52 protein-coding genes and 1 riboswitch (1 of these 53 only partly in view) are annotated in these 56,617 nt (G+C 64.5%); of the genes, 26 read left to right on the top strand and 26 right to left on the bottom strand.

Features of this window, described 5'->3' with window-relative positions; translation table 11 throughout:
• The 4 genes from M2S36_RS13360 to cobW form a co-directional block, all read right to left on the bottom strand.
• Positions 1–64: the 5' end (the start) of a vWA domain-containing protein gene (locus M2S36_RS13360; protein WP_207833280.1), read on the bottom strand. Its footprint begins 503 nt before the window's first position; 64 of the gene's 567 nt are visible here — the first part of the coding sequence; the start codon lies at positions 62–64; its stop codon lies off the left edge, out of view.
• A 101-nt stretch (positions 65–165) separates the two neighbouring features.
• Complete coding sequence (locus M2S36_RS13355; protein ID WP_207833278.1) at positions 166–1,188, bottom strand: ATP-binding protein; 1,023 nt, start codon at positions 1,186–1,188, stop codon at positions 166–168.
• 1 nt (position 1,189) lies between these two features.
• Entirely contained in the window at positions 1,190–4,951 is a 3,762-nt protein-coding gene (cobN, locus tag M2S36_RS13350) for a cobaltochelatase subunit CobN (protein ID WP_333957261.1), read from the bottom strand.
• A gap of 3 nt (positions 4,952–4,954) precedes the next feature.
• Positions 4,955–6,022, bottom strand: coding sequence for a cobalamin biosynthesis protein CobW (gene cobW / locus M2S36_RS13345; protein WP_207833274.1), 1,068 nt, complete (start codon positions 6,020–6,022; stop codon positions 4,955–4,957).
• Between the two features lie 100 nt (positions 6,023–6,122).
• A riboswitch (cobalamin riboswitch) is annotated at positions 6,123–6,335 on the bottom strand.
• Between the two features lie 189 nt (positions 6,336–6,524).
• Between cobW and M2S36_RS13340 the strand changes: the two genes are divergently transcribed.
• Entirely contained in the window at positions 6,525–7,544 is a 1,020-nt protein-coding gene (locus M2S36_RS13340) for a branched-chain amino acid aminotransferase (RefSeq protein ID WP_046614378.1), read from the top strand.
• 218 nt (positions 7,545–7,762) lie between these two features.
• Here the strand turns inward: M2S36_RS13340 and M2S36_RS13335 are convergent, their stop codons facing one another.
• A complete protein-coding gene (locus M2S36_RS13335) occupies positions 7,763–8,191 on the bottom strand; it encodes a multidrug/biocide efflux PACE transporter (protein ID WP_233687643.1) in 429 nt (142 codons plus the stop codon).
• Between the two features lie 92 nt (positions 8,192–8,283).
• On the opposite strand from M2S36_RS13335, the gene M2S36_RS13330 reads away from it, so the two are divergent.
• Positions 8,284–9,138: a LysR family transcriptional regulator gene (locus M2S36_RS13330; protein WP_333957260.1), complete on the top strand. Its 855-nt coding sequence runs from the start codon at positions 8,284–8,286 to the stop codon at positions 9,136–9,138.
• A gap of 323 nt (positions 9,139–9,461) precedes the next feature.
• The gene (locus tag M2S36_RS13325) at positions 9,462–9,794 is read left to right on the top strand and encodes a YegP family protein (RefSeq protein WP_207833267.1); all 333 of its coding nucleotides are present in this window, start codon (positions 9,462–9,464) and stop codon (positions 9,792–9,794) included.
• A gap of 176 nt (positions 9,795–9,970) precedes the next feature.
• Here the strand turns inward: M2S36_RS13325 and M2S36_RS13320 are convergent, their stop codons facing one another.
• Positions 9,971–10,864, bottom strand: coding sequence for a DUF2950 domain-containing protein (locus M2S36_RS13320; RefSeq protein WP_333957259.1), 894 nt, complete (start codon positions 10,862–10,864; stop codon positions 9,971–9,973).
• Entirely contained in the window at positions 10,861–12,324 is a 1,464-nt protein-coding gene (locus M2S36_RS13315; RefSeq protein WP_333957258.1) for a DUF3300 domain-containing protein, read from the bottom strand. The genes M2S36_RS13320 and M2S36_RS13315 overlap by 4 nt, the downstream gene beginning before the upstream one ends.
• A 206-nt stretch (positions 12,325–12,530) precedes the next feature.
• On the opposite strand from M2S36_RS13315, the gene M2S36_RS13310 reads away from it, so the two are divergent.
• Positions 12,531–12,776, top strand: a complete 246-nt coding sequence (locus M2S36_RS13310; RefSeq protein ID WP_207833260.1) for a hypothetical protein — start codon at positions 12,531–12,533, stop codon at positions 12,774–12,776.
• Between the two features lie 11 nt (positions 12,777–12,787).
• On the opposite strand, the gene M2S36_RS13305 is transcribed toward M2S36_RS13310, so the two are convergent.
• Entirely contained in the window at positions 12,788–13,447 is a 660-nt protein-coding gene (locus M2S36_RS13305; RefSeq protein ID WP_063914303.1) for a VIT1/CCC1 transporter family protein, read from the bottom strand.
• Between the two features lie 130 nt (positions 13,448–13,577).
• Between M2S36_RS13305 and M2S36_RS13300 the strand changes: the two genes are divergently transcribed.
• Positions 13,578–13,829 (top strand): hypothetical protein, encoded by a 252-nt coding sequence (locus M2S36_RS13300; protein ID WP_207833256.1) that lies wholly within the window; start codon positions 13,578–13,580, stop codon positions 13,827–13,829.
• A 113-nt stretch (positions 13,830–13,942) separates the two neighbouring features.
• Here the strand turns inward: M2S36_RS13300 and M2S36_RS13295 are convergent, their stop codons facing one another.
• Together M2S36_RS13295 and M2S36_RS13290 are read right to left on the bottom strand one after the other, a co-directional pair.
• Positions 13,943–14,815: a DMT family transporter gene (locus tag M2S36_RS13295; RefSeq protein ID WP_207833254.1), complete on the bottom strand. Its 873-nt coding sequence runs from the start codon at positions 14,813–14,815 to the stop codon at positions 13,943–13,945.
• Positions 14,816–14,923: 108 nt separating this feature from the next.
• Complete coding sequence (locus tag M2S36_RS13290) at positions 14,924–15,334, bottom strand: RidA family protein (protein WP_063914306.1); 411 nt, start codon at positions 15,332–15,334, stop codon at positions 14,924–14,926.
• A 222-nt stretch (positions 15,335–15,556) separates the two neighbouring features.
• On the opposite strand from M2S36_RS13290, the gene M2S36_RS13285 reads away from it, so the two are divergent.
• Entirely contained in the window at positions 15,557–15,877 is a 321-nt protein-coding gene (locus M2S36_RS13285; RefSeq protein WP_207833252.1) for a hypothetical protein, read from the top strand.
• Between the two features lie 42 nt (positions 15,878–15,919).
• On the opposite strand, the gene M2S36_RS13280 is transcribed toward M2S36_RS13285, so the two are convergent.
• Entirely contained in the window at positions 15,920–16,132 is a 213-nt protein-coding gene (locus M2S36_RS13280) for a PLDc N-terminal domain-containing protein (RefSeq protein ID WP_063914308.1), read from the bottom strand.
• A 152-nt stretch (positions 16,133–16,284) separates the two neighbouring features.
• Complete coding sequence (locus tag M2S36_RS13275) at positions 16,285–16,755, bottom strand: FAD/FMN-containing dehydrogenase (RefSeq protein ID WP_207833250.1); 471 nt, start codon at positions 16,753–16,755, stop codon at positions 16,285–16,287.
• 161 nt (positions 16,756–16,916) lie between these two features.
• Here M2S36_RS13275 and M2S36_RS13270 point away from each other — a divergent pair, with 161 nt between their 5' ends.
• Entirely contained in the window at positions 16,917–17,924 is a 1,008-nt protein-coding gene (locus M2S36_RS13270; RefSeq protein WP_063914310.1) for a GlxA family transcriptional regulator, read from the top strand.
• A 146-nt stretch (positions 17,925–18,070) separates the two neighbouring features.
• On the opposite strand, the gene M2S36_RS13265 is transcribed toward M2S36_RS13270, so the two are convergent.
• Positions 18,071–18,754 carry a TetR/AcrR family transcriptional regulator gene (locus M2S36_RS13265; RefSeq protein WP_207833248.1) on the bottom strand — a complete coding sequence of 228 codons (684 nt, stop codon included), beginning with the start codon at positions 18,752–18,754 and terminating at the stop codon, positions 18,071–18,073.
• Positions 18,755–18,929: 175 nt separating this feature from the next.
• Between M2S36_RS13265 and M2S36_RS13260 the strand changes: the two genes are divergently transcribed.
• The 5 genes from M2S36_RS13260 (at position 18,930) to M2S36_RS13240 (ending at position 23,337) form a co-directional block, all read left to right on the top strand.
• Entirely contained in the window at positions 18,930–19,088 is a 159-nt protein-coding gene (locus M2S36_RS13260; protein WP_442969525.1) for a hypothetical protein, read from the top strand.
• 160 nt (positions 19,089–19,248) lie between these two features.
• The gene (locus M2S36_RS13255; protein ID WP_207833246.1) at positions 19,249–20,229 is read left to right on the top strand and encodes an aliphatic sulfonate ABC transporter substrate-binding protein; all 981 of its coding nucleotides are present in this window, start codon (positions 19,249–19,251) and stop codon (positions 20,227–20,229) included.
• Positions 20,230–20,242: 13 nt separating this feature from the next.
• Positions 20,243–21,634, top strand: a complete 1,392-nt coding sequence (locus M2S36_RS13250) for an LLM class flavin-dependent oxidoreductase (protein WP_207833244.1) — start codon at positions 20,243–20,245, stop codon at positions 21,632–21,634.
• A gap of 106 nt (positions 21,635–21,740) precedes the next feature.
• A complete protein-coding gene (locus M2S36_RS13245; protein ID WP_013972924.1) occupies positions 21,741–22,577 on the top strand; it encodes a bifunctional allantoicase/(S)-ureidoglycine aminohydrolase in 837 nt (278 codons plus the stop codon).
• A 160-nt stretch (positions 22,578–22,737) separates the two neighbouring features.
• A complete protein-coding gene (locus M2S36_RS13240; RefSeq protein ID WP_207833242.1) occupies positions 22,738–23,337 on the top strand; it encodes an START domain-containing protein in 600 nt (199 codons plus the stop codon).
• Positions 23,338–23,423: 86 nt separating this feature from the next.
• On the opposite strand, the gene M2S36_RS13235 is transcribed toward M2S36_RS13240, so the two are convergent.
• On the bottom strand, positions 23,424–23,846 hold the full coding sequence (locus M2S36_RS13235; RefSeq protein ID WP_207833240.1) for an Lrp/AsnC family transcriptional regulator: 423 nt from the start codon (positions 23,844–23,846) through the stop codon (positions 23,424–23,426).
• Between the two features lie 187 nt (positions 23,847–24,033).
• Between M2S36_RS13235 and M2S36_RS13230 the strand changes: the two genes are divergently transcribed.
• Positions 24,034–25,086 carry an ornithine cyclodeaminase gene (locus tag M2S36_RS13230; protein ID WP_233694461.1) on the top strand — a complete coding sequence of 351 codons (1,053 nt, stop codon included), beginning with the start codon at positions 24,034–24,036 and terminating at the stop codon, positions 25,084–25,086.
• Positions 25,087–25,134: 48 nt separating this feature from the next.
• On the opposite strand, the gene M2S36_RS13225 is transcribed toward M2S36_RS13230, so the two are convergent.
• From M2S36_RS13225 to pobA, 3 genes are all read right to left on the bottom strand, one after another.
• On the bottom strand, positions 25,135–26,016 hold the full coding sequence (locus M2S36_RS13225; protein WP_063914323.1) for a LysR substrate-binding domain-containing protein: 882 nt from the start codon (positions 26,014–26,016) through the stop codon (positions 25,135–25,137).
• Positions 26,017–26,085: 69 nt separating this feature from the next.
• The gene (gene ggt, locus M2S36_RS13220; protein ID WP_207833235.1) at positions 26,086–27,876 is read right to left on the bottom strand and encodes a gamma-glutamyltransferase; all 1,791 of its coding nucleotides are present in this window, start codon (positions 27,874–27,876) and stop codon (positions 26,086–26,088) included.
• 236 nt (positions 27,877–28,112) lie between these two features.
• The gene (gene pobA / locus M2S36_RS13215) at positions 28,113–29,300 is read right to left on the bottom strand and encodes a 4-hydroxybenzoate 3-monooxygenase (protein ID WP_133972016.1); all 1,188 of its coding nucleotides are present in this window, start codon (positions 29,298–29,300) and stop codon (positions 28,113–28,115) included.
• Positions 29,301–29,472: 172 nt separating this feature from the next.
• Between pobA and M2S36_RS13210 the strand changes: the two genes are divergently transcribed.
• The 3 genes from M2S36_RS13210 (at position 29,473) to M2S36_RS13200 (ending at position 31,807) form a co-directional block, all read left to right on the top strand.
• A complete protein-coding gene (locus M2S36_RS13210) occupies positions 29,473–30,351 on the top strand; it encodes a helix-turn-helix domain-containing protein (protein WP_233687636.1) in 879 nt (292 codons plus the stop codon).
• Between the two features lie 138 nt (positions 30,352–30,489).
• Positions 30,490–30,888 carry a MerR family transcriptional regulator gene (locus M2S36_RS13205; protein ID WP_013972930.1) on the top strand — a complete coding sequence of 133 codons (399 nt, stop codon included), beginning with the start codon at positions 30,490–30,492 and terminating at the stop codon, positions 30,886–30,888.
• Positions 30,889–30,907: 19 nt separating this feature from the next.
• Positions 30,908–31,807 (top strand): hydroxymethylglutaryl-CoA lyase, encoded by a 900-nt coding sequence (locus tag M2S36_RS13200; protein ID WP_233694458.1) that lies wholly within the window; start codon positions 30,908–30,910, stop codon positions 31,805–31,807.
• A 532-nt stretch (positions 31,808–32,339) separates the two neighbouring features.
• On the opposite strand, the gene M2S36_RS13195 is transcribed toward M2S36_RS13200, so the two are convergent.
• On the bottom strand, positions 32,340–32,858 hold the full coding sequence (locus tag M2S36_RS13195; protein WP_233687634.1) for an MgtC/SapB family protein: 519 nt from the start codon (positions 32,856–32,858) through the stop codon (positions 32,340–32,342).
• Positions 32,859–33,107: 249 nt separating this feature from the next.
• Between M2S36_RS13195 and M2S36_RS13190 the strand changes: the two genes are divergently transcribed.
• The 5 genes from M2S36_RS13190 (at position 33,108) to M2S36_RS13170 (ending at position 39,803) form a co-directional block, all read left to right on the top strand.
• The gene (locus M2S36_RS13190; RefSeq protein WP_207833225.1) at positions 33,108–33,347 is read left to right on the top strand and encodes a DUF3203 family protein; all 240 of its coding nucleotides are present in this window, start codon (positions 33,108–33,110) and stop codon (positions 33,345–33,347) included.
• 121 nt (positions 33,348–33,468) lie between these two features.
• Complete coding sequence (ccoG, locus tag M2S36_RS13185) at positions 33,469–34,872, top strand: cytochrome c oxidase accessory protein CcoG (protein WP_207833223.1); 1,404 nt, start codon at positions 33,469–33,471, stop codon at positions 34,870–34,872.
• Between the two features lie 50 nt (positions 34,873–34,922).
• The gene (gene mapR, locus M2S36_RS13180; RefSeq protein ID WP_025338884.1) at positions 34,923–36,332 is read left to right on the top strand and encodes a GntR family transcriptional regulator MpaR; all 1,410 of its coding nucleotides are present in this window, start codon (positions 34,923–34,925) and stop codon (positions 36,330–36,332) included.
• Positions 36,333–36,389: 57 nt separating this feature from the next.
• Complete coding sequence (locus tag M2S36_RS13175; protein ID WP_333957253.1) at positions 36,390–38,045, top strand: PAS domain-containing sensor histidine kinase; 1,656 nt, start codon at positions 36,390–36,392, stop codon at positions 38,043–38,045.
• 63 nt (positions 38,046–38,108) lie between these two features.
• Positions 38,109–39,803, top strand: coding sequence for a response regulator (locus M2S36_RS13170; RefSeq protein WP_207833218.1), 1,695 nt, complete (start codon positions 38,109–38,111; stop codon positions 39,801–39,803).
• Between the two features lie 9 nt (positions 39,804–39,812).
• Here M2S36_RS13170 and M2S36_RS13165 read toward each other — a convergent pair whose 3' ends face one another.
• Together M2S36_RS13165 and M2S36_RS13160 are read right to left on the bottom strand one after the other, a co-directional pair.
• Positions 39,813–40,559 (bottom strand): SDR family oxidoreductase, encoded by a 747-nt coding sequence (locus tag M2S36_RS13165; RefSeq protein WP_207833216.1) that lies wholly within the window; start codon positions 40,557–40,559, stop codon positions 39,813–39,815.
• 123 nt (positions 40,560–40,682) lie between these two features.
• Positions 40,683–41,699, bottom strand: coding sequence for an FAD:protein FMN transferase (locus M2S36_RS13160; RefSeq protein WP_207833214.1), 1,017 nt, complete (start codon positions 41,697–41,699; stop codon positions 40,683–40,685).
• 252 nt (positions 41,700–41,951) lie between these two features.
• Here M2S36_RS13160 and rsxC point away from each other — a divergent pair, with 252 nt between their 5' ends.
• Positions 41,952–43,352: an electron transport complex subunit RsxC gene (gene rsxC / locus M2S36_RS13155; protein WP_241105620.1), complete on the top strand. Its 1,401-nt coding sequence runs from the start codon at positions 41,952–41,954 to the stop codon at positions 43,350–43,352.
• A complete protein-coding gene (locus M2S36_RS13150) occupies positions 43,349–44,296 on the top strand; it encodes an RnfABCDGE type electron transport complex subunit D (RefSeq protein ID WP_207833210.1) in 948 nt (315 codons plus the stop codon). Before rsxC ends, M2S36_RS13150 begins: the two co-directional genes overlap by 4 nt.
• A gap of 33 nt (positions 44,297–44,329) precedes the next feature.
• On the opposite strand, the gene M2S36_RS13145 is transcribed toward M2S36_RS13150, so the two are convergent.
• The 5 genes from M2S36_RS13145 to M2S36_RS13125 all read right to left on the bottom strand — a co-directional run bounded on the left by M2S36_RS13145 (position 44,330) and on the right by M2S36_RS13125 (position 49,902).
• Positions 44,330–45,865, bottom strand: coding sequence for a DHA2 family efflux MFS transporter permease subunit (locus M2S36_RS13145; protein WP_207833208.1), 1,536 nt, complete (start codon positions 45,863–45,865; stop codon positions 44,330–44,332).
• Complete coding sequence (locus tag M2S36_RS13140; protein WP_207833206.1) at positions 45,862–47,055, bottom strand: HlyD family secretion protein; 1,194 nt, start codon at positions 47,053–47,055, stop codon at positions 45,862–45,864. The genes M2S36_RS13145 and M2S36_RS13140 overlap by 4 nt, the downstream gene beginning before the upstream one ends.
• 30 nt (positions 47,056–47,085) lie before the next feature.
• On the bottom strand, positions 47,086–47,559 hold the full coding sequence (locus M2S36_RS13135) for a MarR family winged helix-turn-helix transcriptional regulator (protein WP_207833204.1): 474 nt from the start codon (positions 47,557–47,559) through the stop codon (positions 47,086–47,088).
• Positions 47,560–47,850: 291 nt separating this feature from the next.
• Positions 47,851–48,489 carry a response regulator transcription factor gene (locus tag M2S36_RS13130; protein WP_207833202.1) on the bottom strand — a complete coding sequence of 213 codons (639 nt, stop codon included), beginning with the start codon at positions 48,487–48,489 and terminating at the stop codon, positions 47,851–47,853.
• Between the two features lie 6 nt (positions 48,490–48,495).
• Positions 48,496–49,902 carry a sensor histidine kinase gene (locus M2S36_RS13125; protein WP_207833201.1) on the bottom strand — a complete coding sequence of 469 codons (1,407 nt, stop codon included), beginning with the start codon at positions 49,900–49,902 and terminating at the stop codon, positions 48,496–48,498.
• Between the two features lie 194 nt (positions 49,903–50,096).
• Between M2S36_RS13125 and M2S36_RS13120 the strand changes: the two genes are divergently transcribed.
• From M2S36_RS13120 to M2S36_RS13110, 3 genes are all read left to right on the top strand, one after another.
• Positions 50,097–51,719, top strand: a complete 1,623-nt coding sequence (locus tag M2S36_RS13120; RefSeq protein WP_333957251.1) for an acyl-CoA synthetase — start codon at positions 50,097–50,099, stop codon at positions 51,717–51,719.
• Between the two features lie 135 nt (positions 51,720–51,854).
• Positions 51,855–53,624, top strand: coding sequence for an acyl-CoA dehydrogenase C-terminal domain-containing protein (locus M2S36_RS13115; RefSeq protein WP_333957250.1), 1,770 nt, complete (start codon positions 51,855–51,857; stop codon positions 53,622–53,624).
• Between the two features lie 289 nt (positions 53,625–53,913).
• On the top strand, positions 53,914–54,921 hold the full coding sequence (locus M2S36_RS13110; protein ID WP_333957249.1) for a FecR family protein: 1,008 nt from the start codon (positions 53,914–53,916) through the stop codon (positions 54,919–54,921).
• 14 nt (positions 54,922–54,935) lie between these two features.
• Here the strand turns inward: M2S36_RS13110 and M2S36_RS13105 are convergent, their stop codons facing one another.
• Positions 54,936–56,255: a Na+/H+ antiporter family protein gene (locus tag M2S36_RS13105; RefSeq protein WP_063914345.1), complete on the bottom strand. Its 1,320-nt coding sequence runs from the start codon at positions 56,253–56,255 to the stop codon at positions 54,936–54,938.
• Between the last annotated feature and the right edge of the window lie 362 nt (positions 56,256–56,617).

Below are 56,617 nucleotides of genomic sequence, written 5' to 3'. Positions count from 1 at the left end.
GCTGCCAGCACAGGTCCTGGCGCTGGCGTGGCCGGCCTTTGAGCAGGGTCGGCAGCCAGGCCACCCGACCGGCCGCGGCACTGCGCGACCGGCCCCGGCTGGCGCCGTACTGCTCACCTGTGCCTGCTTTGGCATCCGCCCCTTTGGCAGGTGGCTGGGGGATGCTCAGGGCTTTTTTGCCCAGTTCGGCACCTCACGGCGGGCGCCGCTGGCCACCGGCTGCGCTGGCATTGCGCCCCAGTCACCCTGGCCACCCTGTTCGCCAGGGTTACCTGCGCCTTGCTGACCGGGCTGCTGCTCAGGCTGCGGCGGCGCGGAAGGCGGGTTGGCCTGGGGCGTAACGCGGCGGCGATGGCGCAAGGCGAACTCGGCCACTGCATCGACATCGGCTTCTTCGATGGCCGCGCCGCCGCGCCAGGCACAGTGCGCGCGTGCGGCGCGCAGCCAGACCAGGTCGGCGCGCAGGCCGTCGACCCCGGCGGCGTAGCAGCGTTCGGTGATCCAGGCCAGCGCCTGGTCGTCCAGGGCAATGCCGGCCAGGGCGTGGCGCGCCGCCTGGCAGCGCTCGCGCAATTGCGCCTGGGCCTCGGCCCATTGCGCGCAGAAGGCCTGCGGATCGCTGTCAAAGGCCAGGCGGCGGCGAATGATCTGCTGACGCGCCTCAGGCTCGGGCAAGCCTTCAAGCGCCACATTCAGGCCAAAGCGATCGAGCAGCTGTGGGCGCAACTCGCCCTCCTCCGGGTTCATGGTGCCGATCAGCACGAAACGGGCACTGTGCCGGTGCGAGATGCCATCACGCTCGACGCGGTTGGTGCCACTGGCGGCCACGTCGAGCAACAGGTCTACCAAGGTGTCAGGCAACAGATTGACTTCATCGACATACAACACGCCACCATCGGCCTGGGCCAGCACACCCGGGGAAAACTGCGCCTTGCCCTGCCCCAGCGCGGCATCCAGGTCGAGGGTGCCGACCAACCGTTCTTCGCTGGCGCCCAGTGGCAGGGTGACGAACGGTCCCTCACCGAGCAGGTCAGCCAGGCCTCGGGCCAGGGTACTCTTGGCCATGCCGCGCGGCCCCTCGATCAGCACGCCGCCGATCTTCGGGTCGATGGCGGTCAGGCACAGCGCCAGTTTCAAGTCGTCCGCACCAACCACGGCGGCCAGCGGAAATTGCACGGGTTCACTCATTTCAAGCCTGTTCCTCGCCGTCGAGCAGTTGTTCCTCAAGGGCTTCGCGGTACTCGCCCGGCGCCTGCCACAGGCCGCGCTGCTGGGCCTCCAGCAAACGCTCGGTAAGGTCGCGCAGGGCCTCGGGGTTGTGCTCGCGCATGAAATCGCGGGTCGCCGGGTCGAGCACGTAGGCATCGGCCAGCGCCTGGTAATGATGGTCGTCGATCAGTTGCGTGGTGGCGTCGAAGGCGAACAGGTTGTCGACTGTCGCCGCCATCTCGAAGGCGCCTTTGTAGCCATGGCGCTTGACCCCGTCGATCCACTTCGGGTTCAACGCCCGGGCACGGATGACCCGGTTCAACTCTTCCTTGAGGGTACGGATGCGCGGCCGGTCGGCCTGGCTGTGGTCGCCGTGGTAGCTGGCCACTGCCGCACCGGACAAGGTTTCCGATGCCGCCAGCATGCCACCCTGGAACTGGTAATAGTCGTTGGAATCGAGCAGGTCGTGCTCGTGGTTGTCCTGGTTCTGCAGCACCGCCTGCACCTTGGCCAGGCGCTGGGCGAACTGGGCGCGTGCCGGGGTACCGTCGTCGCTGGCGCCGTAGGCATAGCCACCGTGGTTGAGGTAAACCTCGGCCAGGTCGTCGCGGCTGTGCCACAGGCGCCCGTCGATGGCGTTCTGCACTCCGGCACCGTAGGCCCCGGGCTTGGCACCGAACACCCGCCAGCCGGCCTGGCGCGCAGCCTGCTCGGCGTCAACGCCCTGCGCCTGCAGCGCGGCACGCTCGCTACGCACGCGGGCGGCCAAGGGGTTGAGCTCATCGGGTTCGTCCAGCGCGGCCACCGCCTGCACTGCCGCATCGAACAGGCGGATGAGGTTGCCGAAGGCATCACGGAAAAAGCCGGAAACGCGCAAGGTCACGTCCACCCGCGGGCGGTCGAGCAGGCTGAGCGGCAAGATTTCGAAATCGTCGACCCGCTGGCTGCCGGTGGCCCACACCGGTCGCACGCCCATCAGCGCCATGGCCTGGGCGATGTCATCGCCGCCGGTACGCATGGTTGCCGTGCCCCACACCGACAGGCCGAGCTGGCGCAGGTGATCACCGTGGTCCTGCAGGTGGCGCTCGAGGATCAGGTTGGCCGAGGCGAAGCCCAGGCGCCAGGCGGTGGTGGTGGGCAGGTTGCGCACGTCCACGGTGTAGAAATTGCGACCGGTGGGCAGCACGTCCAGGCGCCCACGGCTGGGCGCGCCACTGGGACCGGCGGGCACGAAACGCCCGGCCAGCGCCGCCAGCAGGCCATGCATTTCAGCGCTGCCGCAGGCGTCCAGGCTGGGGGCCACCGCTTCGCGCAGCGCCTGCACCACGTCGTGTACCGGCTGCCATTCGCTCAGGGCCGGTAACTGGGCGGTTCCGCCCAGCGTCTGGTCGATCACCTGCAGCGCCAACAGCTCGAGGCGTTCGCGGGTATCGCCACAGGTGCGCCAGGGCTCGCTGCTCATGGCCTGCAACTGCTCAGGGCGTGCGCCCTGCCATGGCTGGCCAAGTTCGCAATCGAGCGGGTCAAAGCCCGGCACCAGCGCCTTGGCCAGGGCCCGCAGCAGGCTGGCATTGCCGCCGCGACCGTCGCCGCGCTCGACCCGCAACAGCGCCAGCAAGGTATCCAGGCGCAGCCGGCCCTCAGGCGATTGGCCGAACACATGCAGGCCATCGCGAATCTGCGATTCCTTCAAGTCACACAGGTAGGTATCCAGGCGCGGCAGCCACACGGCGGCATCGTCCAGTTGGCCTTCCAGCTGCAGTTCGCGGTCGATGTGGTTGGCCTTGACCAGCTCGAGAATGTCGCGTTGCAACTCGCGGGCCCGCCGCGGGTCGAGCAGCTGTGCTTCGTAGAACTCGTCGGCCAATTGCTCCAGGTGGCGCAACGGGCCATAGGTTTCGGCACGGGTGAGCGGTGGCATCAGGTGGTCGATGATCACCGCCTGGGTGCGGCGCTTGGCCTGGGCCCCCTCGCCCGGGTCGTTGACGATGAACGGGTAGATGTTCGGCAACGGGCCGAGCAAGGCGTCCGGCCAGCACTGCGCCGACAACCCGACGCCCTTGCCGGGCAGCCATTCGAGGTTGCCGTGCTTGCCGACGTGGATCACCGCGTCGGCGGCAAAGGCATGGCGCAACCAGAAGTGAAACGCCAGGTAACCGTGCGGCGGCACCAGGTCGGGGTCGTGGTACACCGCGCTGGGATCCACCTGGTAACCCCGCGCCGGCTGGATGCCGACGAAGGTCAAGCCAAAGCGCAGGCCGGCCACCATCAGCCGGCCACTGCGGTACATCGGGTCCTGCTGCGGCGGCCCCCAGCGCTCCAGCACCGCCTGGCGGTTGGCCTCGGGCAGGCGCTCGAAGGCGGCCTGGTAGTCGGCCAGGCTCAGGCTCTGCGCGCAGGGGCGCAGGTCCAGCTGGTCGAGGTCGTTGGTCACGCCGCCGAGCAACTGGTGGATCAGTTGCGTGCCGCTGCCCGGCAAGTCGGCCAGCGGGTAGCCTTCGGCCTGCAGGGCCTTGAGGATGTTCAGCGCGGCCGCCGGCGTGTCCAGGCCAACGCCGTTGCCTATGCGGCCATCCCGGGTCGGGTAGTTGGCCAGCACCAAGGCCACGCGCTTCTGGGCATTCGGCAGGCGCGCCAGCTCGACCCAGCGACGGGCCAGCTCGGCGACAAAGTCCATGCGTTCGGGGTGAGCGCGGTAGCAGACCACGTCGGACTGGCTGCGCTCGCTGCGCCAGGCCATGTCCTTGAAGCTGATCGGGCGGGTGATGATGCGCCCGTCCAGTTCGGGCAAGGCAATGTGCATGGCCAGGTCACGCGCCCCCAGGCCCTGCTCGCTGGCCTCCCAGCCGGGCTGGTTGTCTTGCGCGCAGATGGCCTGCAGCACCGGAATGTCGCGACGGAACGGGCGCAGGTTGGGGCGTTCGGGGCTGGACAGGGCAAAGCCGGTGGTGTTGACCAGCACCTCGGCACCCACCTCGTCCAGCCAGCCTTCGACCTGCTCCAGGCAGGCACTTTCCTTGAGGCTGGCCACGGCGATCGGCAACGGGTTGAGCCCGGCGGCCTGCAGGCGCTGGCAGAACACGTCGATGAACGCGGTGTTGGCCGCCTGCAAGTGCGAGCGATAGAACAGCAGCGGCGCCACCGGTTGCTCGGGGTGCCACTGCGGGTACCAGTCCTCCAGCGTGGCGCTGCCCTTGGCCGGGTGATACACGGCGGTGCGCGGCAAAGGCTGCGGCTCGTCCCAGGCATAGTCGCGGCCCAGCCACTGGCTGGCCAGACAATTGAACAGGTTGATGGCGTTGGCCTTGCCGCCCTGGCGCAGGTAATGCCAGAGGCGCTCGGCCTGCTCGCCGCTGACGCTGCCCAGGCTGGTCAGCTCCGGGTCCGGGCGGTCGTCGCCCGGTACCAGGATCAGTTGCACGCCACGGCCGGCCAGCTCGACCAGCTGCTCGACGCCATAGCGCCAGTAGCCGACGCCACCGTGCAGCGACACCAGGATGACCTTGGCATGGCGCAGTACCTGGTCGACGTACAGGTCGACCGAGGCATGGTTCTGTACCTGCATCGGGTTGGCCAGGCGCAGGCTGGGGTAATCCTCGGGCAATTGCTCGGCAGTATCGGCGAGCAATGCCAGGTGCGAATCGCCGCTGCAGAGAATCACCAGCTCGGCGGGTGTCTGGCCGAGGTCGGCAATGCTGTCATCCGGCACGAAGCCGCCGGGCTGGGTCCGCAGCAGGTGCACGGGTCAGGCGCCCAGGGCCTGGCGCAGGCGCGCTTCCAGCTGGACAGCGTCGAGGTCCTGGCCGATCAGCACCAGGCGAGTGATGCGCGGCTCGTCGGCTCGCCAGGCGCGGTCGAAGTGCTTGTCGAAACGGGTGCCCACGCCTTGCACCAGCAGGCGCATCGGCTTGCCCGGGATGGCAGCGAAACCTTTGGCGCGCAGGATGCCGAACTCCACTACCAGCTGGGTCAGAGCGTCGAGCAGCAGGCTTTCGTCAGCTTCGGGCAGGTCGATGGAGATCGAATCGAAGGCGTCGTGGTCATGATCGTCATGGTCATCGTCGTCATGGTGCGAATCGTGGTGGGTACGGCGGCCATCGATGTGCGCCTCGGATTCGGCGCCTACGCCCAACAGCACTTCCAGCGGCAGCTTGCCGCTGCTGGCCTCGATCACCTTGACTGCCGGCGGCAGTTCTTCGGCCACTTCGGCGCGGACCTTGGCCAGGCCTTCGGCGTCGATCAGGTCGGCCTTGTTCAGCACCACCAGGTCAGCGCTGGCCAGCTGGTCGGCGAACAGTTCGTGCAGCGGCGATTCGTGGTCCAGGTTAGGGTCGAGCTTGCGCTGGGCATCGACCTGGTCCGGGTAGGCGGCGAAGGTGCCGGCTGCCACGGCCGGGCTGTCGACCACCGTGATCACCGCGTCGACGGTGCAGGCATTGCGGATTTCCGGCCACTGGAAGGCTTGTACCAGCGGTTTGGGCAGGGCCAGGCCGCTGGTTTCGATGAGGATATGGTCCAGGTCGCCACGGCGTGCCACCAGCTCGCGCATCACCGGGAAGAACTCTTCCTGCACGGTGCAGCACAGGCAGCCGTTGGCCAGCTCGTAGACGCGACCGCTGGCTTCTTCCTCGGTGCAACCGATGCTGCACTGCTTGAGGATTTCGCCGTCGATGCCCAGTTCGCCGAACTCGTTGACGATCACCGCAATGCGGCGGCCCTGGGCGTTGTCGAGCATGTGGCGCAGCAAGGTAGTCTTGCCCGAGCCGAGGAAGCCGGTGACGATGGTGACGGGGAGCTTGGCCAGTGTTTTCATGTCGCATTGCCCTTGGCAGATTGGCGCGGGCATGCAGGACGACAGCCGCAGGCCAGGCCGGCCGGGCTTGTTCGCCACCGGATCACCCCGCCCGGTTGAAAGTCGAAAACGTGACGAGGCAGGTCTCCTGGCTCGCACCGTTCCATGTGCCCGCTGGTGCAGCAGGCTGGCGGGATGACGCCTTCCCGCGCGCGGGCGCAGTGGCTGTGTCGATCCGTTGTCGGTGCTTACAGTTGCGGGGGCAGCCGCGGCTTGTACCGCGTTCCCGTCTTAGCTTCGGCCTGGCCGAAGAACCTCGAACTGGCAAGGCTACGCAGTGGCTGGCGGGTGGTCAACCATTGCTGCTGGTGCTTGCCTCGATATGTTCAGCGCCTGGAAGACCTCCGCCGGCAGGAGTTTCGTGACTGGCCGTTCCCGATCCGCCACGGATGTATTATGGTGGCGTGGTGCGCATATAACAGCAGCCCGAGCGATCGGGCACTTGCAAGACAATGAGGGTGTCATGAGCAACGAAAGCATTAATTGGGACAAGCTGGGTTTCGACTACATCAAGACCGACAAACGCTACCTGTCCGTATGGCGCAATGGCGAGTGGGACAAGGGCACCCTGACCGAAGACAACGTACTGCACATCAGTGAAGGCTCCACCGCCCTGCACTATGGCCAGCAGTGCTTCGAGGGCCTGAAGGCCTACCGTTGCAAGGACGGTTCGATCAACCTGTTCCGCCCGGACCAGAACGCTGCCCGCATGCAGCGCAGCTGCGCCCGCCTGCTGATGCCGCAGGTGCCGACCGATGTGTTCATCGAGGCATGCAAGCAAGTGGTCAAGGCCAACGAGAAGTTCGTGCCACCGCACGGCAAAGGCGCCCTCTACCTGCGTCCGTTCGTGATCGGCACCGGTGACAACATTGGCGTGCGCACCGCCCCCGAGTTCATCTTCTCGATCTTCGCCATCCCGGTTGGCTCGTACTTCAAGGGCGGCATGAAGCCGCACAACTTCCAGATCTCCAGCTTCGACCGCGCCGCCCCGCAAGGCACCGGTGCGGCCAAGGTCGGTGGCAACTACGCGGCCAGCCTGCAGCCGGGCGCTGAAGCGAAGAAAGCCAACTTCGCCGACGCCATCTACCTCGACCCGCTGACCCACACCAAGATCGAGGAAGTCGGTTCGGCAAACTTCTTCGGCATCACCGCCAACAACGAGTTCGTCACCCCGAAATCGGCCTCGGTGCTGCCAGGCATCACCCGCCTGTCGCTGATGGAACTGGCGCAATCGCGCCTGGGCCTGACCGTGATCGAAGGCGATGTGGAAATCAACAAGCTGGACCGTTTCGTCGAAGCCGGCGCCTGCGGTACCGCTGCGGTGATCACCCCGATCGGCGGCATCGAGTACAACGGCAAGCTGCACGTGTTCCACGACCTGGAAAAGGTCGGCCCGGTTACCCAGAAGCTCTACAACGAGCTGACCGGTATCCAGAGCGGTGATGTGGAAGCACCGGCAGGCTGGATCGTCAAGGTCGCCTGAGGCGCTTTAGCGGTTTGAAAAACGGGGCATGCCAGCAATGGCATGCCCCGTTTTTCATTGGTTGACGCGGGCACCATTGTGGGAGCGGCCTTGTGTCGCGAAAGGGCCGCAAAGCGGCCCTAGGAATTCAGCGCAGTTGCATAAATTTCTGGGGCTGCTCTGCAGCCCTTTCGCGACACAAGGCCGCTCCCACAATGGGGCCTGCATCGGCAAAACATTTATGCAAGGCGGCGCTGCATCAACAGGTGCCGGGCTTTGTCGAAGGCCCAGTTGTACAGCACGGTGTAAGGCAAGATGATCACGAAGAAGCCCAACTCCACCATGAACGCCTGCAGCAACGAAATCTCCAGCATCCACGCCGCCACCGGCAGGCACCACACCACCAGCCCGGCCTCGAAGCCCAGGCCGTGCACAAAGCGTGCGCTAGCCCTCCAGTGTATGCGCTCGACCCGCACGTAGCGGTCGACCAGCGCGTTGTAGACCATGTTCCACAGCATGGCGATGACCGACAGGGTCACCGCCAGCGCCCCCGCCGTCGCCAGTGACTTGCCCATGATCCAGGACAACAGCGGCGCACACAGCAGCACGGCGAACACTTCATAACCGACGGCGTGAACCAGGCGTTCGGTGAAAGACACGTTTTTCATTGCAAATTCCATCCATTGCGTGAGACGTGCTTCCTATTTTCTTTGACAGAACCGATACTCGCGAAATAGCTACCATCGGTTTTATCAATAGCATGCGCTACTCACCCGAAGCTCTGGTCGCCTTTGTCGAAGCCGCATCGCTGGGTTCGTTCTCCGCTGCGGCGCGCAAGCTGCGCAAAAGCCAGTCCACTATCAGCATTGCCATCGCCAATTTCGAGGCCGATGTGGGTTGCCCGCTGTTCGACCGTGGCGGCCGCCCCCCCTCGCTGAACGAGGCTGGGCGGCAGGTGCTGAGCCATGTCGAGGCGATCCTCGATGCCAGCGCCCGGCTCGATGCCCTGGCGGTGCGCCTGGCAGAAAATGTCGAGGCACTGGTCTCGGTGGTGATGTCGGACAGCTACAGCGTGACCTTCCAGGGCGCGGTGATGGCCCGCTTCGCCCAGCACTATCCGCATACCGAACTGCGCTGCGGCCCGTCGGAAGATGCCGATGTGATCGAGCTGATCCAGCAGGGCCTGGCACACATCGGCATTCTTGCCACGCAACCCAGCTACCCCGCAGACGTTGCCGTGGCGCGCTTGCCCGAGCAGGCCGAGTTTGGCGTGTACGTGGCCAGCGGGCATTCATTGGCAGCTTTGCCTCAGGTGCAGATGCAGCACCTGGAGAGCGTACGGCAGCTGTATATCAAGACCTATGCCCCCAGCCTGCACCACGGTCGCGGCCAGGCCTGGTCGGCACCGGATTACCTTACCCTGCTGGAGTTCGCCGTGCGCGGGTTCGGCTGGGCCGAACTGCCCAGGGCGCTGGTGGCACGGTTTGGCAGTGGGCTGGTGGAGTTGCAGGTGGCCGGGTACCCGCGACGGGTTGACATGGACGTGGCCTGGTCGAGCCGGCGCGCGCTCGGGCCAGCCGGGCAGTGGCTGGTGCGGCAGATGTTGGGGCGGTAGGCTTCTTTCAATTTCACGATTCTGGGGTGCGAGTGGAGCTACCGCATCCGCGCGAGCGGCACGCGCCGCGTTTGCAAAAGCTGCGGGACGAACTGCTGGCGGAACTGACCGGGCCCTGATCATATGGCGGTCAGACAAGGAACCTCGTTCTTCCAGGTAACACCGGGAATCTTTCAGCACCTTGTCGCTGAAGTCCTGACCGAACTCGATCAAATAGGTCAGCCCAATACAATGAAAAGTTCCCATACTTCATTCATACTGACCCTGCTTAAAAAACACCTACATCGATGTATCAGACAGTAGCTGTGAGCTAGGGAGCCTGTATGACTGGTTGGTTTGAACTGAGCACAAGCAGTAATGGACAATACCGGTTTGTTCTGAAAGCAGGTAACGGTGAGACTATTCTCACCAGCGAGCTGTATACGAGCCGGCAGGCAGCGGATAATGGAATCGCGTCCGTTCAGGCCAACAGCCCGCTGGCTGAGCGTTATGAAGAGCGAGTCTCCACTAACGGGAAAGTTTATTTCAACCTGAAAGCCGCCAATCACCAAGTCATTGGCACCAGCCAAATGTACGCAAGCACACAGGCACGTGCTGTCGGTATTGCTTCGGTGAAAACCAACGGCCCTTCGAAAACCGTAAAAGATCTCACCTGAGAGAACCCGTTCGAGCCAGGCCGATATGGCTTGGCTCGCGGGCATGCTCCTGGAGCTGTACATAACTCATTGAATTAGCAGGGACCCTGTGGGAGCGACTCTAGCCGCGAACATCGGCGCAGCCGGCGCCGTGCACTGCAGACGCACCAAAAGCGTTTCGCATTGAGCATGCAGGGTCAATCCCCCGCCGCCACATCCACCACCTTCCAGCTGTCATCCGGGTCAAAGCGTTTCATCTCCTTGGCCAGTTTGTCCCCGTGCGGCCCGAGGTCTTTCTCGAACACCTCGCCGTCATGGCTGATCATGAAGCTCATCACCCCGGTGTCATCGTACTTGGCCGGCCAGGCAACCATGGCGAAGCCGCGGCTCATCTGGTTGCCGATCAGGTAGCTATAAGCACCGCCGGGGGCAGATGGGCCTTGAGCATCGAGGATGCGGAAGTGATAGCCATACCAGGCGTCGCCGACCATGTCCTGGCCGAACAGCGGGCCCAGCGGGCTGACCTGGCCGTCGCCGTCGTCCTCCCAGTACAGCCCGTCATGCTTGCCGGGCTCGCTGAAGATCTTCTGCGCGTATTCCAGCGCACCGTTGCCATTGTGGTCCTGGGTGGCGTAGTCCATCTGCGCATCGTGGTAGGCCAGCATCGACTGCATGGCACCCAGCTCGTTGCGGCCAATGCGCCGGGCGCGGATTTCGGCGCTGCCGGCCTTGAGGTCGAAACGCCAACCCTGGTTGCCTCTGGTCAACGGTATGGGCAACGTCCAGTGATCACTGCCCACCGCGAGAATGGCCTTGCTCGCCCCCGACATGTCGATGCTGTGCTGCGCACGATACTGTTCCAGGAACGTGTCCACGTCACTGCGTTGCACACCTCCACGCGGTATGTAGGTACGCCAGTCATCGCCCAGCAACTGGGCCAGGCGGGCTTCATCAGGCTTCTCTTGGCCCAGCGCCGCAACAAAGGCGTCCACGGCCTTCTCCGGCGTCGGGAAGGCTTCCTGCGCAGCGGCCTGGGTCGACCAGGCCATACCGGCTGCGAGTACCAGTGCCGCTATCGATTGACGGTTCATCGACGGCCACCTCCCCCGCGGCGTGCGGGCGCACTGGGCCGGGAAATCTGGTGACCGGCAGCACGCGATGCGCTCGGGCGCTGGGCGAACGACTGGCTGGTACGGCCGCGGCTGGCCTGCGCGCTGGTGCGCGAGGGTGAACGCACACCGTCGAAGGCATTGTTACGCGCCCGGCCAGCGGTATTGGAAGGCCGGTTTTGCGCCAGCTGCCGCCCCTGGCCTTCGCCTTGCCTGCGTTGATTCACCTGGTTGTTCTGCTGCCGTGCCTGGGTATGGCGGGTTTCCTGTCGGCGGTCGGTTGCCCTCGGGTTGTCGCTGCGGGGCTGCATGCGGTTGCCGACCGAATTACCCGCCTGCGCTTCGCGCATCTGCTGGCGTGCCTGCCGGTTGCTGGTGGCCGGCCGTTCGATGCCGGCCCGATCCATCGACGCCCTGGCCTTGTCCCGCGCCTGGGCGCGCTGGGCGTCGTCACCGCGGAAGGCAGTACGCTGGGTGGCTCCGTCCAGCTGGCGGCCGTACTGTTGGCGGCTACGGGAGTCGCGGTACGGCACGCCGTCGCGGTTGGCGGCGTTGTGCTGCCATTTGTTCTGGTTGTTGGTGATGCGGTTGTTGCCGTTGATGTTGTTGTAGCGGTTGACGTCGATGTCGATGTCGTTGTTGCCCCAGTCACAGTCGCCCCACAGCGAGGCGACGATTGCCACGCCGGTACCGAAGGCGAGGCCCGCCACCAGCGCGGAACCAGGGTAGTACATGGGCGGTGGCGGATAATACGCCGGCGGCGAGGCCGGGTAGGCCCAGGTGCCGTAGGTGGTGGTCGGGTTGTAGCTGGGCACGTACACCACCTGCGGGTCGGCCGGCTCGATGATGATGGTGGTGGGCGGGCTGCTGGCAGTGACCACCTGGGTGCTGCTGCCGCTGGAGGCCGGTGCTGGTGCGGGCGCAGTCTGCACGGTCACGTTCTGGTACTGGTTGCTCTGCAGGTTGCCGGCGGCCTGGGCCTGGTGACGCAGGCGCTGCACACCGCCCATGACGTCGTCGGGCTGCGCGAGGAAGGCGTCGCCCAGGCGCTGTACCCAGACCGGGTCCTGACCCAGGGTTGCCAGCACCTGCGGGAAGGCCACCAGCGCTTGTACGCTCGGGTCCCAGGGCTGGCTCGCCACCTTCTTGACGGCATCGTCGCCGGAGGCCTTGGGGTTGGCCTTGGACCAGGTCACCGCTTCGCTCACCTGCCCCGGATAAGTCGAGGCCATCAATACCTGGGCCAGCAGCGCATCAGGGTACAGCGCGATGGGCGCGAGCATCTGGTCCAGTTGCTCCTGGGTGAACACCGGGTCCTTGGCTACGACCGTGTCGGCTTGTGGTGCCGGGTCGGGGGCAGGTACGTCTTCTGCCAGCACCAGGCCGGGCATAGCGCTCAGATACAGGACCGCCGACAGGACCGCTGACAATGGCATGCGCATCGCTTCTCCCCATGAGGTCAGAGCACGTGGGTTAAGGGTAGCAACGGCACTGCTTTTGGCCAGATGCGGGGGCCAAACTGTTCGCGCTCTAAGGGTGGGGGTGGTTGCTGCTTTTGAATCTATACCGGGACTGGGCTGACATCTGTAATTGACTGTACCGGCCCTTTCGCGGGCACGAGGCCATATTCAAAAAGGAGCCCATCCCGATGAACACGCCCCGCCTCATCGCCGTCATCATGCTCGCCGCGCTCTGCACCTCGGCCTGGGCGGCCACCGACCGCGCCGAACGGCGCCGCGAGGCCCGTGATGTACGGCAGGAAACCCGCCAGGACGCGCGGCAGACCAAACAGGACTGCCGCCACGCCGACCAGCAAAGCAACGCCGGCTGCCGGCAGGACAAACGCCACACCAAGCAGCAAGGCCGTGAGCGCGCCCGCGACATAAAATACTGAGCGGGCGATGCTCAGCCGCCCAGGGCGATGATCGCCATGATCAGCGCCGCCCCGACCGCTGCCAGGACCACGCCGGTCAACAGGGTGCGGCCACCGGAATAGCGTGCCAGCAACCAGCCCGCAAGGAAGAGCATGGCCAGGGCGACCAGGTTCGACACGCGAATGGCCGTACCGGTGGTCTCGATCAGCAGGAATGGAATGACCATCGGGAAGGTTGCCAATACCACCAACAGGAAAGTGGCCAGGGCTGCCTTGAGATCATCCAGCCCCAGGCGTACCGGCAGCGGGCGGGCAGCATCACGCAGCATCCGCCCGCGCAGCATCTCCAGGCCGTCTTCATCCAGTGCCAGGCCGATGCGCTCTGGCAGCGCATCGGCAATCAGCCTGCGCCCCTGGCTGGCTTCACCGGCTTGCAGGCGGGCCAACAGGGTCCGGCTACGGGTGCGCTCGGTCCAGGTACGCAGTAAATAGATGACCGCATCGGCCAGGCCCCAGGCCAGGTTGCAGCCGAACGCGGCGATCAGCATCAGCCGGGCATCTTCGCGCCCGGCCGTGGCCACGCTCAACGAGCCAATGAAGGTCATCGCCATCAACAGGCCGAAGATGACTTCGGTGATACGGTCGATCGGTTCCAGTACGCCCCATTTGCGCGGTTGCTCGGCTTGCCCCATCGCACCCTCCCGGTTCCCCTGGAACCATCGATAGTCACTATCGAGAATGGCAATTTCTGCCGAACCACATGGCCGAATAACCTAGCTCCATCGACTCGCCGCTCACGACCCCGGCCCCTGGAGCTACCTGATGAACACCTTGGCCCGCCAGCTGTCCGCCACCCTTGCCGTTTTTGCCATCGCCATCATCAGCGGCTGTGCCAGCCACCCCGAACTGCGCCCCTACACCGCCGAAGAAACCCGTCAACTGCAACTGGAAGCGCTGCAACGCCGCGGCCTGTCGCTGGACGACTATGAGCAGCAACGGCGGGTGATCCAGCGTGCCGGCAACCTGCCTGTGGTGACCGAAGCCACCGACGCTGACCGTTCGACCAGAGGCTGAGTGAATCGCCAGCGGATGCCTCCCGTAACGGGCTACGAGGTGAGGTTGATCCATTATAGTCAGCCATACACTGCGGGCCTCGACAGCCATGCCCTGCCACGTTCCTCACCCCTTCAACGGCGCGGCGCCAGTGCCAGGGCGATACCGCCCAGCACCACCACGCACGCCACCAGCAAGCGCAGCGACAATGGCTCACCGATCAGGCCAACCCCGCCCAACGCCGCAATCACCGGGACGCTTAGCTGCAGGGTCGCCGCCTGCTGCGCACTGACCTGCCTGACCACGCCGTACCACACGGCATAGCCCGCACCCGAGGCCAGCACGCCGGAGCCCAACGCATACAGCAAACCGGGCGGAGTCAGGTGCAAGCCGGCCCCCAGCAACAGCATAGGTACCAGCAGCACCAGGCAAGGCAGGCTCCGTGCGAAATTGCCGGCAGTATCGGCCAGCGGCCTGGGTGAGCCTTTGCCCAGCAGTGTGTAAACGCCCCAGGCCACGCCGGACAGGGCCATCAGCAAAGCACTGGCAAAGGGTGGCGCCGAGGTACCGGGCAACAGCAGCACCAGCAGGCCGGCAAAGGCGATCAGCATGCCCAGCAGCATCCGCGCGGTGATGCGTTCGCCCTTGTACCAGGCGAAGCCGAACATGGTGATCTGCACCGCACCGAACAGCAGCAACGCACCCGCGCCCGCGCCCAGCTGCAGGTAGGCCGCAGAAAACAGGAACGCGTACAGGAACAGGGCCAGGCCGCCCCGCCAGCTGCCCCCCATGGCGAGCGCAGGTTTGCGCAGGCGGAGCAACAGCAGCAGGAACAGTGCACCACTGGCCAGGCGCACCACGGTGAAGGATGCCGGATCGATGGCCCCATCCTTCAGCGCCAGCCGACAGAACACCGAATTGGCAGCGAAGGCCACCAGGCTGAAAAGTGCAGGCCAGACCCAGGCCCGGGTCTTGCGGTCAGCGAGCGTGGTGGTGCCGGTGCTCATGGTGTGGTCACCTCTGAGATCAATTGTTGTTATAGCGGCCATGCTGCTAGGGCCAGCACCGATATACAACACTGTGTTTAGCTGGTGCCACCACCGAATCGCCTACATCTACAGCGCTGCTACCGCCTCGATCTCCACCAGCATGCCGTCCAGCGCCAGCCGGGGTACCGGTATCAGCGTGCAGGTCGGTTTCATGGACGAGCCCCAGGCCTTGTCAGCCTCGATTACCCACTCACGCAGGCGCGTTTCGGAATGCTCGACGATCAGCAGGGTCAGCTTGAACACCTGGGCCAGGCTGGCGCCTTTCGAGGCCAAGGCAATCTCCAGGTTGGCCAGCGCCTGGCGGGCCTGCTCGGCGAACAGCGGCGACAGTTGCCCGTTGCGGTTCTCCCCGCCCTGACCGGCGATGAACAGCAGGCGGCTGTCAGCATGAACTTCGGCGACATGGGAATAGGCATTGCCGCTGGGGTCGTACAGGCCTTCGGGGTTGCTCAGCTGGAACGCGGTTGAATGACTCACGGTAAGCCCTCGATCAGTTGAAAGAACGACGGAGTATCGGACCTTGAGTTAACTTGAGGTCAAGCGCGAAAGAGACGGCTAACGCGAAGCGCGGCACCGCAGTGTAGGACGTTTCGCACAGCGCCCTGGCTTTCGTGAACCACGCGTCTGTATGCGCAGTGGCCATCAGGCGCTAGATTGCAAGGCCCGGCATGGAGGCCTGCATGCAACAAGGAAAACACCATGAGCAAACATGAATTTCTACTCGCCTACACCATCAAGCCACGCGACCCGCAGCGGGACGAATACGATGCGGCACAGGCGCGCCAGCATCTGCGCGAGAACATCGGGCTGGACACCGTGGAACACATCGAAACCACTCTGCTCGGGCTGGTGGAACTCGCCGCCATTTCAAAGTCTGACAAAGCCCTCGAAGCCGAGAGGCTTGTCCGTGATCGCATCCACGAGGAGCTCAAGGGCCTGCGGGTATTGTCGAAAGTGAAGTTCTACGGCTGCCTGATGGTGGATGGGCTGGGGCCAGCAATCCGCTTCGACATTGCCTAGCGTATGAGCGGCATCAGGCCCACAGCCTGATGCCGCACACCGTCATTTTTCCTGCAGTACCGCCCTGCCCTTCACCGCGCGAGGCCCGCGCCAGGCCCAGAACAGCAAGCCGGGGAATGGCGCGTAGACCACGAAGACGATCCACAGCATCTTGCGCTCGGCGCGCCGGTCACTGCCGATGATGTGCCAGATGGCCCAGATTTCCAGCAGGACCACAAAGGCCGCGATGACGATCCAGATCGTTCCGATTTCCATGAGCGCTCTCCCATTTGGCATGTAATGGGTTGGGTTGCAGAGGCTGCCGAGGGTTCAGATTGATTTGGCTGATCGTACGGCTCCAAGGTATGCGCTCCCACAGGTTGCGCACATGAGTGCCATCTCCACAGGACGCAACGCAGGGGCTTCACTCAATGCTGTGGTGCATTCTCCAGCGCCGCCTTCAACGCCGGCGCATCGGCAAACGCTCGCTGGCTCACCAGCTTGCCCTGCTCCAGTTGCAACCACTGCACCTGGCCATCCTGCCCGGGATAACGGCTGGCCACCCGCCCTTCACGGTCAAGCAGCACCCGGTAGTTGTAATCGCGCATGGCGGGGATGGCGAACAGCTTGCTGATCAGTGCCGGCATGCGCTGGATGTCGGCAACAAACACCGCATCGCGCGCTTCCAGGTAACCCTTGGGCTGTTCGGCCAGTGCCGCCTTCACCAGCTTGGCACCGTCCATGTCGCGCGCCACCAGCAGAATGTGTGTACCGGCGTCGAGGCTGTAGGCCTGGTCGTACTGGTCCAGCAGCGTCCACGGGGCGAGCTTGTCGCCGGGTTCCAGGGCACTGGCCAGCAATGGCATCAGACAAAGCAACAGGGCAGCGGCGTATTTCATCAGGGGCATCCTCAGTGACGGGAGCATCAGCATAGCGGCAACGTGCCAAGCCAGACAGGTTGCCTGAATACGACCTGGAATACGACATGGCCACCCGGGAGATTGTCTTTCCCCCGACCTACCGCCACACTCTCCAGGCCAGCCAGGAAGCGGAGTCCAGAGTGCCCACGCCACGCCAGTTCAGCAAGAAGACCAGCACCAGCAACATGCTGCGGCTGAAGTCCACCAGCGCCAATGCCCAGGCCCCCTATCGGGTCGATTTCGTATTGCTCGAACACTTTTCGATGGCCAGCTTCACCGTGGCCATGGACGTACTGGTCACGGCCAACCTGCTGCGCGCCGACAGCTTCCAGTTCACCCCGCTGTCGCTCGAAGGCGACCGCGTGCTCAGCGACCTGGGGTTGGAGCTGGTAGCCACCGAGTTGTCCGCCGAGGCGCTGAAGGAGCTGGACCTGCTGGTGATCTGTGGCGGCTTGCGCACGCCCTTGAAGTACCCGGAGCTTGACCGGCTGCTGGACGATTGCGCGGCCCACGGCATGGCCCTGGGAGGGTTGTGGAATGGCGCGTGGTTCCTCGGCCGCGCCGGGGTGCTGGACGACTATGGCTGCAGTATCCACCCCGAGCAGCGCGCCAGCCTGTCCGAGCGCAGCCCGCAAACGCGGATCACCCCGGCCAGCTTCACCCTCGACCGCGACCGCCTCAGTGCCGCCAGCCCCAATGGCGCCATGGAGCTGATGCTCGGCCTGGTGCGCCGGCTGTATGGCGACGGCCTGGCCGAAGGCGTCGAGGAGATCCTGTCATTCTCCGGTGCCCGCTACCGCCAGGTCGGCCCGGGCGCGAAGAAGTCCATGAGCCTGCACCTGCGCACCATCGTCGAGCTGATGGAGAACAACCTCGAGGAAACCCTCAGCCTCGACCAACTGGCCGCCTACAGCGGGCGCTCGCGCCGGCAGATCGACCGCCTGTTCCAGGCTCAGCTGGGTACTTCGCCGCGACGCTATTACATGGAGTTACGCATTACCAAAAGCCGCCGCCTGCTGCAGTATTCCGACCTGTCGGTGATGGAAGTGGCAGTGGCCTGCGGGTTTGTTTCGGTGTCGCACTTCAGCAAATGCTATGCGGCGTACTTTGGCTACCCGCCGTCGCGTGAGCAGCGGCTGGGTGAGTGAGGTTCAAGGCTTGTTGAGGTGTCGCCTGGGCCGGCCCTTTCGCGGGTAAACCCGCTCCCACAGGTACTGTGCGAATCTTTGGGACAGCGGTGATCCTGTGGGAGCGGGTTTACCCGCGAAGAGGCCAGCCAGGCACTGGAAAACCTTCAGGGGCGGCGCTCGATCTGGATGTACCGCAGCACAGCATCACAAATCATGACCTTGTGACGCAGCTTGACCTGCTCATCGGACAGGTCGATCTGGAAGATCTCGCCAAAGGTGTGGCGGTTCGACACCCGGTAGAAGCAGAACGCGCTCATCAGCATGTGCAGGTCGATGACCTCGATACCGGCGCGGAACACACCTTCCTGTACACCGCGACGCAGGGTATTGCCCAAGGCCTCGAGCACCAGGCTGCTCATTTCGCGAATGGCCGGCGACTGCTTGACGTACTCGCCATAGTGGATGTTTTCGGTGCAGATGATCCGCACGAAATCGACGTTGCGGTCGTGGTGATCGAAGGTGAACTCCACCAGCCGGCGAATCGCCTGCTCGGCCGGCAGCGACTCCAGGTCCAGGCTTTGCTCGGTCTTGCGGATATCGCCGTACAGCTTGACCAGGCACTCGCAGTACAGCTGCTCCTTGCTGCCGAAGTAGTAGTAGATCATGCGCTTGGAGGTGGCGGTGCGCTCGGCGATGGCGTCGACGCGGGCACCAGCCAGCCCTTGCTGGACGAACTCGTGGATGGCGGCCTGGAGGATGTCCTCGCGCGTTTTCTCGGGGTTGTTCTTGCGCGTCTTGCGCCCCCCTTCGGTTTCAGGCTGGCCGAGGCTGACTACGGAATCACTCATACCCACTCACAGGCTGTTTATTGGAATACGGGGATTATCCGCGAGCGCGGCCATGCAGGGAAGCGCGCTGTTGGTCGGGTAGCCATCACCCACGGCTGCTGGGGGGCATGCCTTTGGCCGGGTTGGCGCGGTCAGCCAGCGGGCACTGATTGCCGGCGCCACCCGCGCCATCAGCGTGGAATTAGTGGTCACGCTGGTGGCTGTGCTGGTCGGTGCCTTGCTTCCCGATGAAACCGTGAGCCTGTTGCAGGCCGCCGGAGGCCTGGTAATCCTGCTTGGCTGCATGCTGGTACTGGGCCTGCTGCCCACACGCAAACGGCGCCTGCCCAACTGAACGCAGGGGGCAATCGCCTTTGGGCGACGGCCCTGATAAAACAAAAGGATATAAAAATAACAAAATAATCTAACAAACATGCATATTAAAAATTGAAAGCCAAACGCCACCTCCTTAGTCTGGGCACATCGTTTTCCAGCCGATTCAAGGAGCAATACCCATGTCCGCCCGTGCCTTCTCCCCCCTGCGCCGTCTGTTGATCGGCGGCTTGCTGGCCAGTGTCGCCAGCACCCTGCTGCCCTGGTCCCAAGCCCTGGCCGACGAAGCCAAGACCCTGCGCATCGGCTACCAGAAATTCAACAGTATCAACATCCTCAAGGGCAGCGGCGCCCTGGAGAAGGCACTGGCGCCGCAAGGCGTGAAAGTCAGCTGGCACGAGTTCGCCGCCGGCCCGCAACTACTCGAAGCCCTGAGCACCGGCGCCATCGACCTCGGCCATGCTGCCGATGCACCCTCGGTGTTCGCCCAGGCCGCGGGCAAGCCGGTGGTGTACCTGGCCGCCGAGCAACCCTACCCACGCGGCATCGGCCTGGTGGTGCGCGAGCAGGATCACCTGAGCAGCGTGCAAGACCTCAAGGGTAAGCGCGTGGCCACCGGCCGCGGCTGGAACGCCCAGTACCTGCTGGCCGTTGCCCTGGAACAGGCCGGCCTCAGCTACCGGGACATCACCCCGGCCTACGTCAACAACGCCGCCGATGCCGTGGCGGCACTGCAATCGGGCAGCGTCCAGGCCGTGACCCTGTGGGACCCGTTCCTCGCCGCCGCAGAAAGCCAGCCGGGCCTGAAGAACCTGCGCGACGGTAGCGGCTTGTCCAACAACCGCACCTTCTACCTGTCCACCGCCAGCTTCGCCGACCAGCACCGCGCGTTGCTGAAGATCTTCTTTGCCGAACTGGGCAAGGTCAGCCAGTGGGCCAATGCCAAGCCTGCGGAAGTCGCCGCGCTGCTGGCCCCGCAATTGGGGATCAATGCCAACGTACTGCAAGTGGCCAGCGAACGACGCAACTACAACGCCGTGGCCATTACCCCGCAGATCGTTGCCGAGCAACAGAAACTGGCCGATACCTTCCAGGACCTGGGCCTGATTCCACGCAAGCTGCAGGTGGCCGACGCGGTCTACCCGGCTTCCGTCTTGCCTTGAGCGGAGCGCCCCCATGCCCCGCCCGATCCGCTTCAACGCCTTCAGCATGAACGCCGCCAGCCACCAGTCCCCCGGCCTGTGGCGCCACCCGCGCAACACCAGCGTGGCCTTCAACCGCCTGGGTTACTGGACCGACCTGGCCCGCCTGCTCGAACGCGGCCTGTTCGACGCCCTGTTCATCGCCGATGTGCTGGGCATCTACGACGTCTACCAGGGCGGCCCCGAAGCCGCCCTGCGCGGTGGCGTGCAGGTACCGGTCAACGACCCGCTGCTGCTGGTACCAGCCATGGCCGGGGTTACCGAGCACCTGGGCTTCGGCGTCACTTTCTCGCTCACCTACGAACACCCCTATCCGTTCGCCCGGCGCATGTCCACGCTCGACCACCTGAGCAATGGCCGGGTCGGCTGGAACATCGTCACCGGCTACCTTGACAGCGCCGCGCGCAACCTGGGCCTGGCGCACCAGCTGGGCCACGACCAGCGCTATGACCTGGCCGAGGAATACCTGCAGGTCCTTTACAAACTGTGGGAGAAAAGCTGGGACGACGACGCTGTGTTGCTGGAGCGTGACAGCGGGCGATACATCGAACCCGCCCGGGTGCACCCCATCAACCATGTGGGCGAGCACTTCCAGGTGCCAGGCATGCACCTGTGCCAACCTTCGCCACAACGCACGCCGGTGCTGTTCCAGGCAGGTGCTTCGGCACGCGGCCAGCAGTTCGCGGCGCGACATGCCGAATGCGTGTTCATCAGCGGGCCGACGCCCACGGTACTGCGCCGCTACGCCGACGGCATCCGCGCGGCCAGCGAGGCGGCCGGGCGTGGCCGGGACGAGGTGCTGATCTACGCCCAGGCACTGTTGATTGTCGCCCCCACCCGGGAGGCGGCCGAGGCGCGCTTCGCCGAATACCGCCGCTATGTCGACCTGGACGCTGCCCTGGCGCTACTGTCAGGCTGGACCGGCATCGACTTTGCCAACCTCGACCCCGATGCGCCCATCGAATACGTCGAGAACGATGCCGGTCGCGCAGCCCTGGCAGCCTTCACCGCTGCCGACCCGAACCGCCGCTGGACCGTGCGCGAAGCCGCCGAGTTCGTCGGCCTGGGCGGCCGTGGCCCGGTGCTGGTGGGTGCTGCCAGCGAGGTGGCCGACCAGCTGGAAAGCTGGCTGGACCAGACCGGCATCGATGGCTTCAACCTGACCTACGCGGTGCAACCGGACGACCTGGCCCAGGTGGTCGAGCTGCTGGTGCCCGAACTGCAACGCCGTGGCCGCTACCCGCTGAGCTATGCCGACGGCACCTTGCGCCACAAGCTGTTCGGCCAGGGCGACCGCTTGCAGGAAGGGCACGTTGGCCGCCAGGTTCGCATTCAGCCAGCAAATACCGGGTATTCCAACATTTAATTTGTAGATGGCGCGCGCTCGACCCTATTCTGTCGCCACATCCCCTGCGCCGCACCGGCCGGTGCGGTTCACGGCATGGGGAGAGAACAACAAGTCGAGATCGTCCATGTCGAACCATTCGTACTTCGCCCCCCACGGTGGGCACCCGGCTCAGACCGAGCTGCTGACTGACCGTGCCATGTTCACCGAAGCCTATGCCGTCATCCCCAAGGGCGTGATGCGTGACATCGTCACCAGCCACCTGCCGTTCTGGGACAAGATGCGCATGTGGGTCATCGCCCGCCCGCTGACCGGCTTTGCCGAAACCTTCTCCCAGTACATCGTCGAAGTGGCTCCGGAAGGCGGCAGCGAGCGCCCTGAGCTGGACCCGAACGCCGAAGCCGTGGTGTTCATCGTCGAAGGCGAACTGGACATCACCGTCGAAGGCAAGCACCACACCCTGGTACCGGGCGGCTACGCCTTCCTGGCCCCGGGCGCCGAGTGGAGCCTGCGCAACAACAGCAAGTCCAACGTCACCTTCCACTGGCTGCGCAAGCACTACCAGAAGGTCGAAGGCCTGGACGTTCCCGAGTCGTTCGTTACCCACCGTGACAACGCCACCGTCATCGAGATGCCGGGCACCGAAGGCCGCTGGGTCACCACCCGCTTCGTCGACATGGCCGACATGCGCCACGACATGCACGTGAACATCGTCACCTTCCAGCCGGGCGGGGTGATCCCGTTCGCCGAGACCCACGTGATGGAACACGGCCTGTACGTACTGGAAGGCAAGGCGGTGTACCGCCTGAACCAGGACTGGGTCGAAGTGGAAGCCGGCGACTTCATGTGGCTGCGCGCCTTCTGCCCGCAAGCCTGCTACGCCGGCGGCCCAGGCAAGTTCAGCTACCTGCTGTACAAGGACGTGAACCGTCACGTGCACCTGACGCTGAACCCTAAGCGTTGATGCATTGGGGCGCTTTGCGCCCCTTTCGCGACACAAGGCCGCGCCCACAAAAGTACGGTGTATGCCGAACCCTGTGGGAGCGGCCTTGTGTCGCGAAAGGGCTGCAAAGCAGCCCCAGTAGCCGCATACTGAAAATCCTGCCACCCGCGCGGTACCAGCCATGAACCGCTGCCTGCTGCTCGCCGCCCTGCTGCTCTGTCCCCCCGCCCCAGCCGCCGATGACTGGAACCTGGCCTACGACCGCGAAGGCATCCGCGTGTACCTGAGTGGCGTGGCCGACTCGCCCTACCAGCAATTCCGTGGTGTCAGCACCATGAAAGCCAGCATTCGTACGCTCACCGACCTGCAGGAAAACCTGCGGGTGGCCTGCAAGTGGTTGTACGCCTGCGCCGAGATGCGCTTGCTGGATGTGCAAGGCGAAAACACCTGGGTGTACCTGACCACCAACCTGCCGTGGCCGACGATGCCGCGGGACATCGTGCTGAAGGTCACGACCGAACGCCTGGACGACGGCACGCTGCTGCGCCACCTGAGCGCCGAGCCCGGCAGGATCCCCAAGGTAAAGGGACTGATCCGGGTACAGCAGCTCAGCGGCGAGTGGCGGATGAAACCACTGGGGGAGCGCAAGACCGAAGTGACCTACCAACTGCAGGCCGACCCTGCCGGAGATGTGCCGGGGTGGCTGGCCAACCGGTTTGTGGTGGATGCGCCAGTGGTGACGTTGCGTACCTTGCGGGCGGTGGCCGAGCGCCAGCCCTAGAGGGTATTGAAATGCCTGCGCCGGCCCGCGTTCCAGCGCAAGTGAAAGTTTGCGCAATGCACCTGCCAGAAGGCTTGCCCCAGCGGTCACATCTTGTAGGTCGAGAGCAGGATACTGGTCTCGGTGTTTTCGATGTGCGGTATCGAGCGGATGGCGTTCAACGCCCGGTCGAAGGCCTCCAGGGTGTCTGCACGCAGCTCTGCCATCAGGTCCCAGCGGCCATTGGTGCTATGGATGGCCACCACGTTGGGATGCCCGCGCAGCGCGTGCTTGACCTCTGCGGCGTGGTGGCCGCTGATGCCGATGCTGGTGATTGCCCGCACGCCCTGCTCCAGCGCATCGGCGCGCAGGCGTACCGTGTAGCCGATGATCACGCCCTGCTCTTCGAGCCGGGTGATGCGGTTTTGCACGGTTGCCCTGGCCACCTTGAGCTTCTTCGCCAGGGTCAGCACGGGGATGCGCGCGTTGTCGCGCAACAGCGCAATCAATTCCCGATCGATAGTATCCATGGATGCCTGCCAGATAATCAGATTGCCATGCTTGGGTGACAAATTGTCTAGAAAGCTGATGAAACTGGCAACCTGCTCTCTTCATCTTGACGCAGCCTGTCATCAGAATGCTCACGTCACTCCAACAATCTCAGGCGTTCGTCCTCCAGGTCAGCGGGGTGACGGCGCAATAACAAGGTGCAAGAGCATGACGTATTTCATTGATGTTCCAACCATGTCGGACCTGGTACATGACATTGGCGTAGCGCCGTTCATTGGCGAACTGGCCGCAGCCATTCGTGAAGATTACAAACGCTGGCAGGAGTTTGATAAATCCGCACGTGTTGCCAGCCATTCGGAAGTCGGCGTGATCGAACTGATGCCGGTCGCCGACAACAGCCGCTACGCCTTCAAATACGTCAACGGCCACCCGGCCAACACCGCCCGCGACCTGCATACGGTGATGGCCTTCGGCGTACTGGCCGATGTCGACACCGGCTACCCGGTGTTGCTGTCCGAACTGACCATCGCCACCGCGCTGCGCACCGCAGCCACCTCGCTGATGGCAGCCCAGGCGCTGGCCCGGCCAAACTCACGCAGGATGGCGCTGATCGGCAACGGCGCGCAAAGCGAATTCCAGGCACTGGCCTTCCACAAGCACCTGGGCATCGAAGAAATCGTCGCCTACGACACCGACCCGCTCGCCACCGCCAAGCTGATCGCCAACCTCAAGGAGTACAGCAGCCTCACCATCCGCCGCGCCGGCTCGGTGGCAGAAGCGGTGAAAGGCGTGGACATCATCACCACGGTGACCGCCGACAAGGCCTACGCCACCATCATCACCCCCGACATGCTCGAACCCGGCATGCACCTGAATGCCGTGGGTGGCGACTGCCCGGGCAAGACCGAGCTGCATGCCGATGTGCTGCGCAACGCCCGGGTGTTCGTCGAGTACGAGCCGCAAACCCGCATCGAAGGTGACATCCAGCAGTTGCCGGCGGACTTCCCGGTGGTCGACCTGTGGCGCGTGCTGCGCGGTGAAGCCGAGGGCCGCCAGAGCGACAACCAGGTCACCGTGTTCGACTCGGTGGGCTTCGCCCTGGAAGACTACACCGTACTACGGTACGTACTACAGCAAGCCGAAAAACGTGGCATGGGTAGCAAGATCGACCTGGTGCCATGGGTGGAAGATGACCCGAAAGACCTGTTCAGCCATACCCGCGGCCGCGCTGCCAAGAGCCGCATCCGACGCGTTGCCTGACCCTGCAAACGCCGATCTGCGATGGGCCGCCAAGCGGCCCCAACCCCGTCAGATCCCGCCGCCTGCAAGCAATTGCGTCATCACCTCGGCCAGCGCCTTGACCATCACATCCGCCGTCGGCCGGTGAACAATGACGATTTCATAGCTGTCTACCTCCGGCAGCCCCTGTTCGGCCCCCAGTACCCGGTGCTCGCCAGTGGCCGCCCGTGGCGGCAGCAGGCTGACGCCCATGCCATCGGCGACTGCAGCCTGGATACCGCTGAGGCTGGAGCTGGTGAAGCTGATACGCCAGCGCCGGCCGATGCCTTCGATGGCCGTTATCATGTCGTCGCGGTACAGGCCACGAGGCGGGAACGTCACCAGCGGGATCGGGTCCAGCTCGAAGGCGGGCGTGCGCGCACTGTCGATCCACTGCAGGCGCTCGGGCCAGCAGGCCACACCTTCGCGGCTGTTGCGCCGCTGCTTGAGCAACACCAGGTCGAGCTCACCGTTGTCGTAGGCCTGGCTGAGGTCGCGGCACAGGCCGCTGGTCACTTCCAGCTTCACCTGCGGGTGCAGCCGACTGAACGCCGACAGCGCATTGGTGGTACGCCCGCCCACGAAGTCCTCGGGCACGCCAAGGCGCACGGTCACGCCAACCATCGCCCCGGCCAAGGCTTCGAGCATCTGATCGTTGAGGGCCAGCATGTGCCGGGCATAGCCGAGCAGGGTCTGCCCGGCATCGGTCGGCAGCACATCGCGATTGCCACGCACCAGCAGGCGGTGGCCAACCATATCCTCAAGGCGGCGCACCTTCTGGCTGATGGTCGATTGAGTGGAGTGCAGACGGGCTGCAGCCGTGGTGAAGCTGCCGCAGTCAGCCACCACGACAATGGCGCGCAACAGGTCGAGGTCGAACAGGGCCCTATTCGATTTCACGCTGATGGACATCTTGGTATTCGACTTCTGAATGACAAGACTGACTTCTATCACGCCACCTGCTGCACCGCAATGCGCCGGCTAGTCGCCGAGTGCCACGCCTTCGCGCCGGGGGTCGGCACCGCCCGACCAGCCCTCGCCACTGCGCTGGATGATCTGCATGCCACTGGTCATGGTCATCGGCGTCACCTCATGCCCCCAGGCCGCCAACTGCCGGATCAGCGCCGGGCTGGCCAACCCCGCCTCTACTTCGGTGCCGGCATTGCGGCTGCCGAAGTTGGGCAGGCCAGCGGCCTGCTGCGGATCAAGCTGCCAGTCCAGCAGGCCGATCAGTGCCTTGTTCACGTAGCCGATGATCTGCGAACCGCCGGGCGAGCCAAGGCTGGCCACCAGCTCGCCAGAAGCTCGCGAGAACACCAGGGTCGGTGCCATTGCCGACAGCGGCCGCTTGCCCGGTTGCACCCGGTTGGCCACGGGCTTGCCCTGCTCCTGGGGGATGAACGAGAAGTCGGTCAGGTGGTTGTTGAGCAAAAAGCCCTTGACCATCAGGTGCGAACCGAACGCTGCTTCCACCGAGGTGGTCATGGCCAGGGCCTGGCCACGGTCATCCACCGCGCTGAGGTGCGAGGTGGAAATACGCAGTGGCGAGCGGTCAGGCGCCAGGGCCAGGTCGGCGCCCTGCGGCTGGCCCGGGCGGGCGCGCTTCATGCTGTACTCGCCAATCTGCGCGGCACGGCTGGCCAGGTACGCAGAGTCGGTCAGGGCCTTGAGCGGAACCGGCACGTAATCGCTGTCGGCCAGGTACTGGGCGCGGTCGGCATAGGCCAGGCGCTCGGCCTCGGCAACCAGGTGCACGGCCAGCGGCGGGGCCTCCAGCCCGGCCACGGACGAAGTGCGCAGCGGTCGCATGACGGCAAGGTCGCGTTGTGGCGAAGCCTGCTGCAGTGCTTCCAGGATGCCCAGGGTCTGCAGCACCGCCACCCCGCCCGACGACGGCGGCGGCATGCCACATATACGCCAGGCCTTGTAAGGGCCGCACAGCGGCTCGCGCGCCTTGGCCTGGTACTGCTGCATATCCTGCAACGACAGATAGCCGGCATTGGCATGGCTGCGCACCTTGGCGACGATGGCTGCGGCGATCTCGCCGCTGTAGAACACCTCGGGACCCTGCGCGGCAATCTGCTCGAAGGTTTGCGCGAGTTCGGGGTTGCGCAAGGTAGCCCCCACCGCCAGCGGCTTGCCCTGTTCATCCAGAAAGTAGCGGGCCATGGCCGGTGAGCGGGCAATGAACGGGTCGCCCGCCACCAGGGTGTGAAGGCGTTCGGAAACAGGGAAACCGTCACGTGCCAGCGCAATGGCCGGGGCGAACAAGTCGCGCCAGGGCAGCTTGCCGTGCTGCTCATGGGCCAGCTTCAGGGCACGAAGAACCCCCGGTACGCCCACCGAACGCCCGCCAATCTGCGCCGCCCTGAACGGCATCGGTGAACCATCGGCTTGCAGGAACAGGTTTTCCGTCACCGCCGCCGGGGCTGCCTCGCGGCCGTCGAACGCCTGCACGCGCTGGCCATCCCAGTAGAGGATGAACGCTCCGCCGCCAATGCCGCTGGATTGCGGTTCGACCAGGGTCAGCACCATCTGCATGGCAATGGCCGCGTCGATTGCGCTGCCACCGGCACGCAGCATCGCTCGCCCCGCTTCGCTGGCCAGCGGGTTGGCGGCGGCGGCCATGTGCCGGCTGGCATGCACCGACTGCAGGCCACTGCGGTAGCCGGAGGCCAGTTCCGGTGGCGCGGGCAGCACCTGGTCGGCGCAGGCCCAGCCACTGGCAGCTACCAGGCACAAGGCGCCGATCAGGGGTGTGGAGAATGTCATCGTTGTGCTTCCTGCCATTACCTATTCAGCCAGGCACTGTCGGTCATGCGCAAACTTGACTTCAAGCCCTGGCGTGTTTTTCCAGGATGCCTGCGCTGCACCGCGTCGCGAAAGGGCCGCAAAGCGGCCCCAGCAATTTGGCAGGAATACGAAGACCCTGGGGCGCTTCGCCCCCCTTTCGCGACACAAGGCCGCTCCTGCAGGTATTGCGCGTTGGCCAGGCTTTCACGTGCGGGTCAGGCCACTTCTTCGAACGGCAGCCCTACATAGTTCTCGGCAATGTTCACCAGCCCCGCCGGCGAGGTCAGGAAGTACTCGCGGTCGGCCTCCTGCATCTTCTGGTCCCAGGCGTCCTTGTGGCTGCCGAAGTCATGCAGCAGTTGGGTCATGAACCAGCTGAAGCGCTCGCCTTTCCAAACCCGACGCAGGGCCAGCGGCGAATACTGCTGCAGCAGGTCGGTGCGCCCTTCGCGGTACACCTTGACCAGGATACGGTACAGGTAATTGACGTCCGATGCCGCCAGGTTCAGGCCCTTGGCGCCGGTCGGCGGGACGATATGCGCGGCGTCACCGACCAGGAACAGGTGGCCATACTGCATCGGCTCGACCACCAGGCTGCGCAGCGGCGCGATGCTCTTTTCCAAAGCCGGGCCGGTGACCAGACGCGCAGCCACGTCTTCCGGCAAGCGTGCCTTCAGCTCCTGCCAGAAGCGCTCGTCGGACCACGCCTCCACCTGCTCTTCCAGCGGTACCTGCAAGTAGTAGCGGCTACGGGTGTGCGAACGCTGGCTGCACAGCACGAAGCCGCGCTCGTGGTGTGCGTAGATCAGTTCGTGGTTGACCGGTGGCGTATCTGACAGCATGCCCAGCCAGCCAAACGGGTAGACCCGCTCATACTGCTTGAGGATACCTTCCGGAATGCTCTGCCGCGAAACACCGTGGAAGCCGTCACAGCCGGCGATGTAGTCGCAGTCCACCCGATGCACCTGGCCGTCTTTTTCATAAGTCAGGTAAGGCCGTTCACCCTTGAGCTCGTGCGGCTGGACATTGCTGGCCGAATAGATGATCGGCGCGCCGCTGGCTTCACGTGCCTGCATCAGGTCACGGGTGACTTCGGTCTGGCCGTACACCATCACCGTCTTGCCGCCGGTCAGGGCCTTGAGGTCCAGGCGTTGGCGGCGCCCGCCGACCAGCAGCTCGACACCTTCGTGTACCAGGCCTTCACGGTCCATGCGCTCGGCCACACCGGCCTCACGCAGCAGGTCGACGGTGCCTTGCTCCAGCACCCCGGCACGGATGCGCCCGAGCACGTACTCGGGTGTCTGCCGCTCGACGATGACCGTATCGATACCGGCCTTGTGCAGCAGTTGGCCCAGCAGCAGGCCAGACGGACCTGCACCAATAATTGCGACCTGAGTTTTCATTGTTGTTGTCTCTGTGCGGACGATGCCGCCCCTGGACTGGCAGCGGGGCGACATCTGCTGTTAGGGTTTGCCCTTGCATTTTTACTGGCAAAAACAGCCATTGAAGTGTGCTATTCCATGCAAAACTTGCACTTTTACAAAAATCGTTCGATTACCGGACAGGTAAACCCGCATGAAATCCAACCTCCCCGGCGTCCCTTTGTTCAAGCTGTATGGCGAAAACCAGGCCTGGCCCGGCACCGACCTGCTGCACTGCGAGTCGATCCCGGCGCGTAGCCGCCTGCACCACTGGGAGATCAAGCCGCACCAGCATGCCGAACTGTTCCAGCTGCTGTACGTGCAGCGCGGCCGTGCCGAGGTGGAGATCGAGGGGGTGCGCAGCACCATCAGCGAAGCGGCGATCCAGGTAGTGCCACCGATGACCGTGCACGGCTTTCGCTTCAGCGCCGATATCCAGGGGCATGTGCTGACCTTTGGCACGGCCCTGGTGGCGAACCTGGAGCAGCGCCTGGGCGCACCGCTGGCGGTGCTGGCGAAAGCCGCGTGTTACCCGCTGGGCCAGGACCGGGTACGCCTGCGCAACCTGATCGATACTCTGCAGCAGGAGTACCAGGGTAACGCCCCGGCGCGTGCTGCCTTGCTCGAGGCACTGGTGACGGCGCTGATGGTTTGGATCAGCCGCCGCCAGCAGCTGGGACAGGCGCCGCGCAACCGCGATGAGCGTGACCGCCAGTTACTGGGGCAGTACCTGCGCCTGGTCGAGGCGCATTACCGTGAGCACCTGTCGGTGGAGGAGTTTGCCGCGCGGCTGAATATTCCGAGTTTGCAGCTGAACCAGCTGTGCCGGGCGCTGAGTGGGCAGACCGCGCTGCAGGTGGTGCACCAGCGGTTGCTGCTGGAGGCGCGGCGCAACCTGATCTATACGCGGATGAGTATCGGGCAGTTGTCGGATAGCCTGGGGTTTACCGACCCGACGTACTTTGCCCGGTGGTTCAAGCGGTTGAGCGGGCAGACGCCGAATGGGTATCGCAGGTCGGGGTTGTCTGAGTAATTTTTTCGCCTGTGCCGGCCTCTTCGCGGGTAAACCCGCTCCCACAGGTAGTGCACGCCGTCCCTGAACTGCACCCCTGCTTGACGTATACGTCAAGCTACCCTCAGGATACCCGCATACCCCACGCCGAGCCCCAGCATGAGCACCCAGACCTACAGCATCTCCGACCTGTCCCGCGAGCTGGACATCACCACCCGCGCCATCCGCTTCTATGAGGAACAGGGCCTGCTGAGCCCCGAGCGCCGAGGCCTGGAGCGCATCTATTCGGCGCGTGACAAGGTCAGCCTGAAGCTCATCCTGCGCGGCAAGCGCATCGGTTTTTCGCTGGCCGAATGCCGCGAGCTGATCGAGTTGTACGACCCCTCCAGCGGCAACCTCAAGCAGCTCAACAGCATGCTGGCGAAAATCGCCGAACGCCGCGCCCAGCTGGAACAGCAGATGCTCGACATCCACCAGATGCAGCTGGAGCTGGACACCGCCCAGGAGCGCTGCGAACAAGCCCTGGCCGCCACCCTGAACAACAAAGACAACCGCTGAACGCCACAGGAAACCCGCCATGTCCTTGCCCAAACACGTCCGCCTGGTCGAAGTAGGCCCCCGCGACGGCCTGCAGAACGAAGCCCAGCCCATCAGCGTCGCCGACAAGGTGCGCCTGGTGGACGACCTCACCGAGGCGGGCCTGGCCTATATCGAAGTGGGCAGTTTCGTCTCGCCCAAGTGGGTGCCACAGATGGCCGGCTCCGCCGAAGTGTTCGCCGGCATTCACCAGCGCCCGGGTGTTACCTATGCGGCGCTGGCGCCCAACCTGCGCGGTTTCGAGGACGCCCTGGCCGCTGGGGTGAAGGAAGTGGCGGTATTCGCCGCCGCCTCCGAAGCCTTCTCGCAACGCAACATCAACTGCTCGATCAGCGACAGCCTCAAACGCTTCGAGCCGATCATGGAGGCCGCGCGCAATCACGGTGTGCGTGTGCGCGGCTATGTGTCGTGCGTGCTCGGCTGCCCCTATGAAGGCAAGGTCAGTGCCGAGCAGGTCGCCCCGGTGGCCCGCGCCCTGCATGACATGGGCTGCTACGAGGTATCGCTGGGCGACACCATCGGCACCGGTACTGCCGGTGATGCCCGGCGCCTGTTCGAGGTGGTGTCGGCACAGGTGCCGCGCGAGCAACTGGCCGGGCACTTCCACGATACCTATGGCCAGGCCTTGACCAACGTGTATGCCAGCCTGCTCGAAGGTATCAGCGTATTCGACAGCTCGGTGGCCGGGCTGGGCGGCTGCCCATACGCCAAAGGGGCCACCGGCAATATCGCCAGTGAAGACGTGGTGTACCTGCTGCAGGGGCTGGGCATTGAAACCGGCATTGACCTGGACCGGCTGATCGCCGCCGGCCGCCGCATCAGCAGCGTGCTGGGCCGCGACAACGGGTCGCGGGTAGCACGGGCGCGCAGCGCGCATTAAGTCATACGGGTGTCACATACGTGTGGGTGGAGTGTTACCGCCCCCACGTTTCACAGCAAAAAATCGGGTAACAGGGAAACAAATCGGCAGAATTTCAGGCCAGGCGATTTTGATGAAAATCTCCAAGTGATTGTTTTTAAAGGATTTTCAAAAGTTGGCACGCACCCTGCTATAGCTCTGGTACAACAACAAAAAAAATGTGACACCCAATAAAAACAACAGGTAACGGCTCTGACATAACAAGAACAACACGGCAGAGGCGTAGCAAGCAGATTTTTTTGGAGTCGACACGCTTTTCAGGGGTACGCCCCGCGGTCTGGCACAGAACAATAAAACTACCTCCAGGTAGCGGCAGCCAGGTTCGGATCAGCAATGATGAAGGCAGGTCAGCGCTCAAAAAAATACGTTTGCTCTTGACCCCGCATGGGGGTCGCCCGCAACACCAGGACAGGCTGACAAAAACAACAAAAGGCCGGTCCCAATAATAAAAAAAGAGCAGGCAACAACGCTTTGAGGGGAGCTTCGGCTCCCCTCAGTGCTTCCTGCCCTCTTCCTCCTTCTGCTTTCCCTCATCCTGCCCCTCAAGCTTGTCCACCAGCAACGGCATCGTGCCCAGCACCAGCAGGGCCAGTATCGTGCTGATCAACGCCGTGGCTTCGCGGCCCATGCCGGCTGCCGTACCAATGGCGGCGGTCATCCACAGCCCGGCGGCTGTGGTCAGGCCCTTCACATGGCTGGTGTCCTGGCCGTTGCCCTTGAGAATGGTGCCCGCACCCAGAAAACCGATACCGGCGACAATGCCTTGGATCACCCGGCTCAGCGCCTGCTCATCGGCCCCGGCCATACTCGGCGCCAGCACGAACAGCGCAGCGCCCAGCGAAACCAGCATATGCGTGCGCACCCCGGCGGACTTGCCTTTGTGCTCGCGCTCGAAGCCCAGGACGGCGCCGAGCAGGGCTGCCATCAGCAGGCGTACGAGGATTTGCGTGACCTCGCGCTCGTCAGTGATGTCGGCGAATTCGGCCTGGATGGCTTGCCAGATGAGGTCCATGGCGTTATTCCCATGCTGAGCATTGTGTTGGCTGGGCCGGCCTCTTCGCGGGTAAACCCGCTCCCACAGGGTTTGCACAAGTTTCAATGCAATGCAGTACCTGTGGGAGCGGGTTTACCCGCGAAAAGGCCGGGCCTGCCATCTGCAAGGGTTGACCTCCGAGCAAATGACAAAGTGCCGCTCAGCTTCCGGATGCAGCAACCCGCCCCTCCCTGTGGTCCACCCTGTAACCCCCAGGAGGACCACTCCATGCCCATTGAAATCGACGAAACCACCCGCCGCTGCACCCTGCTAGGCGAAGGCCTGCGCATCGAAGGTGATGGCCCGTCCATCGAAATCGTCACCGACGAGCAGCTGCGCATGTCAGTGGCCCTGCTCGCGGGCCAGCGTGTGCCCATCACCGAAGCCGAGGCCGATGCACTGACCGTGGCGGGTGCGGTGGATAGCCGCAGGCATCTGAAGGCCAGCACGCCAGGCTCGGTAATCTGAGGCCTGGCGGGGCTTACCCGAAAATCTGATATGGTTTTTATCGCAAAATCTGAGCCTGTGCTGATAACAGCCTCAGGGCCATAGTGCTCATGCCTGATCGAGGCCTGATGAGCACCGAGCCATGAACGATAGAATCCCTTTCACAGAGATCGCCACCGCCCCAGCCAGCCCCCAGCCACGACGCGCCGACAATGGCATCCATACCCGTAGTTTCACCGGGCTGTACCGCAACCTGCGTATCGGCTTCGCCGGCGCCCTGTTCGTGCTGTTCTTCGGCACCGCCTGGCTGAACTGGAACGGCCGTCAGGCCGTGCTGTGGGACCTTGGCAACAGCAAGTTCCACATCTTCGGCGCCACCTTCTGGCCGCAGGACTTCATCCTGCTGTCGGCACTGCTGATCATCTGCGCCTTCGGCCTGTTCGCCATCACCGTGTATGCCGGTCGCGTGTGGTGCGGCTACAGCTGCCCGCAGAGCACCTGGACCTGGCTGTTCATGTGGTGCGAAAAGGTCACCGAGGGTGACCGCAACCAGCGCATCAAGCTGGCCGCCGCGCCCTGGAGCCTGAACAAACTGGCCCGTCGCACATTGAAGCACAGCCTGTGGCTGGCCATTGGCGTGCTCACCGGGCTGACCTTCGTCGGCTACTTCACCCCGATCCGCTCACTGGCCGCAGAACTGTTCACCTTGCAACTGGGCGGCGTGGCGCTGTTCTGGGTGCTGTTCTTCACCGCCGCCACCTACATCAATGCCGGCCTGCTGCGCGAAGCGGTGTGCCTGCACATGTGCCCCTATGCGCGCTTCCAGAGCGTGATGTTCGACAAGGACACCCTGGCGGTCGCCTATGACCCGCGTCGCGGCGAAGCCCGTGGCCCGCGCAAGAAAGGCAGCGACGCCCGCGCCCAGGGCCTGGGCGACTGCATCGACTGCACCTTGTGCGTGCAGGTGTGCCCCACCGGCATCGATATCCGCGATGGCCTGCAAATGGCCTGCATCGGTTGTGCGGCGTGCATCGATGCCTGTGACGGGGTAATGGACAAGATGGGCTACGCCCGTGGCCTGATCGGCTACAAGTCCGAACACAGCCTGCAAGGTGGCACCACCCATTGGCTGCGCCCGCGCCTGCTGGGCTACGCCGCCGCGCTGGGGGTAATGATCGCGGCGCTGGTGATAGCCTTGCAACTGCGTCCGATGGTGTCGCTGGACGTGATCAAGGACCGCGGCCTGTTCCGCGAGAATGCCCAGGGCCAGATCGAAAACATCTACCTGCTCAAGGTCATCAACAAGACCGAACGCACTCGGCACTACGAACTGCGCCTGCTGGACGCCGACGGTTTCAGCTTGCAGGGCAAGACATCATTCACGATCCCGGCCGGTGAAATGAGTGAACTGCCGGTGTCGGTGGCGATGCTGGCCGAACGCCCGGCCAGCAGCTCGCAGACGCTGAGTTTCGAAGTCAGCGAACGCGACGACCCCGCCATCCGCAGCGTGGCCAACAGCCGCTTCGTCGCACCGATGAACCGTTGATCCCTTACACTGATCCCACCTTGCCTGCCAGGCTTCGACAGAAGGCCAGAATGAAACGCTACGAACGCTTTGCCGACGATATTGCCGAACTGATCCGCTCCGGGGTGCTGGGCCCCGGCCAGCGGGTGCCCTCGGTGCGTTATGCCAGCCAGACCCACGGGGTCAGCCCGTCCACCGTGTTCCAGGCCTACTACCTGCTGGAAAGGCGCGGGCTGATCCGCGCCCGGCCGCGCTCAGGCTACTTCGTCAACGCCCACGCCCCGCGCCAGTTCAGCGAACCGCAGGCATTGCAGCCGGTCAGCGAGTCCACCGACGTCGACGTCAGCGCGCTGGTGTTCTCGATCCTCGACTCGATCAAGGACCCCAACACCGTGCCGTTCGGCTCGGCCTTCCCCAGCCCCGAACTGTTCCCGCTGCAGCGCCTGTCGCGCTCGCTGGCCAGCGCCAGCCGCAGCATGGACCCACGCATGGTGGTGACCGACCTGTCACCCGGCAACCCGCAGCTGCGCCGGCAGATTGCCCTGCGCTACATGGTCGGCGGGCTGATGCTGCCGATGGAGGAGCTGCTGATCACCAACGGCGCGCTGGAGGCCCTGAACCTGTGCCTGCAGGCCGTCACCCAGCCAGGTGACCTGGTGGCCATCGAAGCCCCCGCCTTCTATGCCTGCCTGCAGGTACTGGAGCGGCTCAAGCTCAAGGCGGTGGAAATCCCTGTGCACCCGCGCGAAGGCATGGACCTGGGCGTACTGGCGCAGACCCTGGAAAAGCACCCGGTCAAGGCCGTGTGGTGCATGACCAACTTCCAGAACCCGGTGGGCGCCAGCATGCCGGAGGCAAAAAAGCAGGCATTGGTGGAGCTGCTGGCGCGTCATCAGGTGCCATTGATCGAAGACGACGTGTACGCTGAACTGTACTATTCGCAGCAAGCCCCCAAGCCGGCCAAGGCCTTCGATACCCAGGGCCTGGTGATGCACTGCGGTTCGTTCGCCAAGAGCCTGGCACCAGGCTACCGCATCGGTTGGGTGGCGGCCGGGCGCTTTGCGCAGAAGATCGAGCGGCTCAAGCTGATGACCTCGCTGTGTGCCTCGATGCCGGCGCAGGCGGCGATCGCCGACTACCTGCAGCACGGCGGCTACGACCGCCACCTGCGCAAGCTGCGCTATGCCCTGGAAGGCCAGCAGGCCAACATGCTGGCGGCCATTGCCCGGCACTTTCCGGCGCAGACACGGGTCAGCCAACCGTCCGGCGGCTACTTCCTGTGGCTGGAACTGCCCGAACAGATGGACGCCCTCAAGTTGTTCCACATGGCCCTGGCCCAAGGCATCAGCATCGCTCCCGGGCCGATCTTCTCGCCCACCCGGCGCTTCGGCAACTGCATTCGCCTGAACTATGGCAGCCCCTGGCATGAGGATGCCGAACGGGCCATGGAAACCCTGGGGCGGATCATCCGCTCGTTCTGATGGCTGATGACCCGGTGGGCGACTATAGTTGCCCGATCCTCTCACCGGGCCCTCGCCATGCAAGCAGATTCGCTCCCGTCATTGGCACAGCTGCAAGCGCGTGTCGCAGAACTGGAAGCTCGCCTGGCCGAGCGCGAAGACACTGCACATGCCCATAACCAGCTGCTGGGCGAACTGCTCGACAACAGCCTGGCCAACGTGTTCGCCGCAGACCGCAAGATGCGCCTGGTGGCGATCAACCGCATGGCCAGGGAAACCTTTGAGCGTTACCGTGGTTTCGTACCGAAGATCGGCGATTACGTGCCGCAGTTCCTGGTCAACCAGCCTGACATCATGGGCCGCCTGGCACCGGTGTGGCCACGCGTGCTGGCCGGCGAAGCTTTCATCGATACCATCACCTTCGGCCCGCCTGACGCCCCTCGCCATTACGAGATCCGCTACCACCCGCTGCGCGATGCGCAGCAGCGGATCCAGGGCGGGTACATGTTCGCCTATGACATCACCGAGCGCATGGCCGAACAGGAACGCCTGCGCCAGGCCGAAGAAGCCCTGCGCCAATCACAGAAAATGGAGGCGGTCGGCCAGCTGACCGGTGGCATCGCCCACGACTTCAACAACCTGCTGGGCAGCCTGCTTGGCGCGCTGGAGCTGGCAGAGCAACGCCTGGGTCAGCAACGCTTTGCCGAAACCGCCCGCATGCTCGAACTCAGCCGCAGCAACGCACTGCGGGCCGCTGCCCTGGTGCAGCGGTTGCTGGCCTTTTCACGCCAGCAGATGCTGGTGCCCCAAGCGGTCGATGTGCAGCGCCTGGTGGCCGACATGCATGACCTGATCCGCAGTTCGACCGGCCCGCACATTGACTTCCAGGACCAGACCCTGGCCGCGCAATGGTCGATCCTCATCGACCCGCAACAGCTGGAAAACGCCTTGCTCAACCTGTGCATCAATGCCCGTGACGCCATGCCGCTGGGCGGCACCCTGCGCATCGGCTGTGAAAACGCCAATCTCTCAGCGGCCGAGGCCAAGCGCCTGGGCCTGCCGACGGGCCACTATCTGCACATTCGTGTCGAGGACACCGGCCTGGGCATGTCCAGTGCGGTGCGGGAGCGCGCCCTCGAACCCTTCTTTACCACCAAGCCGCTGGGCCAGGGCACCGGCCTGGGGTTGTCCATGGCCTATGGCTTTGTTCGCCAGTCCGGGGGGCAGTTGCTGATCGACAGCGTTGTCGGGCAAGGCACTTGCGTTCACCTGTACCTGCCCCAGCACAAGAGCGCTACCGCAACCTGCCACGACGAGCCAGCCGCAGCCCCCACCGAGCCGGTGCAGCCGCACGTGCGCCGGATCATGCTGGTGGAGGATCAACCGGCCCTGCGCCTGGTACTGGTTGAAGTGCTGACGGAACTGGGCCACCAGGTGCAGGCTTTCGAGGGTGGCGGCCCGGCGCTTGAAGCGCTGCAGGAAGGGCCGCCACCGGACCTGCTGATTACCGATGTCGGCTTGCCTGGGCGGGTCGACGGCTACCAGCTTGCAGGGGCCTACCAGGACCTCGTGGTGCATGCCCCGGTATTACTGATTACCGGCTATGACACCATCGATACGGTGCCCTGTGCCCGGCCCGACAGGCGCACGGAGCTGCTACACAAACCCTTCGACCTGAACACCCTCGGCGAACGGGTCGAGCGGCTGCTGGGCATTGCGCCGCACTCGCCTTGACTGGCTATTCGCCTGCTGGCGAACACGTTAAAGTCTGGGTCTCCTCTTTTGTCGGACCTCGGCATGCCTTCCCGTGACCTGCTTTCACTGCGCCAACAAGTCGAAGCCCTGCAGCGGCAGAACGCGCTGCTGGAGGCCCGCCTGGCAAGCCATCAGGAACACGACCAGGACTTTTACCGCTCGCTCTTCGACACCATGGATGAAGGCTTCTGCATCATCGAGTTCTTCGACGGCCCGCACGGCCCGCTGAGTGACTATGTGCATGTGCTGGCCAATGCGGCCTATGCCAAGCACGCCGGCATCCCCAACGTGGTCGGGCAGAAACTGCGTGAGATGGTGCCCGATGAGGCCGATGACTGGGTCGCCCGTTATGGCGCGGTTCTGCGCACGGGCGAGCCCCTGCATTTCGAGCAGGAGCTGGTCGCCACCGGCCATGTGTTGTCGGTGACCACCTTCCGGGTGGAGCCTGCCGAAAAGCGCCAGGTGGCGGTACTGTTCAAGGACGTTACCGAACGACGGCGGGCCGAGCTTGCCCTGCAACGCCTGAACGAAGAGTTGGAACAACGGGTGAATGCGGCATTGGCAGAACGGGCCAAGGCCGAGGAGGCCCTGCGTCAGGCACAGAAGATGGAAGCGGTCGGCCAGCTCAGTGGCGGCATCGCCCATGACTTCAACAACCTGCTGGGCGCCATCCTGAGTGCCCAGGAGCTGATGCGCCAACGCCTGGAGCAATCCCGTTTCGACAGCCTGGAACCCTTGCTGGAGCTGTCCAGCGGCTCGGCGCAGCGGGCCTCTTCGCTGGTACACCGGCTGCTGGCATTCTCCCGCCAGCAGACCCTGCAGCCCTGCTCCACGCAGGTGGCGACGCTGGTGGGCGGCATGGAAGAGCTGCTGCGCCGTACCATTGGTCCTTCCATCACCCTGACCAGCCAGTTCCCCTACCCGCTGTGGCCGACCTTCATCGACCCGCCGCAACTGGAAAGTGCCCTGCTCAACGTGTGCATCAATGCCCGCGATGCCATGCCTGCTGGCGGTGCGATCGATATCCTCGGTGACAACCTGCTACTCGACGACGAGCAAGCCCATGCACTGGGACTGCCAGCTGGTGAATACATAAGGCTGAGCATCATCGACAACGGCAATGGCATGTCGACGGAGGTGGCCGAGCGCGCAGTCGACCCGTTCTTCACCACCAAGCCGATGGGCCAGGGCACGGGCCTTGGCTTGTCGATGACCTACGGTTTCGTGCGCCAGTCGGGCGGGCAGCTACGGGTGTTGTCGACGCTTGGCGAAGGCACCCGCATCGAGCTACTGCTCCCCCGCCACCACGAGCTCCCCGAAGCCCCGGCACCCAGGCCGCGGCGCACACTGCTGGAAAGTGGCAGCACGGCCGCACAGCGTATCCTGCTGATCGAAGACCAGATTGCCTTGCGCGTGGTCGTCTGCGAGGTGCTGGAGGAACTGGGTTACCTGGTCGACGCGTTCGAGAATGGCCCGGCCGCCCTTGCCCACCTGCAAAATGGCGAGCGGCCAGACCTGCTGCTGAGCGATATCGGCCTGCCCGGCGGCCTGAATGGCCGCCAGTTGGCTGAACGTTGCCGCGAGCGCTACCCCGACCTCAAGGTGCTGTTCATTACTGGCTACGACGAAAGCGCGGCGCTCAGTGACGGCCAGTTGTTGCAAGGCACACAGGTGCTGACCAAGCCGTTCGAGCTGGAAGTGCTGGCCGAACGGGTACGCTCGCTGCTGGAAGATTGACGGGCGCGCTCAGCGCCCGCCGCCCAGGTCGATGAAGCTGCCGGTGGAGTACGAGGCTTTGTCCGAGAGCAGCCAGAGGATCGCCTCGGCCACTTCCTCGGGGCGCCCACCACGGCCCATGGGCAAGCCGGGCTCAAGCTTGCTGACCCGGTCGGGGTCGCCGGACAGCGCATGGAACCCGGTATGAATGTAGCCTGGCCGTACGCCATTGACCCGCACGCCCTCGCCTGCCACTTCCTTTGCCAGGCCAACGGTGAAGGTGTCGAGGGCGCCCTTGGAAGCGGCATAGTCCACGTATTCGTTGGGCGAGCCCAGGCGTGCGGCTACCGACGACACGTTGACGATGGCCCCGCCCTGCCCGCCGTGCCGGCGCGCCATGCGCAGCAGCGCGTGCTTGGCACAGAGCATGGGGCCGACGATGTTGGTCTTCATGACCTTGAGCAGGCGAAATTCGGACATGTCCTCGACCCGGCTTTGCTGGCCAATGGTGCCGGCGTTGTTGACCAGTGCGGTGACCGGGCCGAGCTCTTCGTCCACGCGCTGGAACAGCTGGATGATCTCATCTTCGACGCTGGTGTCGGCGCGTACGGTGATGGCCTCGGCACCCAGGGCACGAACCTGGTCGAGGATGTTCTCGGCGGCCTGGTCGTTGGTGTGGTAGTTGATGCAGATGCGGTAGCCCTGGCGGGCGGCCAGCAGTGCCGTGGCGGCGCCGATGCCACGGCTGGCACCGGTGATCACGATGACTTTCTCCATGGATATGCCAATCGTTTGGGAAGGGAGCATCGACAATAGGGGAAAAGGCTGCGCATGGGAATGACCAAGGTCAGCTCAGCCGCCCCATCGGCTCTTGCCCCTGGGCGATGTGTATTCCTTCAATTACTGCCTGGTCTGGCTCTGCCTCGGAAACAACGACTCGAATCGCGGCGTCGCCCGCGCAACGAAACCCAGGCCCTGGTGCATGATGAAATAGGCGGCGACGTCATGCCGCTCGGCGAAGGCATAGCCTTCCTCCGGGCCGAGCACCATCAACAATGTATCCAGGGCATCGGCACGCAGCACCGAAGGGTCGACCACCGACACTGCCGCCAGTGCGTGCCTGACCGGCCTGCCGACACGTGGATCGAAGGTGTGCGAATAGCGCTGGCCACCTTCCTCGAAGTAGTTGCGGTAGTCGCCGGCGGTGGCAACGCCGTAGCCATCCAGGGCAATGGCGCGCTCCACTTGCTGCTCGCCCTCGCCACTCGGTACCTCTAGGGCGATGCGCCAGAGCGAGCCATCCGGCTTGCGGCCGACCCCCTTGAGTTCGCCGGTGATCTCGACCAGATAGGCCTGGATACCCAGGGCCGAAAGCCTCTCGCCGACCCGATCCACGGCATAGCCGGCGAGCATGCTGTCGAAATCCAGCTGCGCCGCGACATCCTTGCACAGCTTTTCTCCCTCCAGGTGCAAGTGCTGGAGCCCTACCCGGGCCTGCTCCCGTGCCAGCGCCTCGGCGTCCGGCACCTGCCGCCCTCGTGACTGCGGGCCGAAGCCCCAGAGGTTCAACAATGGCAAAACCGTCAGGTCGAAAGCCCCGCCACTCTCGCGGAACAGCGACTCACCGTACACCAGCAAGTGCCGCATCTCTTCCGGCACCGCCTGACAGGCGCCGGCCGGCAGAGCGTTGAAGCGGGAAACCACAGAGTCGCCGCGCCAGTTGGAAAACTGCCTGTCGAGCGCCTCGAGCATCATCTCGACTTCGGCCTTTACCTGCTGCGCACCGGGCGTCTGCGCGGTGGGTACGTACTGGATCGAGTACGTGCTCCCCATGGTCGGCCCGGAAAAGCGCTCGATCCTTTCGCCGCAGCCATACAACAACATCAACAGCATCACCAGCAGGCTTGCGCGCATCATTCGACACCTCGCAGAGTCTGGCCGCCCTTTCGCGGCGCAGGCTATTTCACCAGAAATTGCAAGATGGCAATTGGCCTACCGTTCATCAGCAAGTCTGGTTAAAAACCGAACAAATTCCTCGTTTTACACTCAGAAGTGCGCGGGTGATCAACCATCCCCCTCCCTTTCCGCTAAACGTCCCGGAAGCAATAAAAACCATTGTGCGCATAAGCGCACACGGGCGTTCTTTGCCCCAAAATTGGAGGACAGAATATGTCTAGCCATTCGTTGCAGAGCGTCGAACGCCTGCAGAGCCGCATCCGCGCCCAGCGTCAGCCACAACAGAAACCTCTCTGGCGGCGCCTGCTGGCCATCGCCTCATCGTCTCAGCGTAGTTGGCACGGAGGCATTGAGCTCAAGGGATACAAGGAACTGTCCAACGCCACGCCGGTTGCCCCGGTCGCGGTCGGAAAAATCCAGCTGGCGATTCCGCTCGGGCGGGGTCGCCGGTTTGTCCAGCCTTGCGTGCAGCCGGGACAGCATGTGCGCAAGGGCGAAGTGATCGGTATTGGTGACGACACCACCGCTTGGGTGCATGCCAGCACTTCCGGCATCGTGGAACGGATTGATCTCGCCTTCGCGGCCGACTCGGCCGAGCCAGTCATGGCTGTCATTCTGAACGCAGATGGCCTGGATGAGTGGGTCGAACGCCCGGTGCAGGGGCTGCCGCAAACGCCAGAGGCACTGGTCGAACGCGCATTGCAGATGGGCATCGTCGGCCTTGGTGGGGCGGGTTTCCCGACGGCCCTCAAGCTGGCCGACGCCCGGCAGCCCGACCTGCTGCTGATCAACGGTGCCGAATGCGAGCCCTTCCTTACCTGCGATGATCGTCTCATGCGCGAAAATGCCGAAGCGTTGATCGAGGCCGCCGACTATGTCGCCACGCTGCTGGGAATAACCACGACCCGCTTCGGTATCGAAACCAACAAACCGGAGGCGATGGCCACGTTACGTGCCGCCGCTCGCCAGGCGCACACCCAGGTCGAGATATGTCCGCTTCCGGAGCGTTACCCGGCAGGTGGGCAGCCGTTGATGATCAAGAGCCTCAGTGGCCGCAACCTGGCGCCAGGGAGCCGACCTGCCGATATCGGCGTCCTCGCACTCAATGTCGCAACGCTCTATGCACTGGGCCAGGCCGTCTTCCAGGGTGAACCACTGATAAGCCGCGTGCTCACGCTGACCGGGGATTGCGAGCACCCCGGCAATGTCCGGGTGCCGGTGGGTTACCCGGTCAGCGAACTGCGCGCGATTGCTGGCGCGGCCCCCACAGGACAGTTGACCCAGGTCGGCGGCCCGATGATGGGGCAGCCGCTACCGGACGCCACCGCCGCCGTCAGCAAGACCAGCAGTTGCCTGATATTCGGCGCTGAACGCTACCTGCCGGCAACCCGCCCCGCAGGCAGTTGCATTCGCTGTACGCGCTGCGTGGATGTCTGCCCGATGTCGCTCAGGCCGCTGGATCTCTATGCTGCTGCCGAACGCCTGGACAAGGCCAGCCTGCAGGAACTGCGCCTGGATGCCTGTATCGAATGCGGCAGCTGCAGCAGCATCTGCCCGAGCAATATCCCGCTGCGCGAACGCTTCCGCCAGAGCAAGACGGAGATGCGCGCATGAGCCTGATACGCCATCCCATTCCGCAGCGGCTGCGCACGGTGATGCTGCTGGTCATTTTGTGCCTCCTGCCGGGCACCGTCCTGTATGCCTGGCAATTTGGCGTTGTGGTCTGGTTGCAGACCTTCTGGTGCGTGCTGTTCGCCCTGGGCTTCGAAGCTGCCCTGCTGCGCCTGCGCGGGCGTAATGTCCGCGAGGGTTTGAGCGACCTCAGCTGGCTGGTGCTAGGCCTGATCCTGGCTCGGGCATTACCGCTGCTGGTGCCACTGTGGATGATCGCCCTGGCCAGCTTTGCCGCTCTTGCGCTATGCAAGCATGCCAGTGGAGGCCTTGGCCGCAACCGCCTCAACCCTGCCATGGTTGGTCTGGGGATCGTTGCCATCTGCTTCTACCAGCAGTTGTACCCTGCACCCTCGAACCATACCCCCTGGACCGCAACCCTGGGCGCCAAGACGGTTCTTCTACAACAGCTACAGTTGGTGCCACGCCTTGATCTCGATGCGTTCGCCGGCGCCACCCAGTTGGCGCAGAACGAATTCACCCATATCACCCACAACCTGTCGGGGTACGGCTACATCGCCGGCGGCCTGATACTGGCTTCGCTACGGGTGATCCGAATCGAGATTCCGCTGGCGATGCTCGCGAGCACCGTATTGCTGTGTATGGCCGCCGGCCATAGCCTGCAGGAAGCCGTGTACAACCTCAGTCTCGGTGGCTACCTCTTCACCGCCTTTTTCATCGCCACCGATCCGGTCACCAGCCCCAATACGCGTGCCGGTCGCATGCTCTTCGGCGTGACCGTTGGCACGCTCACCGAACTGATTCGCGAATTCGGGCTTTATGCCGACGGCCTCTGCTTCGCCGTGCTGGCCGCCAACCTGCTGGTGCCGCAAATCGACCGGTTGGTGCTGCGCATACAGCGTCCCTGGTACGCAGCGAGTACCTGACGCGGGATTTGCCGGGCCTGCTTCTGGCCCGGCTCAGTGCCCTGCCGACGCGGGCCCCGCCTTGGCGGTAAAGGGCGGTTTGGCGAACCACACCAGCAGGATCAACCCGGCAAACACCCAGGTCATCAGGGTGAAGTAATCCACCGTCGACATCATGTACGCCTGCCCGTTGAGTATCTGCTCCAGCTGCGCATAGCCCTGCGGGTTGGCCCCGCCCAGTTGCTCCAGGGCATGCCGCGTGGCCGGGTCGAACTGGCTGATGTGCTCGCTCAGGTAGGCATGGTGCTGGTCCGCCCGGCGAATCCAGATCCAGGTCGTCAGCGACGCCGCAAAACTGCCGCCCAAGGTACGCAGGAAGGTCGCCAGCCCGGAGCCATCGGCAATCTGGTGTGGAGGCAGGTCGGACAGCAGGATGCTCAGGGTCGGCATGAAGAACAGCGCCACACCAATACCCATGAACAGCTGCACCAACGCCACATGCTGGAAGTCCACCTCGCTGGTGAACCCGGCACGCATGTAGCAACTGCTGCCGATCGCCAGGAACGCCAGCCCGGCCAGCACACGCAAGTCAAAGCGGTGCGCGTACCTGCCCACGAACGGCGACATGAGCACCGGCAACAGGCCGATTGGTGCCACCGCCAGGCCTGCCCACGTCGCGGTATAGCCCATCTGTGTCTGCAACCACTGCGGCAGGATCAGGTTGATGCCGAAAAACCCCGCATAGCCCCCGACCAGCACAATGGTGCCGACGCGGAAGTTACGGTGCGCGAACAGGCGCAGGTTGACTACCGGGTGACGGTCAGTCAGTTCCCAGATCACGAACACCGCCAGGAACACCACCGAGATCAGGCTACCGACGATGATGAACGACGACTCGAACCAGTCCAGATCATTGCCCTTGTCCAGCACCACCTGCAAGGCGCCGACACCGATGACCAGCGTCAGCAGGCCGATGTAGTCCATCGGCTGGCGGCTGGTGACCACCGGCCGGGTGCGCATCTGCTGGCGCACCACGGCAGCGGCGAACAGACCGATGGGCACGTTGATGAAGAAAATCCACGGCCAGCTGTAGCTGTCGGTGATCCAGCCCCCGAGGATCGGCCCGGCAATCGGCGCCACCACCGTGACCATTGCCAGCAACGCCAGGGCCATGCCGCGCTTGGCCGGCGGGTAGACAGCGATCAGCAAAGTCTGGGTCATCGGGTACAACGGCCCGGCTACCACGCCCTGCAACACGCGAAAACCGACCAGCTCCGGCATTGACTGGGCAATACCGCACAGGAACGAGGCCAGTACGAACAGCAGCGTGGCCCAGATGAACAGTTTCACCTCGCCAAACCGCCGGCTGAGCCAGCCGGTCAGCGGCAAGGCGATGGCGTTGCTCACCGCGAACGAGGTGATGACCCAGGTGCCCTGCTCGTAGCTCACCCCCAGGTTGCCGGAAATAGTCGGCAAGGCCACGTTGGCGATGGTGGTGTCGAGCACCTGCATGAACGTCGCCAGCGACAGGCCGATGGTGGTCAGCAGCAGGCTCGGCGGCGTGAACTGGGCAGCAGCATTGTTGCTCATCGCTGGACCGTCTTGCCGGGTGCGCTGTTTTCGTGGATCAGCCGGGCGATCAGGTTGTCGGCTTCGACCAGCTGGCGGTCATACACCTGGGTGGTGTAGCTGGCCTGCTGCGGTGGTTGCTGGGCCAAGGCCGGCCCGCTCTGGTCGTGCAGGTCGACCTCGACCACGGTGGACAGGCCGATACGCAGCGGGTGGTCCTTGAGCTGTTCGGGGCTGAGGTGGATGCGCACCGGCACACGCTGGACGATCTTGATCCAGTTACCGGTGGCATTCTGCGCCGGCAACAGGGCGAAAGCGCTGCCGGTGCCAGCGCCGAGGCTGTCGACCGTACCGCTGTACCTGACCTCGCTACCGTACAGGTCGGCGCTGATTTGCACCGGCTGGCCGATACGCATGTCGCGCAGCTGGGTTTCCTTGAAGTTGGCGTCGATCCACACCTGGTCCAGCGGGATCACTGCCATGGTCGCGGTGCCCGGCTGCAGGCGTTGGCCCAGTTGCACGGTACGCTTGGCGACGTAGCCGGTGACCGGCGCCACCAGGGTGGTGCGAGCGTGGTCGAGGTAGGCCTGGCGCAGGTCGGCGGCGGCAGCCATCACCTCAGGGTGCGAGGACACCACGGTGTCGTCGACCAGCGCGCTGCTGGTGCTGAGTTGCTGGCGAGCACTGTTGACGGCAGCCTCGGCCACGCTCAGGTCATCGCGGGCATGGGACAATTCTTCCGCAGCAATCGCACCGCTGTCGGCCAGCACCTTGCGTCGGTTGAAGTCTTGCCGGGCCTTGCGCAGTTCGGCCTGGCGGGTTTCCAGCTGGGCCTTGAGCGAGTCGACGTTGCTGTACAACCCGCGCACCTGACGCACGCTACGCGCCAGCCTGGCTTCGGCGGACTGCAAGGCCACCTCGCTGTCGGCCGGGTCGAATTGCAGCAATACCTGGCCGGCATGGACCAGGTCGCCGTCATCGGCGCCGATGCTGGTGACGGTGCCGGTAACCAGCGGGGTGATCTCTACCACGTTGCCGTTGACGTAGGCATCGTCGGTGCTTTCGTGCCAGCGCCCGACCAGGCTGTACCAGGCCCAGGCTCCGACACCGGCAAGAATCAGCAGCAACAGCAGGCCAAGCAGCCAGGCCTTGCGCTTGCGCGACGGCTCGGGCGCGGCGGAGGAAGTCGGGGTGTCTGCGGGAGTGGCCATGACAATACCTTGGATAATTCGTGACAGGGATCAACGATCGCCGAAGCGGCGGATCGTCAACGGGTCGCCGGCAGCAAGCAGGACCTTGGCCAGCAGGCCTTCCAGGGTCTTGAGCTCTTCGGGTGCCAGCGCACCGCACAACTCGTTCATGGCCGCCGCGCCGATTTCCGGCAGGCGGTCAGCCAGGCGCTGGCCATCGGCGGTAAGGGCCAGGCGCACCAGGCGGCGGTCGTCGGCGCAGCGGTTGCGCACGATCAGCTCCTTCTGCTCGAGGCGGTCGAGCATGCGGGTCATCGACCCACTGTCCAGGCCCAGGTAGCGACACAGCTCGGCCGGGGTATCCACCTGGTACTGGGTGACGATGATCAGCACCTTGAACTGCGCGGCGGTGACACCTTCGGATTCGAGGTGCCAGTCGAGAATGCGGTCCTTGAGGATCGCCGCGCGGCCGAGCAGCATGCCGATGGCGCAGGTCTGGAAGTTTTCGGGGGAGAAATGGGCCATGGGAGACTGCTCGAGTATTTGTGTAAAAATATTACTGCTTAGGCAGTGAATGTCAAAGCCTTGATTAGGCTGCTATGTAAAATTTCATGATTCTCTCCTTTTCTCGCTTGCCGAGGGAGGCTTTTGTGGGAGCGGCTTTAGCCGCGAACACCGGCGCAGCCGGTGCCATGCACCGNNTTCGCGGCTAAAGCCGCTCCCGCAGGGAACGCAGACTGCTTGCGATTTCAGTCATCTACGCGCCAGCGCAAACCAGAGGGCTGGGTCATCTCCCACAGGGAACTGCGACTGCTGTCACTGCCGCGCTTGCAGGCCCAATGCTTCCACCGCCCCGCAGGCAATGGCCATGCCTACCAGCTCGGCCAGGCTATCCGCCTGCAGCCGCTTCATCACCCGCCCCCGGTACAGGTCCACCGTCTTCACGCTGACGCCCAGCCGTTCGGCAATCTCGCGGTTGCTCAAGCCCTGGACCAAAGGCACGAACACGTCACGCTCGCGCGGTGTCAGGCCATCGATGCGCAACTGCACCTCGGCCAGTGCCTGGTCGCCCTGGCGTGCCCGCCCGGCACGCTCCAGCGCGGCCTGTACGCTGTCGAGCAGCAACTGGTCGTTGTAGGGTTTTTCAATGAAGTCGCAGGCGCCAGCCTTGAACGCCCGCACCACGATCGGTACATCGGCATGGCCGCTGACGAAGATCACCGGCAACCCCAGGCCACGCTCGCGCATCGCCTGCTGCACCGCCAGCCCGCCCAGCCCCGGCATGCGCACATCCAGCAGCACACAGGCCGGCCCATCGTCGACGCAGGCGTCGAGAAACGCCTGCCCGCTGGCGAACGGCAGTGCCTGCAAGCCGACCGACTGCAGCAGCCACACCGTCGAATCCCGCATACCCTGGTCGTCATCGACCACATACACTTTCGCTTGCACCGCCATCTCCCCTTATCCCCTGCTGACCGCCAGGCGGCAACACAGTACCAGACCGCCGTTGTCACCGGCTCGCGCCCACAGGCTGCCGCCAAAGCCTTCAATCAGGCTGCGGCTCATGCTCAGGCCCAGGCCCAGGCCGTCGGCCTTGCTGGTGGTGAACGGCGTGAAGATTTCATCCAGGCACTCGGGCGCCACGCCCGGGCCCTGGTCGGCCACCTCGACCAGCACGCCGTCGCCATCGCGTGCGGCGCCGAGCAGGATACGTGACGGCCGCTCGCCATGCTGCTCACGGTTGGCATCGATGGCGTTGCGCAGCAGGTTCAACAGCACCTGCTCCAGCAGTACCCGGTCGGCATACACCGAGGGCAGTTGCGCGCTCATGCGCAGCTCGACCACCACCTGGTCACGCGCGGCCTCCCAGGCGCACAAGCGCATGGCTTCGCCCGCCACTTCGGCCACGTCCAGCGCCTGCAGGCGGCGCGGCCCTTTGCGCAGAAAGGCGCGCAGGCGGCGGATCACTTCGGCGGCATGGGTGGCCTGTTCGCTGATGCGCTGCAGGCCCTGCCCTACCCGCTCTCGGGCCTGCGGGTCGCGCTCCAGGCCCTGCAGGTAGCGCTGGCTGGCGTTGGCGTAGTTGACCACTGCGGCCAACGGCTGGTTGATCTCGTGGGCGATGCCCGAAGCCAGCTCGCCCAGGGTGGCCAACCGGGCACTGTGTGCCAGGCTTTCCTGGGCTTCGATGCGCAAGGTGATGTCGCGGGACACGCTGACCACCTCCACCACTGCGCCGGTGTAGGTTTCGCGGATGGCCCGGCTGGCGATTTCGAACCAACGGTAACCGCCTGTGGCCTGGCGCACCCGACAGGTCATGGTGTGGTAGCCGTCCTGATCCAGGGCGGCGGCGGCCTGGCGCAATACCTGGCGGCGTTCGCGCGGATGCAGCAGGGTATGCACGGCCATGCCACGCAACTGCTCGGGCCACAGGCCAAGCAGGCGAAATGCCGCCGGCGAGGCATCGAGGAAACGGCCATCGGGGCTGTGTCGGGAGATCAGGTCCGTGGTGTTCTCGATGATCAGCCGGTACAGGCGCCGGGCGCGGCTGGCCTCACGTGCGTCGCGGCGCTCGTCACTGGCTTCGCGGCAACGCGCCAGTACCTGCTGGCGCTGGTCGTCAGGGATGAAGCTCCACAGCACGATGCGTTCGCCGACCTGCACTTCGACATCGGCAATCGCCCGGTGCTGGCGCAGGCAGGCGCGCACCAGGGCGGCACAGTTGCCCGGCAGCCAACTGGCCAGTGCCGGGCCTTCATCGACCCAGGCCTGCAACGCCGGGTTGAGTGCCAGCGGCCTGGCATCGCCGGCCAGCATCAGGCTGGGTTGTGGGTCCTTGGCGAGCAAGGGATAGGCAGTGTTGTCCACAATAGGCGGCTCGTTGTTATAGTAGTTTTACTATATTGCTATAGTCGATATTCCTAATACCATAGCGACTCGCGTAAAACTGCGACAAGGGGAGCGGCCCACCGTCCGCCTCCCTGCACCCTGAACAGAGCTAACAATCAGCCACCGGGGGCCAAGCGCACAGGTCGTGCCTGCCTCCCTTACAGGATTACCGCATGTCGATCTATGCCCAGGGCCTGATGCCCGCTGCCGTCAACCATGTCGCCCTCACCCCGCTGAGTTTCATCGAACGCACCGCTGCCGTGTATGGTAACTATCCGGCGGTGATCCACGGTGCCATCCGCCGCAACTGGCAGCAAACCTACCAACGCTGCCGGCGCCTGGCCAGCGCCCTGGTGGGCCGGGGAATCGGCCGTGGCGACACCGTGGCGGTGATGTTGCCCAACATTCCGGCCATGCTCGAAGCCCACTTTGGCGTGCCCATGACCGGCGCCGTGCTCAATACCCTGAACGTACGCCTGGATGCCGAGGCCATCGCCTTCATGCTGCAGCATGGCGAAGCCAAGGTGCTGATAACCGACCGCGAGTTCCACACTGTCATCGAGGCGGCCCTGGCCTTGCTCGAACACCCGCCGCTGGTGGTGGATGTGGATGACCCGGAGTACGGCGAAGGCCGTGCGGTCAGCGAACTGGACTATGAAGCGTTCCTCGCCGAGGGTGACCCGGACTTTGCCTGGGAATGGCCCGATGACGAGTGGCAGGCGATCTCGCTCAACTACACCTCTGGCACCACCGGCAACCCCAAGGGCGTGGTCTACCACCACCGTGGTGCTTACCTGAATGCCCTGGGCAACCAGATGGTCTGGGCCGTGGGCCATCGCCCGGTGTACCTGTGGACCCTGCCGATGTTCCACTGCAACGGCTGGTGCTACCCGTGGACCATCACCGCGTTGGCGGGCACCCATGTGTTCCTGCGCCGGGTCGACCCGCAGAAGATCCTGAACCTGATCCGCGAACACCGGGTCAGCCACCTGTGCGGGGCGCCGATCGTGCTCAACGCCCTGGTCAACATGCCCGAGGCGGCCAAGGCGGCCATCGAGCACCCGGTGCAGGCCATGGTCGCCGGTGCCGCGCCACCTGCCAAGGTCATCGGCGCCGTGGAAGAAATGGGTATCCAGGTCACCCACACCTACGGCCTGACCGAAGTCTACGGCCCGGTGACCGTGTGTGCCTGGCATGACGAATGGGATGAACTGTCGCTGGAGGATCGCGCACGGATCAAGTCCCGCCAGGGCGTGCGCTACCCGACTCTCGACGGCCTGATGGTCGCCGACCCGCAAACCCTCGAGCCGGTGCCGCGTGACGGCAATACCCTGGGCGAGATCTTCATGCGCGGCAACACGGTGATGAAGGGCTACCTGAAGAACCCCGAGGCCACTGCCGAAGCCTTCCATGGCGGCTGGTTCCACACCGGCGACCTGGCCGTGTGGCACGCCGACGGCTATGTCGAGATCAAGGACCGGCTCAAGGACATCATCATTTCCGGTGGCGAGAACATCTCCACCATCGAGGTCGAGGACGCCCTGTACAAGCACCCGGCGGTGCTGGAAGCCGCAGTGGTAGCACGCCCGGATGAAAAATGGGGAGAAACCCCGTGCGCCTTCGTTGCCCTCAAGCCGGGCCGCGAAGACACCCGCGAAGCCGACATCACCAGTTGGTGCCGCGAGCACCTGGCCGGGTTCAAGGTGCCGAAGACCGTGGTCTTCGGCGAACTACCCAAGACCTCCACCGGCAAGATCCAGAAGTACGTGCTGCGCGACCGGGCCAAAGCCCTTTGATTCCGTAGTGGCCTCTTCGCGGGCACGCCCGCTCCCACAGTTACAGCAACAGGCTCAGGTTTGGTGCGATCCCTGTGGGAGCGGGTTCACCCGCGAAGAGGCCAGCCCGGATTTCCCACTTTTCAAGAGCTACCGATGACCACCTACTCCGCCCCCCTGCGCGACATGCGCTTCGTCCTGCATGACCTGTTCAACGCCCCGGCCCTGTGGGCCCGCCTGCCGGCCCTGGCCGAGCGCATCGACGCCGAAACCGCCGACGCCATCCTTGAGGAGGCAGCCAAAGTCACCGGCCAGCTCATTGCCCCGCTCAGCCGCAACGGTGACGAGCAAGGCGTGCGCTTCGACGCAGGCGAAGTCACCACCCCTGACGGTTTCCGCGAGGCCTGGCACACCTACCGCGAAGGCGGCTGGGTCGGCCTGGGCGGCAACCCCGAACATGGCGGCATGGGCATGCCGAAAATGCTCGGTGTGCTGTTCGAAGAAATGCTTTACGCCGCCGATTGCAGCTTCAGCCTGTATTCGGCGTTGAGCGCTGGCAGCTGCCTGGCGATCGATGCCCACGCCAGCGAAACGCTCAAGGCCACCTACCTGCCGCCCCTGTACGAAGGCCGCTGGGCCGGCACCATGTGCCTCACCGAGCCCCATGCCGGCACCGACCTGGGGCTGATCCGCAGCCGCGCCGAACCCAAGGCCGACGGCAGCTATCGCATCAGCGGCAGCAAGATCTTCATCACCGGTGGCGAACAGGACCTGACCGAGAACATCATCCACCTGGTGCTGGCCAAGCTGCCGGATGCGCCCACCGGCGCCAAGGGCATCTCGCTGTTCCTGGTGCCCAAGTACCTGGTCGAGGCCGATGGCCGCCTGGGTGCGCGCAACGCCGCCCATTGCGGCTCGATCGAACACAAGATGGGCATCAAGGCCTCGGCGACCTGCGTGATGAACTTCGACAGCGCCGTCGGCTTCCTGGTGGGTGAGCCGAACAAGGGCCTGGCGGCGATGTTCACCATGATGAACTACGAACGCCTGTCCATCGGCATCCAGGGAATCGGCTGTGCCGAGGCGTCCTACCAGAGCGCCGCCCGCTACGCCAACGAGCGCCTGCAAAGCCGCGCCGCCAGCGGCCCGCAGGCACAGGACAAGGCTGCCGACCCGATCATCCACCACGGCGATGTGCGGCGCATGCTGCTGACCATGCGCACCCTCACCGAAGGCGGCCGGGCGTTTGCCGCCTACGTTGGCCAGCAGCTGGACCTGGCGCGCTACGCCGAAGATGCCGGCGAGCGCGAGCATGCGCAGCGCCTGGTGGCGCTGCTGACGCCGGTTGCCAAGGCGTTCTTCACCGACAACGGCCTGGAAAGCTGCGTGCTCGGCCAGCAGGTGTATGGCGGCCATGGCTACATCCGCGAATGGGGCCAGGAGCAGCGGGTGCGCGACGTGCGCATCGCGCAGATCTACGAAGGCACCAACGGCATCCAGGCCCTCGACCTGCTCGGGCGCAAGGTGCTGGCCGACGGTGGCCAGGCGCTGGCCAGCTTTGCCGACGAGGTACGGGCCTTCAGCGTGGATGCACCGTTGCACCGCGAGGCCCTGCAAGCGAGCCTGGCGCGGCTGGAGGCGACCAGCGCCTGGCTGCGGGCGCGTGCCGGCGAGGATGCCAACCTGGTCAGCGCGGTGGCGGTGGAATACCTGCAGCTGTTCGGGCTGACTGCGTATGCCTATATGTGGGCGCGGATGGCGGCGGTGGCATTGGCCAAGCGCGACGAGGATGCCGCGTTTCATGGGGCCAAGCTTGCGTGTGCCGAGTTCTTCTTCCAGCGGGTCTTGCCGCGGGAGTTGGGGCTGGAAGCGAGTATTCGGGCAGGAAGTGGCAGCCTTTATGGTTTGGAGGCGGCGCAGTTCTGATGAGCCGCTGGGGGTGCTGTGCGCCCCTTTCGCGACACAAGGCCGCTCCCACAGGTACAGCGCTGCCCGTTGGGTTGGTGCGATACCTGTGGGAGCGGCCTTTTGTCGCGCTGGGCTGCGCAGCAGCCCCAACGATTTCAGCCTGAATTTGCGTGCGCGAAGGGTTCTCAAACGCTGGAAAACCATTGCCAATCCGACGAAAAACCGGCACAACTGATAGTCATTCGCCATTACCTCGGTTCTCGGCAGCCCTCCTGCAAGGGTAGAATGCGCAAAACCCGGAGCCGCAATGAACCACGACCGCCTCAATCCCAGCCCAGACGATGCCATCACCGACGCCGCCGCGCACTGGTGCATGCGCCTGCACGCCGAAGATTGCACGGCGGCCGAGCGCGAGGCGTTCGCCCGCTGGCTGGCGGCCGACCCGCGGCATATCGAGGAATACCAGGCGATGCTGGAAATCTGGCAAACCGCCGACCTGCTGCCGCGCAACGCCACCGTCATCGACTTCAACCCGCCCGTGCACCCGGCTGTGCGCCCGCGCAACTGGCGGCCGCTGGCGTCTGCTGCCGCCATCGCCCTGGCGGTGTTGCCGCTGGCCGGCTGGGTGGGCTGGGAACAAGGCTGGCTGCCCAATCACTACCAGCACTTCGAAGCCGGCGCGCACATGCAGACCGTGCAACTGAGCGACGGCAGCACGGTACAGCTCAACCTGAACTCCGAGCTCACCTACCTCAACTACAAGGACCAACGCCAGGTCACGCTCAAGCGTGGCGAGGCATTCTTCAAGGTAAAGCACGACAGCAGCCACCCGTTCATCGTGCATGCCGGTCGTGGCCAGACCCGCGTCACCGGCACCCAGTTCAACGTGTGGAAATACCAGGACCAGGTCAAGGTCACCCTGGTAGAAGGTTCGGTACTGGTGTCCAGCGCCGGCAGCGCCGGTGGCTACCGCCTGGGCCCAGGGATGCAGGCCAGCTATCACAAGGGCGACTTCGAGCCGCAACTGGAGCAGAGCGACGACTACAGCAACAGCCTGGCCTGGCGCGACGGCAAGCTGGTCCTCGACAACCTGAGCCTGGAACAGGCGCTGCCAATGATCAACCGCTACCTCGATGCGCCATTGCTGCTGGCCGATGCCAGCACCGGCCGCATCCGCATCAGCGGCATCTACAACACCCGAGAGGTGGGGCGACTGGTCAACAACCTGCCCAAGGTGCTGCCGGTCTACCTGACCCGCAGCAAAGACGGCAGCACCGTACTCAACCGCATCTCGCCGCCGCCCGACAAGGGCTGACGCCCCTCCCCGCCTTACAGCGTCATCGCCGCCAACCAGCCGAACGCCAGCAGTGGCAGGTTGTAGTGGATGAAGGTGGGCACCACGGTGTCCCAGATATGGTGGTGCTGGCCATCCACATTCAGCCCCGAGGTCGGGCCCAGGGTCGAGTCCGAGGCTGGCGAACCCGCGTCGCCCAGGGCACCGGCGGTACCCACGATGCACACGGTGGCCAGCGGGTCGAAGCCCAGCTGCACGCACAGCGGCACGAAAATCGCGGCCAGGATCGGCACGGTGGAGAACGACGAGCCGATGCCCATGGTCACCAGCAGGCCCACCAGCAGCATCAGCAAGGCACCGATGCCCTTGCTGTGATCGATCCACTGCGCCGAGGCTTCCACCAGGCTCTTCACCTCACCGGTGGCCTTCATCACGTCGGCAAAGCCAGAGGCGGCAATCATGATGAAGCCGATCATGGCCATCATCTTCATGCCTTCGGTGAACAGGTCGTCAGTGTCTTTCCAGCGCACGATGCCCGATAGCGAGAAGATCAGGAAACCGACCATGGCGCCGATGATCATCGAGTCCAGCCACAACTGGACGATGAACGCCGAGGCAATCGCCAGCCCGGCCACCAGCAGGGTCAGCGGGTTGTACTGCACGCTCACCTGCTCCACCTGTTCGATGCGCGCCAGGTCGTAGTCACGCTTCTTGCGGTAGCTGATGAATACCGCCAGCAACAGGCCGGCCAACATGCCAGCGGCCGGGATGGCCATGGCGTGGGTGACATTCACACCACTCACGTCGACACCCGCGCGGGCAACGTTGGCCAGCAGGATTTCGTTGAGGAAGATGTTGCCAAAGCCCACCGGCAAGAACATGTAAGGGGTGATCAGGCCGAAGGTGATCACGCAGGCGATCAGCCGGCGGTCGATGCGCAGGCGGGTCAGCACGTACAGCAATGGCGGCACCAGCAACGGGATGAAAGCGATGTGGATAGGCAGGATGTTCTGCGACGACACCGCCACCACCAGCATCAGGCCGACCAGCAACCATTTGACCTTGCCGCCATTGGCATGGCCCTGGCGGTCGATCATGGCCAGGGCGCGGTCGGCCAGGGCATGGGCCAGACCGGACTTGGCGATGGCCACGGCAAAGGCGCCCAGCAGTGCATAGGACAGTGCCACCGTGGCCCCGCCGCCGAGGCCGCCATTGAAGGCCTTGAGCGTACCCTCGATGCCCAGGCCGCCCACCAGCCCCCCGGCCAGGGCCCCGATGATCAGGGCGATGACCACGTGCACGCGGGACAGGCTGAGTATCAGCATGATGCCGACCGCGGCGATCACTGCATTCATGGTTGGCTTACCTCATTGCGACAGAAAAAAAGCGCGCACTCTGAAGCAGTGGGCGGCAGATGTCAAAAGCGCCCTGTTGCGGCGCATTACACAGAGGGCAGAAATTTAAATTGAATGTTTGAATAAAGAAAAAATTGTGCGGGCCGATATAGCAAGGAGGCTGGGAGGTGCTTGGCTGGGGATGTGTGTCGCCTGGGAGATCGAGCGCCACCCGCGCGGCGCATCGCGAGCGAAGCTCGCTCCTACATTTGTTTCGGGCCAGTATCGCCTGTGCCAACGCGCGCGACCGCTTGTTCGTTCGACGCGATATCGAGCCATACGCCAAGGCGTTCGCGCACAATTCCCACAGGAATAATTGGCCC

Source organism: Pseudomonas sp. SF2, assembly GCF_036858055.1.
Taxonomy (GTDB): domain Bacteria; phylum Pseudomonadota; class Gammaproteobacteria; order Pseudomonadales; family Pseudomonadaceae; genus Aquipseudomonas.
Note: the sequence above shows the minus strand (reverse complement) of the source record. Positions and strands in the feature narration are given on the sequence as shown.

Bases quoted from the DNA above. Each gene is read 5' to 3' on its own strand.
- M2S36_RS13355 (WP_207833278.1), bottom strand. From the start codon at position 1,188: ATGAGTGAACCCGTGCAATTTCCGCTGGCCGCCGTGGTTGGTGCGGAC.
- cobW (WP_207833274.1), bottom strand. From the start codon at position 6,022: ATGAAAACACTGGCCAAGCTCCCCGTCACCATCGTCACCGGCTTCCTC.
- M2S36_RS13340 (WP_046614378.1), top strand. From the start codon at position 6,525: ATGAGCAACGAAAGCATTAATTGGGACAAGCTGGGTTTCGACTACATC.
- M2S36_RS13335 (WP_233687643.1), bottom strand. From the start codon at position 8,191: ATGAAAAACGTGTCTTTCACCGAACGCCTGGTTCACGCCGTCGGTTAT.
- M2S36_RS13330 (WP_333957260.1), top strand. From the start codon at position 8,284: ATGCGCTACTCACCCGAAGCTCTGGTCGCCTTTGTCGAAGCCGCATCG.
- M2S36_RS13325 (WP_207833267.1), top strand. From the start codon at position 9,462: ATGACTGGTTGGTTTGAACTGAGCACAAGCAGTAATGGACAATACCGG.
- M2S36_RS13320 (WP_333957259.1), bottom strand. From the start codon at position 10,864: ATGAACCGTCAATCGATAGCGGCACTGGTACTCGCAGCCGGTATGGCC.
- M2S36_RS13315 (WP_333957258.1), bottom strand. From the start codon at position 12,324: ATGCGCATGCCATTGTCAGCGGTCCTGTCGGCGGTCCTGTATCTGAGC.
- M2S36_RS13310 (WP_207833260.1), top strand. From the start codon at position 12,531: ATGAACACGCCCCGCCTCATCGCCGTCATCATGCTCGCCGCGCTCTGC.
- M2S36_RS13305 (WP_063914303.1), bottom strand. From the start codon at position 13,447: ATGGGGCAAGCCGAGCAACCGCGCAAATGGGGCGTACTGGAACCGATC.
- M2S36_RS13300 (WP_207833256.1), top strand. From the start codon at position 13,578: ATGAACACCTTGGCCCGCCAGCTGTCCGCCACCCTTGCCGTTTTTGCC.
- M2S36_RS13295 (WP_207833254.1), bottom strand. From the start codon at position 14,815: ATGAGCACCGGCACCACCACGCTCGCTGACCGCAAGACCCGGGCCTGG.
- M2S36_RS13285 (WP_207833252.1), top strand. From the start codon at position 15,557: ATGAGCAAACATGAATTTCTACTCGCCTACACCATCAAGCCACGCGAC.
- M2S36_RS13280 (WP_063914308.1), bottom strand. From the start codon at position 16,132: ATGGAAATCGGAACGATCTGGATCGTCATCGCGGCCTTTGTGGTCCTG.
- M2S36_RS13275 (WP_207833250.1), bottom strand. From the start codon at position 16,755: ATGAAATACGCCGCTGCCCTGTTGCTTTGTCTGATGCCATTGCTGGCC.
- M2S36_RS13265 (WP_207833248.1), bottom strand. From the start codon at position 18,754: ATGAGTGATTCCGTAGTCAGCCTCGGCCAGCCTGAAACCGAAGGGGGG.
- M2S36_RS13255 (WP_207833246.1), top strand. From the start codon at position 19,249: ATGTCCGCCCGTGCCTTCTCCCCCCTGCGCCGTCTGTTGATCGGCGGC.
- M2S36_RS13250 (WP_207833244.1), top strand. From the start codon at position 20,243: ATGCCCCGCCCGATCCGCTTCAACGCCTTCAGCATGAACGCCGCCAGC.
- M2S36_RS13245 (WP_013972924.1), top strand. From the start codon at position 21,741: ATGTCGAACCATTCGTACTTCGCCCCCCACGGTGGGCACCCGGCTCAG.
- M2S36_RS13240 (WP_207833242.1), top strand. From the start codon at position 22,738: ATGAACCGCTGCCTGCTGCTCGCCGCCCTGCTGCTCTGTCCCCCCGCC.
- M2S36_RS13235 (WP_207833240.1), bottom strand. From the start codon at position 23,846: ATGGATACTATCGATCGGGAATTGATTGCGCTGTTGCGCGACAACGCG.
- M2S36_RS13230 (WP_233694461.1), top strand. From the start codon at position 24,034: ATGACGTATTTCATTGATGTTCCAACCATGTCGGACCTGGTACATGAC.
- M2S36_RS13225 (WP_063914323.1), bottom strand. From the start codon at position 26,016: ATGTCCATCAGCGTGAAATCGAATAGGGCCCTGTTCGACCTCGACCTG.
- ggt (WP_207833235.1), bottom strand. From the start codon at position 27,876: ATGACATTCTCCACACCCCTGATCGGCGCCTTGTGCCTGGTAGCTGCC.
- pobA (WP_133972016.1), bottom strand. From the start codon at position 29,300: ATGAAAACTCAGGTCGCAATTATTGGTGCAGGTCCGTCTGGCCTGCTG.
- M2S36_RS13210 (WP_233687636.1), top strand. From the start codon at position 29,473: ATGAAATCCAACCTCCCCGGCGTCCCTTTGTTCAAGCTGTATGGCGAA.
- M2S36_RS13205 (WP_013972930.1), top strand. From the start codon at position 30,490: ATGAGCACCCAGACCTACAGCATCTCCGACCTGTCCCGCGAGCTGGAC.
- M2S36_RS13200 (WP_233694458.1), top strand. From the start codon at position 30,908: ATGTCCTTGCCCAAACACGTCCGCCTGGTCGAAGTAGGCCCCCGCGAC.
- M2S36_RS13195 (WP_233687634.1), bottom strand. From the start codon at position 32,858: ATGGACCTCATCTGGCAAGCCATCCAGGCCGAATTCGCCGACATCACT.
- M2S36_RS13190 (WP_207833225.1), top strand. From the start codon at position 33,108: ATGCCCATTGAAATCGACGAAACCACCCGCCGCTGCACCCTGCTAGGC.
- ccoG (WP_207833223.1), top strand. From the start codon at position 33,469: ATGAACGATAGAATCCCTTTCACAGAGATCGCCACCGCCCCAGCCAGC.
- mapR (WP_025338884.1), top strand. From the start codon at position 34,923: ATGAAACGCTACGAACGCTTTGCCGACGATATTGCCGAACTGATCCGC.
- M2S36_RS13175 (WP_333957253.1), top strand. From the start codon at position 36,390: ATGCAAGCAGATTCGCTCCCGTCATTGGCACAGCTGCAAGCGCGTGTC.
- M2S36_RS13170 (WP_207833218.1), top strand. From the start codon at position 38,109: ATGCCTTCCCGTGACCTGCTTTCACTGCGCCAACAAGTCGAAGCCCTG.
- M2S36_RS13165 (WP_207833216.1), bottom strand. From the start codon at position 40,559: ATGGAGAAAGTCATCGTGATCACCGGTGCCAGCCGTGGCATCGGCGCC.
- M2S36_RS13160 (WP_207833214.1), bottom strand. From the start codon at position 41,699: ATGATGCGCGCAAGCCTGCTGGTGATGCTGTTGATGTTGTTGTATGGC.
- rsxC (WP_241105620.1), top strand. From the start codon at position 41,952: ATGTCTAGCCATTCGTTGCAGAGCGTCGAACGCCTGCAGAGCCGCATC.
- M2S36_RS13150 (WP_207833210.1), top strand. From the start codon at position 43,349: ATGAGCCTGATACGCCATCCCATTCCGCAGCGGCTGCGCACGGTGATG.
- M2S36_RS13145 (WP_207833208.1), bottom strand. From the start codon at position 45,865: ATGAGCAACAATGCTGCTGCCCAGTTCACGCCGCCGAGCCTGCTGCTG.
- M2S36_RS13140 (WP_207833206.1), bottom strand. From the start codon at position 47,055: ATGGCCACTCCCGCAGACACCCCGACTTCCTCCGCCGCGCCCGAGCCG.
- M2S36_RS13135 (WP_207833204.1), bottom strand. From the start codon at position 47,559: ATGGCCCATTTCTCCCCCGAAAACTTCCAGACCTGCGCCATCGGCATG.
- M2S36_RS13130 (WP_207833202.1), bottom strand. From the start codon at position 48,489: ATGGCGGTGCAAGCGAAAGTGTATGTGGTCGATGACGACCAGGGTATG.
- M2S36_RS13120 (WP_333957251.1), top strand. From the start codon at position 50,097: ATGTCGATCTATGCCCAGGGCCTGATGCCCGCTGCCGTCAACCATGTC.
- M2S36_RS13115 (WP_333957250.1), top strand. From the start codon at position 51,855: ATGACCACCTACTCCGCCCCCCTGCGCGACATGCGCTTCGTCCTGCAT.
- M2S36_RS13110 (WP_333957249.1), top strand. From the start codon at position 53,914: ATGAACCACGACCGCCTCAATCCCAGCCCAGACGATGCCATCACCGAC.
- M2S36_RS13105 (WP_063914345.1), bottom strand. From the start codon at position 56,255: ATGAATGCAGTGATCGCCGCGGTCGGCATCATGCTGATACTCAGCCTG.